This is a genomic window from Microbacterium sp. NPDC055903 (assembly GCF_053615555.1).
Map to the genome: position 1 here is coordinate 840,097 of NZ_JBSHCA010000002.1, position 54,823 is coordinate 894,919.

Genomic DNA, 54,823 nt, shown 5'->3' on the forward strand with positions numbered 1-54,823 from the left:
ATTGGCATCGCCATGATCAACGCGGCGGAGGCATCTGGAGAGCTGAAGCCGGGCGGCACCATCGTCGAATCGACCAGCGGCAACACCGGCATCGCCCTGGCCATGGTCGGCGCGGCGCGCGGCTACCGCGTCATCCTCACGATGCCTGCATCGATGTCGAAGGAGCGTCGCGTCCTGTTGAAGGCCTTCGGCGCCGAGATCGTGCTGACCGACCCCACCAAGGGCATGTCTGGCGCCATCGAGGAGACCAAGCGCATCGTCGAGGAGACGCCCGGTGCGATCTGGATCCGCCAGTTCGAGAACGCGGCCAACCCGCAGATCCACCGCGAGACCACTGCACAGGAGATCCTGCGCGACACCGACGGCGCCGTCGACATCCTCGTCGCCGGCATCGGCACCGGCGGCACTGTCACGGGCACCGGTCAGGCGCTGAAGGCCGCGAAGCCCTCCGTGCAGGTGATCGCCGTCGAGCCGAAGGACTCCCCTGTGCTCACCGAAGGTCACCCCGGCCCGCACAAGATCCAGGGAATCGGTCCCAACTTCGTCCCCGCCGTCCTCGACCGCGACGTGCTCGATGAGGTGCTCACCGCGGAGTTCGAGGACTCCCTCTCGGTCGCCCGCGATCTCGCCGCCAAGGAGGGACTCCTCGTCGGCATGTCCTCCGGTGCTGCGGTCTCCGCCGCACTGAAGGTCGCGGCCCGTCCGGAGAACGCGGGCAAGACCATCGTCGTGATCGTCCCCGACACCGGAGAGCGGTACATCTCCACGGCGCTGTTCGAGGACCTGCGCGAGAGCTGATCCGTCGATGAGCCTGATCGGTCGAATGCGCGAGGACCTCGTCGCCGCGCGCCTCAGAGACCCCGCAGCCCGCAGCGGCATCGAGGTCGCCCTCCTGTACCCCGGGCTGCACGCCATCTGGGCGCACCGGGTCTGGCACGGTCTGTGGCGCCGCAGGGCGCGGTTCATCGCGCGCGCCGGGTCGCAGGTCACCCGCTGGCTCACCGGCATCGAGATCCACCCCGGTGCACGGATCGGTCGACGCTTCTTCATCGACCACGGCATGGGTGTCGTCGTCGGCGAGACGGCAGAGATCGGCGACGACGTCATGCTTTATCACGGAGTGACGCTCGGTGGACGCACCCGCGACGCAGGCAAGCGCCATCCCACCCTCGGCGACGGCGTGGCCGTCGGTGCGGGTGCGAAGATCCTGGGCCCGATAACGATCGGCGCCGGCTCCGTCGTCGGCGCGAACGCCGTCGTCACCAGGGATGCACCGGCCGACAGCGTCCTCGTCGGCGTGCCTGCGAAACCGCGCATGCGCAAGGCGCACGAGGACACCCGGGCGCTGCTGACGGCTCCCGAGTACTCGATCTGACGGGCCTCAGCGGCGGCTCTTCGCCTTCTCCGTCTGCTTCTTGACGAAGATCAGCGGCAGCAGGACGCTGCCGATCGCGGTGATGAGCCAGACGATGACGGCCCCGAGCAGCCATCCGGTCACATCGACGATGCGCAGACCGCCGATCGGCAGCAGGACGACCACGACGAGCGCGATCAGCGTCGAGAAGATCCCGATGCCGCCCATGAGCACCGGAGCGTAGCGGTCGGCGAGCTTGGCGACCCACGGGCTGAGGATGCTCTGCAGGAGGGCGAAGATGAGGATGCAGATGACGAAGCCCCACCACTTGTCCCACTGGATCTGGAACCCGTCGAGGAGCAGGTCGGCCACGATGAGGCCGAGGCCCGCCGAGACCACGTACATGAGCGAGCGGAAGAGGAAGGTGATCACGGGCCGAGCATAGCGCGCGGCTCGGGTGGTCAGGAGTCCTGTCCGACGGCGGCGAGTCTGGCCTCTTCATCCGCCGCGATCGCGCTGTCGATGATCGGGCCGAGGGCGCCGTCCATCACCTGATCGAGGTTGTACGCCTTGAAGCCGGTGCGGTGATCCGCGATGCGGTTCTCCGGGAAGTTGTAGGTGCGGATGCGCTCGGAGCGGTCCATGGTTCGGATCTGCGACTTGCGGGCGTCGGATGCCACGGCATCGAGCTCTTCCTGCTGCTTGGCCAGCAGCCGTGCCCGCAGGACGCGCATGGCCGCCTCGCGGTTCTGCAGCTGCGACTTCTCGTTCTGCATGGAGACGACGATGCCCGTCGGGACGTGCGTGATCCGCACCGCCGAATCGGTCGTGTTCACGGACTGCCCGCCCGGCCCGGAGGAGCGGAAGACATCGATCTTCAGATCGTTCTGATCGATCTGGATCTCCTCCGGCTCGTCCACCTCGGGGAAGACGAGCACGCCCGTCGTCGAGGTGTGGATGCGCCCCTGGGACTCGGTCGCGGGCACGCGCTGGACGCGGTGCACACCGCCCTCGTACTTCAGGTGCGCCCAGACGCCCTGAGCGGGGTCGCTGGATGAGCCTTTGATCGCGACCTGGACGTCCTTGTAGCCGCCGAGATCGGACTCGTTGCGCTCCAGGAGCTCCGTCTTCCAGCCCTTGGAGGCGGCGTACTGCACGTACATCCGCAGCAGATCTGCGGCGAACAGCGCGCTCTCCGCGCCGCCCTCCCCCGCCTTGATCTCCATGATCACGTCCCGCGCGTCGTCAGGGTCCCTCGGGATCAGCAGACGCCGCAGCTTCTCCTGCGCCTGCGCGAGACCCGCCTCGAGCTCGGGGATCTCCGCGGCGAAGACCTCGTCCTCACGGGCGAGCTCCCGGGCAGCATCCAGATCCTCGGATGCCGCGACCCACGCCTCATGCGCGGAGACGATCCGGGAGAGCTCGGCATAGCGCCGATTCACGCGCTTCGCACGCGCGGCATCGGCGTGCACCGCCGGGTCGGAGAGCTCCTCCTGCACCCGGCGGTGTTCGTCGATGAGCGCCTGGACGGACTCGAACACGGCTTGAGGCTTCGACTCGCTCAGCGGATGTTGTTCTCGTGCCCGTGGCTCGAGCCGGTCGCAGGGGCAGGGATCGACTTCTGCATCTGCACGAGGAACTCGACGTTCGAGTTCGTCTCCTTGAGCTTGCCGAGCACGACCTCGAGGGCCTGCTGGGTGTCGAGGCCCGCCAGGGCGCGACGCAGCTTCCAGGTGATCTTGACCTCGTCGGCCGAGAGGAGCATCTCCTCGCGACGCGTGCTGGATGCGTTGACGTCGACGGCCGGGAAGATCCGCTTGTCGGCGAGCTGACGCGACAGGCGCAGCTCGCTGTTGCCGGTTCCCTTGAACTCCTCGAAGATGACCTCGTCCATCTTGGAGCCGGTCTCCACGAGCGCCGTGGCGAGGATCGTGAGCGATCCGCCGTTCTCGATGTTGCGCGCAGCACCGAAGAAGCGCTTGGGCGGGTACAGCGCAGAGGCGTCGACGCCGCCGGTGAGCACACGGCCGGATGCCGGAGCGGAGATGTTGTAGGCGCGGCCGAGGCGCGTGATCGAATCGAGCAGCACGACGACGTCGCGGCCGAGCTCGACGAGCCGCTTCGCGCGCTCGATGGCGAGCTCGGCGACCGTGGTGTGGTCCTCCGCAGGACGGTCGAAGGTGGAGGCGATGACCTCGCCCTTCACCGAGCGCTGCATGTCGGTGACCTCTTCGGGGCGCTCGTCGACGAGCACGACCATGAGGTGCACCTCGGGGTTGTTCTGCGCGATCGCGTTCGCGATCTGCTGCAGGACGATCGTCTTTCCGGCCTTGGGCGGCGCGACGATGAGGCCGCGCTGACCCTTGCCGATCGGGGCGACGAGGTCGATGATGCGCTGCGTGAGCTTCTCCGGCGCCGTCTCCAGGCGCAGACGCTCCTGCGGGTACAGCGGGGTCAGCTTGCCGAACTCGACGCGCGCGGCGGCATCCTCGACGGAGAGGCCGTTGATCGAGTCGACCTTGACCAGGGCGTTGTACTTCTGGCGACCCTGCTGCTCGCCCTCGCGGGGCTGCTTGATGGATCCGACGACGGCGTCGCCCTTGCGCAGGTTGTACTTCTTGACCTGCCCGAGCGAGACGTAGACGTCGCTGGCGCCGGCCAGGTAGCCGGTGGTGCGCACGAAGGCGTAGTTGTCGAGCACGTCCAGGATGCCGGCGATCGGGATGAGGACGTCGTCCTCGAAGACCTCGGTCTCGAACTCATCGGACGTGGTGTTGCCACCTCCGCGGCGCTTGTTGCGCTGGCGGTTGCGGCCGTTGCCCTCGTCATCCGCCGGCTGCGACGCCTGCTGCTGCTCCTGGGCGGAGCCGTTCTGGCCGCGTCCCCGGTTGCGGCTGCGGCTGCGGCTGCGGCTGCGGCCCGTGCCCTCCTCGCCTTCGGCGGGGGTGCTCTCGGCGGCGTCGCCGTCGTTCTTGGGCGCGTCGTCCTTCGCGGCGTCGTTCTTGGGCGCTTCGTCCTTCGCCGCCTCGTTCGCTGCGCTGTCGGCCTTCGCCGACGCCTTCCGCCGGGAGGAGGACGCGGACGGCGTGCTGTCCGCCGCTGCGGCGGACGCGTCAGCGCTCTGGGCCTCCTCGCCGGATGCGGCGGGGGTCTCAGCCGGCGCATCGGCCTTCTTGCGCGGCGCACGCTTGCGCGGCGCCTTGGTCGCCGCCTCTGCTGCGCCGGCCTCGGCGGCGTCTGCAGCGGGAGCATCCGACACCGCCTGCGCAGCCTCGGACGGAGCCTCGGCGGCAGGAGCATCGGCCTTCTTGGCGCGGGTGCGGCGCGGCGCCTTCGGTGCTGCCTCGGCCGGAGCCTCGGCGGCCTCTGCAGCGGGCGCCGCATCCGCAGTGGGCGTCTCCGCTGCCTTGGCCGCGGCAGTCGCTGTGGTGGCGCGGCGCGGAGCGCGCTTGCGCGGAGCCGCCGCCGGCGCTTCGGCCTGGGCAGCGGTCTGGTCGTTCTGGGTCTCGGAGAGGTTCTCCACGAGTACTCCCTTGATCTGTCGTGGGACGTGAGCGTCAGACGTGGTCGACGGGTGCCGAACACGGTCGTACCGGTGAGCGCTTGGCGCTCACGAGCCAGAGCGTTGGATGCTCTGGAGTGAAGTACGGAGATCGCAGATCGCGATCGGGGCCAGATTCACGAGGATGTCGCGGACCCCTCCGCTCGATCCCTTACTGTAGCACCCCGCACATCGACGGCGAGCATGAGGGCGTCCCACGGGGTGTCGGCGACGGAGGCGGCCAGCGCCGCGGCATCCGCTCGTCCTCCCGGTCCGTCGCAGAGCACGAGGACGCTCGGGCCTGCGCCGGAGACCACGGCGGCGAAGCCTGCGTCACGCAGCGCGCGGACGAGGCCGGAGGTCTCGGGCATCGCCTCCGCCCGGTAGTCCTGGTGCAGTCGATCGGCGGTGGCGTCCAGGAGCAGCTCGGGACTCTGCGTGAGAGCGGCGATCAGCAGCGCGGAGCGCGAGACGTTGAAGACGGCGTCCTCGCGCGGCACCTGCGTCGGCTGCAGCGAGCGCGCGAGCGCCGTGGAGAGCGTGTGCTCCGGCACGAGCACGAGCGGGGCCACGCCGCGGTGCACGAGCAGCTTCTTGTGGCGCGGACCGTCTTCGCCCGTCCAGGCGATCGTGAGGCCGCCGAACAGAGCAGGGGCGACGTTGTCCGGGTGTCCTTCCAGCTCGGTCGCCAGGCGCAGCAGGGCGGCGTCGTCGAGCTCGACGTCACCGGCGAGCAGGCCCTTGGCGGCGAGGATGCCGGCCACGACCGCCGCCCCGGACGAGCCGAGGCCGCGCCCGTGCGGAACGCCGTTGCGGGCCTGGATGCGAAGACCGGGCGCTTCGCGTCCGGCATCCGCGTAGACGTGCAGGATCGAGCGGTAGACGAGGTTCGACTCGTCCCTGGCGATCTCATCCGCACCCGTGCCTTCCACCTCGATCTCGAGGCGGTCCTCGGCGAGCTCCGTGACGACCAGGTCGTCGTACACGCTCAGGGCGAGCCCGAGGGTGTCGAACCCCGGACCGAGGTTGGCGCTGGTGGCAGGGACCCTGACGGAGACGGAGCGCATGCTCACTCGCCCTCGACGCGCAGCACGGAGACCACCGACCGCACGGCGTCGGATGCGGCGAGCCGCTCCACGGTCGCGGCCAAGGCGCTCTCGGCGGCGGTGTGCGTGCCGATCACGAGCAGCGCAGCGCCGTCCGCCGCGTCGTCCACGCTCTGCACCACGGTCGCCACCGAGACGCCGCCCTCGCTGAGGACCCCGGCCACCGCGGCGAGGACGCCCGGCTGGTCGACGACCTCGAGGGTGATCTGGTAGCGGGTCGTCACATGTCCGATCGGGACGATGGGCAGGTTCGCCCTCGTCGACTCGCCCACGCCGACCCCGCCGGCGATGTGCCGACGGGCGGCGGAGACCACGTCGCCGAGCACAGCGGAGGCCGTCTGCACCCCGCCGGCTCCTGCGCCGTAGAACATCAGCGAGCCGGCCGCCTCGGCCTCGACGAAGACCGCGTTGTTCGCCCCGTGCACGGAGGCGAGCGGGTGGCTGCGCGAGACGAGCGCCGGGTACACACGGACGGAGATCGACTCCGCGCCATCCACGGTGAGCCGCTCGCACACCGCGAGGAGCTTGATGACGTAGCCGGCCTCACGCGCCTGCGCGATCATCGCTGCGGTGACGCCGGTGATGCCCTCGCGGTGCACGGCGTCCAGCGGGACGGTGGTGTGGAAGGCAAGGCTCGCGAGGATCGCCGCCTTCTGCGCGGCGTCGTAACCCTCGACATCCGCCGTCGGGTCGGCCTCGGCGTAGCCCAGACGCTGAGCGTCAGCCAGCACCTCGCCGAAGTCGGCGCCCTCCGTGTCCATCCGGTCAAGGATGTAGTTGGTCGTCCCGTTGACGATGCCCATGATGCGCACCACGCGGTCGCCGGCCAGGGAGTCGCGAAGCGGACGGATGATAGGGATCGCACCGGCCGCGGCGGCCTCGTAGTGCACGGACGCGCCGACCTGATCTGCGGCCTCGAAGAGCTCGGGTCCGTGGGTTGCCAGCAGCGCCTTGTTCGCGGTGACGACGTCCGCGCCGGAGTTCAACGCCTGCAGCACCTGCGTCCTCGCCGGCTCGATCCCGCCCATCAGCTCGATGACGATATCGCTCCCGGTGATCAGCGACTCGGCATCGGTGGTGAGCAGTTCGCGGGGAAGCTCGACGTCACGCGGCGCATCGATGTCACGCACCGCGATGCCGGACAGCTCGAGTCGAGCACCGGCGCGGTCGGCGAGCTCGTCGCCGTGTCGCAGCAGGAGCGAGGCGACCTGAGAGCCGACCGCCCCGGCGCCGAGCAGCGCCACCCGAAGCCGTCGATACTGTCCTGCGTCGCTCTTCGGGAGCTGGGTCATCGTTCTCCTTCTGCCGTGCGTCCTCCGGGACGCACCTGGTCGATCCCGGCATCCCTGGCCAGGAGGTCTTCGATGGTCTCGCGACGCACGATCACCCTGGATGCACCGCCGGAGACGGCGAGGACCGCGGGACGCGGGACGTGGTTGTAGTTGCTCGACAGCGACGCGCAGTACGCGCCGGTGGCGGGAACGGCGAGCAGATCGCCCGGTGTCAGATCCCCCGGCAGGTACTCATGATCGACGACGATGTCGCCGGACTCGCAGTGCTTGCCGACGACGCGCACGAGCACGGGCTCGCCGACACCGGCGCGCGAGGCGAGGCGCGCCGAGAACTGCGCCCCGTACAGCGCGGGCCGTGCGTTGTCGCTCATCCCGCCGTCGACGCTCACGTACCGGCGCCGAGCGCCGCCGTCGAGGGCGACGTCCTTGGTGGTGCCGATCTCGTACAGGGTGACGCCCGCGGTGCCGACGATCGCCCTCCCCGGCTCGAAGGCGAGCTGCGGCAAGGGGATCCCCCTGGCTGCGCACCCCTCGGCGACCGCATCCACGATCTCCGCGGCCAGCGTCGCGATCGGGGTCGGATCATCGATCCGCGTGTAGGCGATGCCGAACCCTCCGCCGAGATTGAGGAGCGGGAGCGCGCCCTCCGTGCTCAACCTCTCGTGGAGCTCCAGCACGCGCGAGGCGGACTCTCGGAAGCCGGCCACGCCGAAGATCTGCGAGCCGATGTGGCAGTGCAGCCCGATGAGGCGCAGACCCGCGATGTCGCGGATGCGTGCGGCCGCCGACTCGGCGTCGGCGAACGCGAAGCCGAACTTCTGGTCCTCGTGCGCGGTGGCGAGGAAGTCATGGGTCTCGGCGTGGACGCCGCTGTTCACCCTGATGAGGACGTCCTGCACGACACCTGCGGCGGCCGTCACCGCCGCGAGACGTTCGATCTCGTCCGTGCTGTCGACGATGATCGTGCCGATCCCGACCGCCACCGCGCGCTCGAGCTCGGAGAACGACTTGTTGTTGCCGTGGAACCCGATGCGCGAGGGCTCGACGCCCGCGGCGAGCGCCACCTCGAGCTCACCCCGCGTGCAGACGTCGACGTTCAGCCCCTCGTCCGTCACCCACCGGGCGACGGCCGTCGACAGGAACGCCTTGCCGGCGTAGTAGATGCGGGCTGTGGTGCCGTGCGCGGCGGCTGCCGCGTCGAAGGACGCACGGAAGGCGCGTGCGCGCGAGCGCACCTCGTCCTCGTCGAGCACGAGCAGCGGGGTGCCGTGGGAGCGTGCGAGCTCGGACGCGGCGAGCCCGGCGATGCGTAGCTCGCCGTCGTCATCACGGAGCGCGGATGCCGGCCACACCCCATCGGCGAGGTCGTTCGCGTCCTCGGGGACGGTGAGCCAGCCAGGGGCTGGAGCGTCGGCAGGGTGGAGCACGGGAGAACCAATCGTGGAGGCGTGCCTCGCGCGGAGCTGCACGCGGCGAGGATGCCCCGATTCTATGGCAAGCGGCGCAGCCCGCCCGCCATGCGGCTCCCGTTCGGGGGCGATACGCGTCGCCCTGCGCAAGCCCCTCGTCGGATCCTGCCCGACTCCCCTAGCGTGGCGGCATGAAGGTCGTGAACGCACTGATCGCCTGGGCGCTCGAACGCCGACTCGTCCGCTCGGCTCTGCTCTACACCGATCGCCGAGGACCGATGCTGGCAGACAGCGTCACCTACCGGGCCCTGTTCAGCGTCTTCGCCGGCGTCCTGCTCGGTTTCTGGCTCGCCGCTCTCTGGCTCGCCGGCAATCCAGACGCCTGGCGTGCCCTGCTGCGCGCTGTCGAGGCAGCCGTGCCGGGCCTGCTCGGCAAGGACGGCGTGATCACGGATCTCGACAGCGTCCCCGAGCTCCCCGGCCTCTCGATCGCCGGGATCGCATCGATCGTCGGACTCCTCGGCGCGGCGCTCGGGGCGATCGGCTCGCTGCGCACGGCGGTCCGGACGATCGCCGGAACCGCGATGACGGACGCGATGATCGTCTGGGTGATGCTGCGCAATCTCCTGCTCGCCGCGGGCATCGCCGCGGCCTTCGCTGCGGCGGCGGCGCTCACCGTCCTCGGCGGGACGGGCGTCGGCGTCATCGCCGATGTCGTCGGGATCGATCCGGACTCTCCGCTCGCCGCCTGGGGTGTGCGCGTCGTGTCGCTCGTCGTGGTGTTCGCCCTCGACACCGCGCTCGTGATCGCGGTCTTCCTCCTGCTGGCCGGCCGACGCGCCCCGGCGAAGACGCTGTGGTCCGGCGCACTCCTCGGCGCCGTCGGGCTGATCATCCTGCAGGAGCTCTCCGGCCTGTTCGTGAGCGGCGCCCGCTCCAACCCCCTGCTGGCATCGTTCGCCGCGCTGCTCGCCCTGCTGATCTGGCTGAACTTCTCGACCCAGGTGATCCTGTTCGCGTGCGCGTACATCGTCACGGGCATCGAGGAGACCGAGGACAGGGTCCGCGCCCGCTACGGCGCACGAACCCTCGCCGAGCACGCGGTGCGTCGCGCCGAGCGCGAGGTCGGCGTCGCGGTCGCCGCACTCGCTGCGGCGCGCGACGCGGTCGGTGGCGGTCAGAGCGAGAACGCGCCTGGCAGCCGGCCGGAGGTGCGCTCGTAGCGCACCTCCCATTCATCCTCAGCGGGCGCGCGCGTGGCGATGGTGGCGCGCGAAGCATCCGCCCTGCCCTTGCGCAGCGCCGACATCGCAGCCGACGCGCCCCGCTCGGCGTCGAGGACCCGTGCGAACACGTTGACGACGATCCTGCCGTCACTCAGACGCTTCCCACGGTCGTGGCCCGTCGTGGTACCGAGCCCTCGCTCGTCGAGGACCGCGTCCAGCCACTCGGTGGCGTGCCCGATCAGCCGACGATCAGAGGCCGCGTCTCGCATCGGGAACTGCACGACGAGGTGGTCGAGCGCCTCCCCGTCGACCTCCACGAACCCGCGGTCGAAGAAGGGCGCGGCAAGGCCGCCGATCGGGGTCGTGGCCGCGTCGAGCCCCGTCTCGCGCAGGGTCCCCGCCTTGCCCACGGTCCCTTCTCTGACCACCCACTCCCCTGTCGACGCACTCGGCCAGATCTGCGCGAACGCGGTGGGAAGCGTCGTCGTCCGCAACTGCATGGCTACTCGCACGTCCCGTTCTCCTGCAGGGAGGCATCCGAGATGATGGCACCATCGACGGTCAGATCGACGACGGCCTCGGTGCCGTCGATCGCGAGGCCTGCGAGATGCAGGCCGGCCGGCAGCTGGTCGGCGATGCAGATGCGCTGCGTCTCGGTGAGTCGATCCCCGAGATCCCCGAGCCGGTCCGCGATCTGGGCCGCGTCCAGCTCGACACCGCCCAGGAGCAGCCGTACCGGGGTGAGGGTGAGGTCTCCCTCGGTGGCACCGGGCGTCGCGGTGAAGGAGATCGGCAGCGCGAAGCCGAGCACGTCGATCGATCCGGACGCCGTGACGTCCGGCGCCTCGAAGGAGATCGACTCGATGGGAAGATCGGTTCCCGCCAGCAGCGTCTCGAACTGCGCCTGATCGATGCGCAGCGTCCCCTCGGCGCCCGCGAGATCCTCGCCGCGGAGCGAGACGCCGCGTGCGGTGACCTCCGCCGCCCCGGTGATGCCCCCGACCGTGACGGACTGCGTCGACAGGTTCAGCTGGTCCAGCGAGCCGGCGATCAGCTGCGGGAGGAGGATGCCTGAGGCGTCGACATCCAGCTGCTGATCGGCCGGGAGCTCGAGCTGCTCGATGACGATGCCTCTCACGATCCCCGGCAGCATGCTGCGCGCGATGAACTCGGCGGCGACCACGAGCGCGGCGAGGAGGATCACGACGGTGAGGACGACCCACGGCCAGCGCCGACGCCGCGGCTTCTGCACGGCGTCATCCTCCCCGGGGATGACCAGGGTGGGATGCTCGGTCGATGCCTCGGGGTACGGCAGCGTGGGGTTGTCGTCGCTCATGCCACCATCCTGCCCGGTCGGCGTGCGTTACATGCGCTCCGGGGCCGAGACGCCGAGCAGATCGAGTCCGTTGCGGAACACCTGGCCCGCGGCGTCGTTGAGCCACAGGCGGGTGCGGTGCACGGATTCGATCGCGTCGTCCCCCTGCGGGATCACCCGGCAGTTGTCGTACCAGCGGTGGTAGAGGCCCGCCAGCTCCTCGAGGTACCGGGCGATGCGGTGCGGCTCGCGGACCTCCGCGGCGAAGCCGACGATGCGCGGGAACTCCTGGAGCGCACCGAGCAGCGCGGCCTCGGTCTCGTGCGTGAGCGTCTCCGGCGCGAACTCGCTGCGGTCGACGCCGGAGTCCGCCGCGTTGCGCGCGACGTTGTGCGTGCGGGCGTGCGCATACTGCACGTAGAAGACGGGGTTGTCGTTGGTGCGCTTCTGCAGCAGCTCGGGGTCGAGGTCCAGCGGCGAATCCGCGGGCGAGCGCTCCAGGGCGTAGCGCAGTGCATCCGTGCCGATCCACGCCTGCAGATCGTCCATCTCGATGATGTTGCCTGCGCGCTTGCTCAGACGCGCACCGCGCACAGACACCAGCTGGCCGATGAGGACTTGGATGTTCTTGTCCGGGTCATCCCCCGCCGCACCGGCGACAGCCTTGAGACGGTGGACGTAGCCGTGGTGGTCGGCGCCGAGCAGATAGATCTTGTCCGTGAAGCCGCGGTCGCCCTTGTTGAGGTAGTACGCGGCATCCGCGGCGAAGTAGGTGTACTCGCCGTTGGAGCGGCGGATCACGCGATCCTTGTCGTCTCCGAAATCCGTGGTGCGCACCCACACGGCGCCGTCCTCGTCGAAGACGTGGCCCTGCTCGCGGAGGCGATCGACCGCCTGGTCGATGAGGCTCGTGCCGTCCTCGCCTTTGGCATGCAGGGTGCGCTCGGAGAACCAGACGTCGAAGGGCACGTTGAACCGCTCCAGCGACGCGGTGATCTCGGCGAGCTGGTACTCGTATGCGAGATCACGTGCGACGACATGCTGCTCGTCCGTCGGCAGCCCGAGCAGGTCGGGGCGAGCCGCGAGCACGCGGCCCGCGAGGGTCGTGATGTATTCACCGGGGTAGCCGCCCTCGGGGGTCGGCTCGCCCTTGGCAGCCGCGACGATGGACAGCGCGAACCTGTCCATCTGGGCGCCGGCGTCGTTGATGTAGTACTCCCGGACGGCGTTGGCGCCGCTCGCGAGGAGCAGACGCACGATGGAGTCGCCCAGCGCCGCCCAGCGGGTATGACCGATGTGCAGAGGGCCGGTGGGATTCGCCGAGACGAACTCGATGTTCACGCTCACGCCGCGCTGCGAGTCGTTGCGCCCGTACTCCGGACCGGCGTCGACGATGAGCTTCGCCAGGGCGCCGGCCGCGGCGGCGTCGAGGCGGATGTTGATGAACCCTGGCCCCGCGACCTCCGCGCTCGCGACGCCGTCGACCGCCGCGAGGCCGGTGACGATCTGCTGTGCGAGCTCGCGCGGGTTCGCGCCGAACGGCTTCGCCAGGCGCATCGCGATGTTGGAGGCCCAGTCGCCGTGGTCGCGGTTGCGCGGGCGCTCGAACACGATGTCTGCCGAAGAAAGGCCCAGAGGCTCTCCGGGACGTCGCTCCTCGGCGATCGGCGCGAGGACGGCGAGGAGGGCTTCGGCAAGCGTTTCAGGGTTCATAGCCGTCTCAGTTTACGGCTCTGGTCGCGTGCGAATTTGCGCTGAGCGCACGGTGATCTACTCTCATGCCATGAAGGCCCTGTCCTCCCGCCGCTCCCTGCGTGCCATCGTGCTCGCGATCGGAGTGCTCCTCGCTGTCGCCGCCGTGATCCTGGGGGTGTGGCGCCCTTGGGCCCCGCTGACCGCCTCGCTTCCGGCAGGTGCCTCCGACGGCGAGATCCCCGCCGCTGCGGCTCCCGCCCCACTGGCGCTTCCCGAGCATCCGACCGTGCTGGTCTTCGGCGACTCATGGACGTACGGATCGGCCGCGCTCTTCCCGACTCAGGGCTACGCCTATGTGCTGGCCGATCTCATCGGCGCGGAGACGATCGTGAACGGGGTCAGAGGCAGCGGCTACCTCAAGCCGGGTATCGACGGGCCCTCGTACGGCGAGCGGATCGCCGCGCTGGATGCGTCGCTCACCCCGGACCTGGTGATCGTTCAGGGCTCCATCAACGATCGCGCCCAGGGCGAGCGCGGCTATCGCGACGCGGTGAACGCGGCCTGGGATGCGTTGACCGCGACGTACCCGGAGGCGGAGATCGTGGTCCTGGGGCCCGCGCCGCACGTCCTGCCGGTCGGCGCCGAGACGGCGAGGATCGACCGCGATCTGTCCGAGCTCGCCGCCGCCCGCGGCTGGTGGTACGTCTCTCCGATCGAGCGCCAGTGGATCACCGAGGTCAACTACGACGACGTCATCGATGCGGACCTCGGCCGACGCCATCCGTCCACGGCCGGTCACCGGTATCTCGCCGAGCAGCTGGCCGCCGCTCTCGACGAGCTCGCCGCAGCGCCGGTGACAGAGGCCGGCGTGTCCGAGGACGACGCCAGGCCGTGACTGTTCTCCGACGATGACGCGCGCGGAGCAGTGGCGGCAAGAGCTGGCGGCTACTCCCGAGACGGAGTGGCCGGCGCTCCTCGATGCGAACTCGGGCCTCCCAGGCCCCAGGGCGAATCTGGAGCTCGCGACGGCGTTCGCCGATCTCGCGCCGTCCGCGGTCACGATCGCCGCGTCCGAGGATGAGGATGAGTTCCGCGCGTTCTGCGGCGCGCTCGCGCTGGGAGCGAGGGCGCGGGATGCATCCGTTCTCGGACGCCTGCACGTCCTCGCGTCCGATCCGCGCTGGCGGGTGCGCGAGGCCGTGGCGACCGGGCTGCAGAGGCTCGGGGATGCGGAGCCGGATGCCCTGCGACAGATCGTCCTCGCCTGGGCCGACGACGAGGACCTCCTCGTGCAGCGGGCTGCGGTGGCGGCGATCTGCGAGCCGCGGCTGTTGCGCGCGCCGGGCGATGCGGCGATCGCGCTGGAGGTGTGCGCGCGGACGACGGCGCACCTCGCAGCGCTCCCCGGGGAGGTGCGGCGCACCCCGGAGGCCAAGACGCTGCGCAAGGCGCTCGGCTACTGCTGGAGCGTCGCGATCGCGGCGGATCCGGAGCACGGGCGCGAGGCCTTCGAACGACTCGACCGCGCTGATCGCGACGTCGACTGGATCGTCACGAGCAACCTGCGCAAGAAGCGGATCGCCGGCTTGTTCTGACCGTGGCCCGCCTGTGCGACGGCTCGCGGAGGAGCCGTCGCACAGCGCGGATCAGGCGGCGCGGATCAGGCGGTGCCGAACGGGTTGTCGATGACGTAGCGCCAGCCGTGCTCATCGTCGTACACGGCGACGTCCGCGGTGGTTCCGGCGAGCGCGACCTCCGAGCCGTCGGGGCCTGTGCCCGTCAGCGTCCAGTCCGCGATGGCGAGCCCCGTCGCCCCGGAGGCGAAGACGTGGCGGACGTTCATGGTGATGGGGAGCTCCAGTGCGAGGAACTGGCCCAGTGCGCCGCGGATGCCTTCCTCGCCCTCGACGGGCTGGCCGGGCGCCGGGACGAACACCGCGTTCGGCGCGTTCAGCGCCATGAGCGCGTCGATGTCGCGGGCGTTGAAGCGCTCCGCGAAGGCGAGGTTGAGCTGGTCGAGGGACGTGACCTTGGTGAACGACATGCGAGTCTTCCTTCTTCTCTTCGGAACGCGGATGCGATCCAGAGAGAAGGACGGCCCATAGGCACCGGTGTGACAGATCCGTCCGATCGTTTCAGCCGCGCAGTGCACGCCTCGCGCGCGAGATGCGCTGCCGCACGGCGGCGGGCGTGATGCCCAGTCGCTCCCCGATCTGCTCAGCGCTCAGCTCGTCGACGGCGCTCAGCTCGAGCGGCCGTCGCAGCTGCGGCGGAAGGTCTTCGATGGCTCTGAGTACCGCTGCGAGGTGTTCGTGAACCTCCGCCTCGTGTTCGACGTCCTGCGGTGACTGCAGCCGCTCGCACAGCACCTCTCCGAGGTCGTCCTTGCGTGCTCGCTGCATGTCGATGACCGTGGTGCGCACGATGGCGTCCAGCCACGCGCACATAGGGCCGGCATCCGGCGAGCGCAGCGAGCTCAGCGATCGCCACGCGCGCAGGGCGGCGTTCTGTGCGGCGTCGTCGGCGTCGACGACGGGGATGCCGAGGGAGATGCTCCGCCGCCGGAGGCGGTGCGGCTCCTCGCGCAGCATCCGGCTGAGGTGCGCGGATGCCTCGGCGACCGCCGCACCAGGTTCACGCGTGGGAGACGACGAAGGCCGCTCGGAGAGAGCGGCCTTCGTCGTGTTGTTCATCGTGCCCCCGACAGGAGTCGAACCTGCGACCTACGGTACCGGAAACCGGCGCTCTATCCACTGAGCTACGGAGGCGTACCGAATGACGATATCACCTGCGCTGACCCGTCCGAGAACACAGCCATGCCTCCCGGGCGCGTCGTACGCTGAGGCTATGTGGTGGTCGGATGAGGAATGGGCGGCGATGTCGGATGCCGCAGAGTGCGGGATGTGCGCGGACGCCCACCTCGTCAAGAACGCGCACAGTCTGCTGGTGACCTCGACTCCGGCGACGTACGTGCGGCTGTCGCGCAATCAGGCGCATCCCGGGTATGCGCTGGTGATCCTCCGCGACCACGCGACAGACCTGGCGGATCTGACCTCAGCTGCACTGAACGCGTTCTGGGCCGATGTCCAGCGCACCGGACGCAGCATCGCCTCGGTCTTCGCGCCCCGGAAGATCGACTATCTGATCATGGGACATCGGATGCCCCATCTTCATTGCCATCTCCTCCCCCAGCACGCCGGCGACGATCCCATCCGCAACGTGGACATCTCGGACGGGCCGACGATCCCGCCCGAGGCCGCGCTCGTCAACACTGTCAGTCGGTTACGGGAGGCGTGGAGCTCCTTCGACTGAGTGCTCAGGGCGTCCCCGAGCCGAGCAGATGATTGCTGAACTCGCGGATGCCGGGATCGGCAGCGAACAGACGCGCCAGCCGCAGTGCGGCGGCGATGTCCGCTTCTGACGTCCGTTCCCGAGTCTCGAAGGCGAGGCCCGCAGGTCCCTCGATGCCGACGACGGTCACGTCGTGCAGGCCGGCGTCTTCCAGTTCCCTCTGAAGTTCTTCTGCCGAGTGGAAATGCCCTCCGGGGAACCGACCCACGGGTGCGGGAGTGCCGTGCCGGAGCAGGTCGAGCCATCCCTGCGTGTTCGCGTCGAGAACCGCCGGGCTCAGCGCCGCTCCCGCGAAGGCGGCCAGCCGAGGAATCGCCGCGGCATGAACCGCTCCGCCGGGCCGGCAGACCCGCCGAGCTTCGTTCAATGCCCGCGCCCTCTCGGCGCGCTCGGACAAGTGGTAGAGAGGACCAGCCATCAGGACGGCATCGAAAGAGTCATCTTCGAAGCGCAATCGACGCGCGTCGCCGAGTTCGGCGACGAACGTGCCGTGGCGCGCAGCAGCAGCGACGTGACGTGGCACCGGATCCACGAGCACGACTTCGTAGCCGTCCGCAGCCAAGGCGGCGGCGTGAACGCCCGCTCCTCCGCCGACATCGAGGATCCGAGCCGGCGCGGGTGTCGCTGCGCGGACGACCTCCTGAGTTCGCTCGAACTCGAGCCTTCCCTGCGCCGAACGAGACGTCAACCGAAGGCGTTCGTCGAAGAGTTCGCCGTAGTACTTCTGCACCGCCGCGTCGATCGTCTCCTGGCCCATGAGGAGATCATGCCAAACACGCACCGGGACGGCGCCCGCGACGTCCCGGCGCCAGAACTTCGGTTCGATACTCAGCTCGCACACAACCCGGTTGTGCACAATTGATCTCATGAGCGTGACCGACGAGATGCTGTGCTTCTCCCTCTACTCCGCGACGCGCGCCACGACGCAGGCCTACCGCGCGCTGCTCGCGCCGTGGAACCTCACCTATCCGCAGTACCTCGTCCTCGCCGTCCTCTGGAACGACGGCGAACAGAGCATCCGATCCCTCGGTGACGCGATGCAACTCGACTCTGGCACGCTCTCCCCCCTCGTGCGCCGTCTCGAGCAGGCGGGGCTCGTCGCCAAGGAACGCAGCGCCGATGACGAACGGGTCGTCATCGTCCGTCTAACCTCCGCAGGCCTCGCGCTGCGTGCCGAGCTCGCACCCGTCCATGCCGAGGTCGCAGAGCTCGCCGGTGTCCATGACGACGGCGAGCGCCGCCGCCTCATCGCCGAGCTCCAGGCGCTCACGGCGCTCCTGCAGACCGTCACCGCCGACCGCACCCGCTGACCCCCTCGAAAGGAAGCACCCATGCAAGCCCTCTACACCGCCGAGGCCCTCGCCACCGGCGCCGGCCGCAACGGTCGCGTCGTCACCCGCGAAGGACGTCTCGACCTCGACCTCGCCGTTCCCGCCGAGATGGGCGGATCCGGCGACGGAGCGAACCCCGAGCAGCTCTTCGCCGCCGGCTACGCGGCATGCTTCCACTCCGCCCTGCAGTCCGTCGCCCGCGCGCAGAAGGTATCCATCGCCGACTCCTCTGTCGGAGCCAGGGTGCAGATCGGCTCGAACGGCCAGGGCGGCTTCGGCCTCGCCGTGGAGCTCGAGGTCGTCATCCCCGAGCTGCCGCACGACCGGGCGCAGTCCCTCGCGGACGCCGCCCATCAGGTGTGCCCGTACTCCAACGCGACGCGTGGCAACATCGACGTCGTCATCACGGTCTCGGAGGACTGATGCGCGCCCTCATCCACCACAGCTTCGGTCCGGCCGAAGAAGTCCTCGCCATCGAAGAGCGGCCCGTGCCGGAACCCGGTCCGGGCCAGGTGCGCCTGCGCATCGTCCTCTCCCCCATCCACAACCACGACATCTGGACCATCCGCGGCACCTACGGCTTCAAGCCCGAGCTGCCCGCAGCATCCGGAACCGAGGCGCTCGGTGTCGTCGACGCACTGGGAGACGGTGTCGAGAACCTCACGGTCGGCCAGCGCGTGGCGACCGGCGGCACCTTCGGCGTCTGGGCCGAGTACGTCGTGACGAAGGCCGCCGGACTCATCCCCGTGCCGGAGGCGCTGCCAGACGAGGCGGCCGCACAGCTGATCTCGATGCCGTTCAGCACCATCAGCCTGCTGCAGTTCCTCGATGTGCACGAGGGCGACTGGATCGCGCAGAACGCCGCCAACGGCGCCGTCGGGCGGATGCTGGCGCAGCTCGGCGCCGCGAGAGGCGTGAACGTGCTGGGCCTCGTCCGACGTACGGCAGGCATCGAGGAGCTGCGCGCCCAGGGCATCGGCAACGTCGTCGCCACCGACCAGGACGACTGGCGCGATCAGGTGGCCCGTGTCACCGGCGGCGCACCGATCGCGGTGGGCGTCGACTCCGTCGGAGGAACCGCATCCGGCGATGTCCTCTCGCTCCTCGCCGAGAACGGCACGCTGGTCGCCTTCGGCGCGATGAACTCGCCGGTCATGGAGATCGCCTCCGGCGACGTGATCTTCAAGCAGGCGACGGTCAAGGGCTTCTGGGGCAGCAAGGTCAGCCAGACCATGGACGCCGCCACACGGGGCGCCCTGTTCGGCGAGCTCATCCAGCGCGCCTCCGACGGGACCCTCACACTGCCCGTCTCCGGTGTCTTCGATGCGGCAGATGCCGCCGAGGCCGTGCGGGCCAGCAACACACCGGGACGTGTGGGGAAAGTGCTCCTGAAGTTCTGAATCGGATGCGGCCTCCGCCGGGTGTAACCTGTCGGAGGCCGATCCGGCCCCGACCCGACCGAAGGCAGGTGATGCGCGATGTCCAGTGATAGTCGCAACGCCACCGCTCACGGTCGTCCGGTCGTCATCTCGATGCGCTGACTCCCGCGACCAGGCGGTGGCGTCTTCGCGCGTTCTTGCGCGCACTCACCGCTGCGCCGCTCCGGCGCCGCGTCAGCAGCGAGCAATCGAGGTGAATCATGACCGCTCTCATCGACAACGCCGTGTACGTCGACGGACACCGCACGGGCAACCCGACCCGCCTGACCGAGACGTACGACATCCTGCGCGAACGCAACGGCATGGCCTGGATCGGGCTGTACAGGCCGAGCCGTGAGGAGGTGCAGTCGATCGCGGACGAGTTCAGCCTGCATCCCCTCGCCGTGGAGGACGCTCTGTCCGGCCACCAGCGCTCCAAGCTGGAGCGCTACGGCGACACTCTCTTCGTCGTGCTCCGGCCTGCCCGCTACCTCGACGAATCGGAAGAGGTCGAGTTCGGCGAGCTGCACCTCTTCGTCGGCCCGGATTTCGTCGTGACCATCCGGCACGCGGAGTCCCCGAGCCTCGGCGTCGTACGGCGTCGCCTCGAGGCCGCCCCCGAACTGCTCGCCATGGGCCCCGAAGCGGTGCTCTACGCGATCCTCGACGAGGTGGTCGACGAGTACGCCCCCGTCATCGCCGGTCTCGAGAACGACATCGACGAGATCGAGGACCAGCTCTTCGCCGCCGATGAGGCGGTGTCGCGTCGCATCTACGGGCTCTCCCGAGAGGTCATCGACTTCCAGCGCGCGACCCACCCGCTCGTCGACATGCTCGAGGCGCTGCGGCGCGGCTCGGACAAGTACGAGGTGGATCTCGAGCTGCAGCGCAACCTCCGCGACGTCCTGGACCACACCCTGCGGATCGTCGAGCGAGCGGATGCGTTCCGCGCCATCCTCGAGAATGCTCTGACCCTCAACGCCACGCTCGTGGCCCAGCGTCAGAACGACGAGATGCGTCGGATGACCGAACTGGGTCTCGCTCAGAACGACGAGGTGAAGAAGATCTCGTCCTGGGCAGCCATCCTCTTCGCCCCGACCCTCGTCGGCAGCGTGTACGGGATGAACTTCGACGTGATGCCCGAGCTGCACTGGGCCTGGGGCTATCCCTTCGCCATGCTGCTGATGGTGGGCGTCGGCGCAGGGCTGTTCGCGGTCTTCAAGGCGAAGAAGTGGCTGTGACGCCGGCATGGCGGCAGGATGTCCCGGCGGGACGAGGCCGACGTGGCGTTGGTAACGTGATCCGATGCCGAGCATCAAAGCCGTCCTCTTCGATCTCGACGGCGTCGTGCGTCGCTTCCTCCCTGCTCATGCCGTCGAGATCGAACGTCGGCATCGGCTTGATACCGACGCGATCGCAGCAGTCGCGTTCGAGCCTGGCCTGCTCGAGGCCGTCACGACCGGCACGATCACGCGCGATGCGTGGATCGAACGTATCGGCGCCGCTCTGGGCAACCGCGATGCGGCAGCAGAATGGGGGCGCCAGCCTTTCACCGTCGACGACGAGGTGCTCGCTCTGGCAGATGAGCTACGCGCGCGCGGCCTGGTCACCGCGGTCTTGACGAACGGCACCGACACCATCTCGACGGAAGTTTCCGCCATGGGACTGCATGCCCACTTCGATGCCGTCTACAACTCAGCCGAGATCGGCCGGAGAAAGCCCGACTCCGAGGCTTTCCAGCACGTTCTGAGAGCGTTGGGTCACGAACCGGAAGAAGTGTTCTTCACGGATGATTCCTCGGACAACGTCGCCGGCGCCCGAGCGCTCGGAATGCCTTCTCACCGTTTCACCGCGATCGACGACCTTCGAGAGTCCTTACGCGCAGCAGGCGTCCTGGATTGAGGAACCGATGGACTATCTCTCCCACACCGAGCGATTCGTCGCCGAGCGCTTCCCCGCAGCCGACATCGCGGTGCTCGCGGGAAGCACCGCGCGCGGCGAACGGACCGCGACCAGCGACATCGATCTGCTGCTCATCGGCGGGCACCTGTTCGACGGTGACGCCGCCACCTCGCTGGCTGCGACCTATGGATTCGACGGCGAGGCCTTCGAGGTGTTCGCCTACACGCCGGCAGGATTCGAGACGTGGGCGATGCGCGGCATCGCCCAGCACCGGCCCGTGATCGCCCACATGCTCGTCGACGGACTGATGTTCCGTTCCGGCGCCGATGGCCAAGCCCTCCGCGAAACCTGGGCAGACCGTCTCGCCGCGGGCCCGGTGATCTCCGTGCAGGAGGTCGAGTCCCGCCGCTACCATCTCACCGACGCCATCGACGACCTCCGCGACGCCACCGATCCGCTGGAAAGACAACATCTGGCGGCGACGGTCTTCGACAAGACCGCCGAGCTCATGCTGCTTTCGGCAGGGCAATGGATCGCCTCGGGCAAGAGACTCCCCCGGCATCTCCGGGCCCTGGATGACGCGCGGGCCACGGCCCTCGCGGCGCCGTACCTCGCCGGGCGTCTCGACGAGTTCGCGGATGTCGCGGAGCGCGAGCTCGAGCGCGCCGGCGGAAGACTGCGCATCGGCTACAGGCGGTGATGCTGCCGACCGCCGCGCAGATGTCGGATGCCGCTGACACAATCGCACCATGACGAAGGTCGATCTGAAGAAGGAGCTCGACTCCTATCGGGCTCGCAAGGGCCAGTTCCGCATCGTCGAGATCCCCGCGTTGCGGTACGTGATGATCGATGGCAGCGGCGACCCGAACGGCTCGCCCTCCTTCGCCTCGGCGATCGAGGCGCTGTATCCCCTCGCCTACGGGCTGAAGTTCGCGAGCAAGCAGCTCCTGGGCCGCGACTACGTCGTCATGCCGCTGGAGGGCCTCTGGTGGGCAGACGATCACACGGCATTCACGAGCGCGAGGGACAAGTCCGCGTGGAGCTGGACGCTGATGCTCCTTCAACCCGACTGGATCACGCACGCCATGTTCGACGAGGCGCTGACGAAGGCCGCCGCGAAGAACCCGCTCGGGCGCTTCGCCGAGGTCCGATTCGCAACGCTCGAGGAAGGACTCTGCGTCCAGACCCTGCACGTCGGCGCCTTCGATGACGAGGCCCCGCTCCTCGCCCGGATGCACGAGGAGTTCATCCCGCAGAACGGTCTCGCGATGACGGGGCTGCACCACGAGATCTACTTCAGCGATCCTCGAAAGGGCGACCCCGCGAAGCGCCGCACACTCCTGCGCCAGCCGGTAACGCGGATCAGCTGACGACGACGCCGATCGCGGTGGCGACGACGGCGAGCAGCGGGAGCGTTCCCTGCATGAGGGCGGCGCGCGCCTTCGTGCGGTCCGAGAGCAGGAGGACGAGCGCAGCGGCGAGCATCATGCCCGTTCCGGCGAAGACGAGCGTGAGCCCGATCGTCGAAGCGCCCAGGATCTGGAGCCCGACCCCGAGCAGAGCCGTCAGCGCGAGGAACAGGTTGTAGAAGCCCTGGTTGAAGGCGAGCTGCTTCATCGTGACGGCATCCGCCTCGCTCGCGACGCCGAAGATCTTGCGCGTCTCGGGCTCGGTCCACTTCAGCGACTCGAGCGCGAAGATGAACACGTGGAAGGCCGCGGCGGCCGCGGCGAGGATGAGACCGACGATGAGCATGCCCCCATCATCCCGCATCCGCGCTCAGAGCAGGAAGATCGGCAGCAGCCCGGGATTGTGCGCATGCACGAGGACCCCGAAGACGACGGCGTCGAACAGCAGATGCACGGTGACCACGTAGGCCAGCGAGTGCGTGCGCAGGAAGATGAACCCCTGCAGCAGGGCGAACGGGATCGTCAGCACCGGCCCCCACGCGCGATAGCCGAGCTCCCAGAGGAACGAGACGAAGACGACCGCCTGGAGGACGTTCGCGAGCCCATCGGGAAGGTGCCTGCGCAGCAGCGCGAAGACCGTGCAGATGAAGAAGAGCTCATCCCAGATGCCCACGGCGCCGACGCCCACGAACAGGCGCGCGATGAGATCGGGCGTATCGACGACGGGCCAGTTCAGATAGACACCGCTGGTGATGAAGTAGAACGGCAGGATCAGCCAGCCGAGCACGAGCACGGCGATCAGCCAGCCCCAGTGCAGCCGGCCCCAGCGCCTCCCTGTGCGCCACGGGAACGAGATCGCCCTGTCCCGGTACACGAACCGTGAGATCAGATACGGGACAGCGACAGCGCCGCCGAGTGCGATCGTGAACCGCAGCATGGCGAGATCGTCGAGTTCGGCGGCGAGCGGGATCGCGCTGACGACGAGCATCCCGATCGCGATCAACGAGAGATCACGGGTCAGCGACGGATCGGAAGCGGTGACCCGCTTTCGTTCCTGCATCCCAGCGAGCGCGATACCTGCCGCGAGCAGCAGCCAGCCGAGCCAGAGGAGATGCACGACGAAGATCGCGGGAGCCGCCAGGCACACGAGCGCGGCCGGCGCGATGGCCGTGCGCCAGGTGGCCGTCTGCGGCGTCACGGGCGGGGCATCCGGCGATAGGCGAGATCGCGGATGTCCCTGCCCTTGTTCAGCCCCTTGCGCTCGAAAGCGGTCATCACCCTGCCCTCGAAACGCTCCGCCCACTCGCCATCGAATGCGCGCTCGAAGAGCGGCTCCGCATCGAGGACCTCCCTCATCTGCAGGGCGTAGTCCTCCCAGTCCGTGGCCAGGCGCAGGATGCCTCCGTCGCGCAGTGCGCGAGCCGCGACCGCACCGAACCCCTCTCGGATCAGGCGCCGCTTGGTGTGACGCTTCTTGTGCCACGGGTCGGAGAAGAACACCCAGACCTCAGCCGCGCCGCCCTCGGGCAGGTAGGTGGCCAGCACCTCCGGCGCATTGGCCTCGACGAGACGCAGATTGCGCACGCCGGCCTTGTCCGCGTCGAGCATGGTGCGGGCGAGCCCCGCGCGGAACACCTCGACCGCGAGGAAGTCATCGCTCGGGCGCGAGGAGGCGGCCGAGACGATCGCGTGCCCCTGGCCGGATCCGATCTCGACGATGAGCGGCGCTGTGCGCCCGTACTCGGATGCCGGGTCGAGTCGGGCTTCGGGATGCACGCTGGTCCATGCCACGTCGCGGGGAACCTCGAGAAGGTAGCGGTCGGAGAGCTCGTCGAACGCCCTTTCCTGCGCCTCGGACATGCGGCCGCTGCGGCGCACGAAGGAGACGGGTTCGTCACGGAAAGTGCGGGGTTCAGGCATTCCTCCAGCGTATAAGCCTGCGCGGTCGAGGCGCAGCCGTCGTGTGCGCCGCATCGGTTATTTCTTCCCAGATCAGAGTTCATCCACCTTGCCTTTCTTCGTATTTTTGTTCTAAGCTTGAGTATGGCCAGCCCCCCAGACATCCGCACTCGCGAAGAGGATTCCCTCCTCGCGATCTGGGAGCTGTCGAGCCGGCACGCGGCTTCGGTCGACGCGCGCCGGGTGAAGGCGCTCTCCGATCGTTTCGACCTGATGCTCGAGGTCGACCCCTTCGGTTCCCGCTACCACGACATGGCGGTCCGGTCTCTCGCCGCGGAGGTCGCGGCAGCCGGGCACATCTCATCGGGCGTCGCCGAAGGCATGCTGCACCGCGCGCACACGATCGTGCACTGCTACCCCTCCGTTCTGGCGGCGATGGAGACCGGCCTCGTCACCCTTCGTCACGCCGAGGCGATCGCTGCCGCAGGCGCGGCGCTCGACGACGCCCCGGATGCGGCTCGCGCGGAGTACGAGCGCCGTGCTCTCGACGTCGCGCTGAACGAGTCGGCCGGGCGCACGGAGAGCGCCGCCCGGATGATCGCCGCCGACATCGCGCCCGTGGATCTGGCTGAGCGCCACCGTCGGGCGCGCTCGTTCCACGGCGTGCACGTCTGGTCACGGGCGGACGGGCTGGGAGAGCTGCAGATCACGGGCTCCGAGCTCCTCGTCCGCGCCGCGTACGACCGAGCCGATGCGATGGCGAAGGCGCTGATCTCCTCGCGCACGGATGTCGGGACGTCTCGTCTTGGTGACGACGATGCCGGACCAGATGCCTGCGGCGACGGCGACGATCGATCCCTTGCTCAGGTCCGCGCCGACATCATGCTCGAACTCCTCCTCGCGGGCGGCGCAGAATCGCTCATCGGCACGCCCGCCGAAGCGATACGCGCGACCGTTCAGGTGACCATCTCATCCTCGACGCTCGCCGGTGACGATGACCGCATGGCGGAGATCGATGGGACGGGGCCCGTCCTGCCCGAGATCGTGCGAGATCTCGCGGGCCGCACATCGTCGTGGTCCCGCCTGCTCCTGACCCCGAGCGGGATGCTGACCGCGACCTCCGCGTACACCCCGACCGCCGAGATGAAACGGTTCCTGCGCGCAAGAGATCAGCGCTGTCGGTTCCCCGGTTGCGTGCGACCTGCTCAACGGTGCGAGATCGACCACAATCACGATCACGCCAAGGGCGGGCGCACCGAGGTGGGCAATCTCGCGTGCTTCTGCACGAGCCATCATCCGCTGAAGCATCCCGATCTCGATGATCGACATCGATGGAGTGTGCGGCAGCAGGCCGACGGCGTCATCGAATGGATCAGCCCCCGAGGCAGGGTCTTCACCGACCGGCCGAGCCCGCGCGTGGCATTCGTGTGAGCACCAGAGCGGTGGGCGGCGACCTTACGCGGATGCGGTCACGAAGTCGATGAGCTCCTCGACGCGTCCGAGCAGAGAAGGCTCCAGGTCCCGGTACGTGGTCACCTTGCTGAGGATGTGCTGCCACGCACGGGCGATGTCCGCCTGATCCTCGTGCGGCCAGCCGAAGGCGCGGCAGATGCCGACCTTCCACTCGATGCCCCGCGGGATCTCGGGCCAACGCGCGATTCCGAGCGCCTCCGGTTTCACGCACTGCCAGACATCCACGTAGGGATGGCCGACGATCCGCACGTGAGCGCCGTGCGGGCCGCGGGCGACAGCCTCGGCGATGCGGGTCTCCTTCGAGCCGGGCACGAGGTGATCGACGAGCACTCCGTAACGCCGCTTCGCGCTCGGAGGCTCATCCGCGAGCAGCTCGTCCAGCAGGTCGACGCCCTGGAGGTACTCGACGACGACGCCCTCGACGCGCAGATCCGCGCCCCAGACCTTCTCGACGAGTTCCGCGTCATGCCTGCCCTCGACGAGGATCCGGCTGGGCAGTGCGACCCTGGCTCGCTGGTCGTCGACGACGAAAGACCCGGAAGCGGTGCGGCGCGGACCCTGCGCCTTGGCCTCCGGTACGACGAGCTTCACCGGCTGCCCGTCGATGAGGAAACCTCCGCCGAGAGGGAAAAGCCTCCTGCGCCCCTTCCAATCCTCGAGCTCGACATTGCCGCCCTGCACTTTCACGACCGCGCCGCAATAGCCGTCCTGTGCGACCTCGACGACGAGATCGAGCTCGGCGGCGACCTGCGGAATCTGCTTCTCGTTCCGCTCCCGCCATCCGGCGGCGAGCACGTCCGCCCCGTACCTGTCGTCCATGCCTTCCAGCGTATGTGTCCGTCACGCGGTTCCCGGCGATGACACAGACTGTTTCCCTAGAGTCGCTATCGTCTGTCGGCGACAGTGAATAGACTCAGGCGCATGGGGGCTCAGCGGCTCCGTGGAGGGAGCACGATGCGGTCTCGGATGTTGGTCGCCCTTGGCATGATCGGGGCGGTCCTCGCTTCCGGGTGGGCCGCGTCCAGCGCCGTCGCCACGCCACCGGTGGCGCTCGAATCAGGATTCGTGACCGACCACGCCGGTGTGCTCAGCGCGGATGAGATCGACGCCACGAATGCGCGCCTCGGCGAGCTCTCGAATGCCGGCAACGGGGATCTCTACGTCGTGTTCGTCGACGCGTTCACCGACCCGACAGATGCCACCCAGTGGGCTGATGACACCGCGATCGACAACGGTCTCGGCGTCGATCAGATTCTTCTCGCGGTGGCCGTCGAGGAGCAGCAGTTCGCGCTCTCGATCGATCCGGCCAACCCGCTCTCCGATGGCGATCTCGGCGCGATCGAGAGCGCTGCGCAGGCCGAGCTCCGCTCCGGCAACTGGGCAGGGGCGGCGATCGCAGCCGCGGATGCCTACCCAGGGCCCTCTCCCATCGGGTGGATCCTGCTCGGCCTCGTCATCGTTGTCGCCGTCATCGTCGTGATCGTCCTGCTCGTGCAGCGCGCCAAGAAGAAGCGCCGTGGCGCCCAGCCCGCCGTCCCCGACCCGAACGATCCGTTCTCCGCGATCAGCGACGCGGACCTCGAGACGCAGGCTGGAGGCGCCCTCGTCGCGACCGATGACGCCGTCACCGCCAGCCGCGAGGAGCTCGGCTTCGCCGTCGCGGAGTTCGGCGAAGACTCCACCGCCGCCTACGCGCAGGCCGTCGACGCGGCCAAGGCCGGCCTCGGACAGGCGTTCACCATCAAGCAGCAGCTCGATGACGAGATCCCGGACACCCCGGAGCAGCGCCGCGCCTGGCACATCCAGATCATCCAGCTCTGCGACGCCGCCGACGACCTCCTCGAGAAGAACGCCCAGCAGTTCGAAGACCTCCGAAAGCTCGCGGCGGAGGCGCCTCAGGCTCTCGCCAGGGTCACGGCACGACGCGCCCAGACCGCCGAGATCATCGCGGCAGCACCGGCGGCACTCGCGGCACTCGCCCAGACATACGACGCCGAATCGCTGAGCACCGTCGCCGAGAACCCCGTGCAGGCACAGGAACGGCTCGCACTCGCCGACCGCGAGATCGACGAGGCGACGTCCGCCCTCACGGCCGGTGCCACGGGTCAGGCGGCCTTCGCGATCAGAACCGCCGAGCAGGCACTCGCCCAGGGAGAGCAGCTCAGCGCCGCCATCACGACGCGTGGCAGCGACCTGGCAGCAATCGAGACGCAGGCGACCGCGCTGATCGCCGAGCTCGAGTCCGATCTCGCCGCCGCAGCCCAGCTCCCCGATCCGCACGGGCAGCTCGCCTCCGTCATCGCCGGGACGCGGACGCAGGTGTCGGAGGGAAAGGGTGCGCTTCACGTCACCCCGCGCAATCCGCAGCGCACCCTCGACGTGCTCACCGCTGCCAACACGCAGATCGACGGCGTCGTCGGGCAGGTGCGCGACGCCATCGCGCTCACGCAGCGCAATGCGCAGATCCTGCAGCAGCGCATCGCGCAGGCCCAGGCGCAGATCTCCGCCGCCGACCAGTTCATCACGACCCGGCGCGGCGGCGTCGGCGCGACCGCGCGCACCCGCCTCGCAGAAGCGCAGGCCGCCCTCTCCAAGGCGCTGGCCCTGCAGGCCGCCGATCCGAGCCAGGCGCTCGGCTACGCCACCCGTGCCTACGACCTCGCGCAGAGCGCGACGGCATCCGCCCAGTCCGATGTGAGCGGCTGGGGCGGAGGCTACGGGGGCGGAGGCGGAGGCAGCGACCTCAGCGGCGCGATCATCGGCGGCATCCTCGGCGGCCTGATCAGCGGCGGAGGCGGAGGCGGTCGCCCATCCGGGGGCGGGCTGTTCGGCGGAGGCGGGGGCGGCTATCGTCCCTCGAGCTTCGGCGGCTCCTCTCGAAGCTCCTCACGCGGCTTCTCCGGCGGATCGCGCGGAGGCCGGTCTCGAGGCGGGCGCTTCTGACCGATCCGACATCGACCACACACACGACAGCCAACCGAAAGGAAACACCATGGCCAAGCAGTCCATCTTCGGACGCATCTCGACCCTCGTCCGCGCGAACATCAACGCGCTCCTCGACTCCGCCGAGGACCCGCAGAAGATGATCGACCAGCTCGTCCGCGACTACACCAACAGCATCGCCGATGCCGAGGCCGCGATCGCGGAGACGATCGGCAACCTGCGCCTTCTCGAGCGCGACCACGAGGAAGACATCCAGGCGGCGAAGGACTGGGGCAACAAGGCCCTCGCTGCGAGCAAGAAGGCCGACGAGCTCCGCTCCGCGGGCAACACCGCGGACGCCGACAAGTTCGACAGCCTCGCGAAGATCGCCCTCCAGCGCCAGATCGGCGAGGAGCGCGACGCGAAGGCGGCCGAGCCGACGATCGCGTCGCAGACCGAGATCGTCGACAAGCTCAAGAGCGGCCTGAACGGCATGAAGGAGAAGCTCGAGCAGCTCAAGTCCAAGCGCAGCGAACTGCTCGCGCGGGCCAAGGTCGCCGAGGCGCAGACCAAGGTCCAGGATGCCGTCTCCTCGATCAACGTCCTCGACCCCACCAGCGAGCTGGGCCGCTTCGAGGACAAGGTGCGCCGGCAGGAGGCCATCGCACAGGGCAAGATCGAGCTCGCGGCTTCCAGCCTGGACGCCCAGTTCGAGAGCCTCGACGACCTCGGCGAGCTCACCGAGGTCGAGGCGCGCCTCGCCGAGCTCAAGGCCGGCGGCGCTCCCCAGGGCCAGCTCGAGTCCTGATCTTCCGGGCGGATGCTCCGGGTCGGCGACAAGGAGCATCCGCCCTCTCCTCTCTGATCGGAGGACCCCATGGCCCGATTCCTCGTCGTCCCGCAGTGGCAGGGTTCACCCGCACCTCGGGCGATGCTGCTCACCGACGGGGCCGCCGCGATCGCCGGTGACCTGCCGAGCGCCGCGACCACCGTGCTTGATGTCCCGCTCGAGGCCGGTGAATCGCTCGAGAGCGGCGTGCAGCGTCTCAGCGCTCTGCAGCGCGTCCGAGAGCTGATGCGCGATCACATCGACGAGGGCGTGGTCGTCATCGGCGGGGACTGCAGCATCACCGTCGCCGCCCTCGCCGCGCTCCCCCGCGGTACGGATGACCTCGCGGTCGTCTGGTGCGATGCGCATCCCGACCTTCACCTCCCCGGAACCTCGCCGTCCGGCGCATTCTCCGGCATGTCCCTGCGGGCGGTGATGGGCGAGGGCGAGTCCCGCCTGATCCTCTCCCCCGGCGTACCGTCCGAGCGCGTGGTGCTCGTCGGCGCACGGTCGGTGGATGCCGCCGAGGAGGCTCCTCTGGAGACCGTCGCCGCGGTTGAACCAGAGGCGCTCATCGACGCGGATTCGATCGCACGAGCCGTCGAGGCCACCGGTGCCGCACGCGCCTGGGTGCACATCGACGTGGATGTGCTCGACCCCTCCGAGCTCGCGGGGGTGTCGGATCCCGCCCCGTTCGGCGCGGCAGCGGCGCAGCTGAGTGCCGCTCTGCGGGCTCTGCGCCAGCGCGTTCCGCTCGCCGGCGCGACCATCGCAGGATTCGCACCCCGCACGCCCGCCGCAGCCGTGGACGATCTCGGGGCGATCCTCCGCCTCATCGGCGCCGTCGCGTGAGCGCGTCCGCGCCGCCGACAGCGGATAAATGGCGGATCGCCGCCGATGCCGCACTCCTCCGTGGCCGTCGCTTCGACCGCAGGATCCCGTCCTTTCTGCTCCGCTCTCCGATCAGTCGGATCGGCTACGCCTGGGGCACCGCCGTCGGCTGGATCTGGGGTTCGTTGTGGAGCACGGGCCCGGTCGAACGTCGGCACGGCCTCTGGGTGTTCCGCGGCATGCCTTCGTGGACGTTCAACCGTGGCGGTGTGTGCGTGGGGGGATGCTTCCTCACCGGAGACCGCGAACCCAGCGACGCCGTGCTGCGCCACGAGGCGGTCCACAAGGCTCAGTGGTTGCGCTACGGCTTCCTCATGCCGGTGCTGTATCTCTTCGCCGGCAGGGATCCGCTGCGCAACCGCTTCGAGATCGAGGCTGGGCTCGAAGACGGCGGCTATGTGCGTCGCCGTCGTGCGTCCTCGCGCTGAGCGCCCTCAGTCCGAGACGGGCAGAAGGCCGAAGCGCGCAGGAGCGCAGATCGCGCCAGGTGCGATCCCGAGACGATCCGTCAGGTGCTCGACGATCTCCGCCGTGCCGAGGTAGCCGCCGAGCAGCGTGACTCGCGTGCTCCCCGCGTCCCCGTCGCAGAACATCTCGTCGGCCCAAGCGGTGGTCGCCCGCGCGACGGCCGTGCCGGGAGCACAGCTGCGCCCGGATCCCGGCGCCCCGCTGCGGCTCTCCCGCGCCAGCCAGGTGACGGTCATGCGCGGCGGAGCTTCGATGGTTGCGATGTCCGCCACCGCGGGAACCTCGATGAAGATCCGCCCGCTCGCGCACAGCGGCAGCGTCGCGAGGAAGACCTCGAGGTCGGTGAGCGAGTTCTCGTCGGCCGCCACCAGGTGATGGGAGCGCTGACGCGCCGCACGGCGCTCGGCGCGTGCGGTACGGAACTCGACGGAGGCGGTCATGATGTCCCCATCATACACCGCGCGAAGGGTTGCCTAACCTTCCTGAGGATTCAGGAAGACTCGACGAGTGCCGCGTGCAGGGCGGCCAGCTCCTCCTCCGTCATGCCCTGGGAGCGCAGATAGTCTCCCGTCGATCCCCAGCGGGCATCGATCGCCTCCAGCAGCGCACGCATCACGGGAGCCGGGGAGAGCGTGGCGAGGGCCACGACGTGCTGCGCATCGGGATGCCGCGCACGCAGGTACTCCGCGACTCGACGATTGCGCTCCGCAGGCAGCTGGGTCTCCGTCAGCGCGTAGTCGGCGATGATCTCCTCGCGATCGGCCCCGACGGCGTCGAGGGCGAGCGCGACGGTGACGCCGGTGCGATCCTTCCCGACCGTGCAGTGGACGAGCGTCCGCTCGCCCCTGGCGATGATGCGCAGAGCGTCGACCAGGCGCGCCCCGCTCTGTTCGAGCAGGTGGCGGTAAAGCTCGTCCAGACTGCTGTCCTCCTCGAAGAAGGAGGCCACGGATCCGAGGAACAGCGGAAGCCGGGTGACGACGGGGCCTGTGACCGCCGAAGGGTCTGCGGCGACCTCGTCATCCGCGCGCAGATCGACGATGTGATCGACCAGCAGGCCGAGCGCCTTCGCTCCGCCCGGCGTCGCCCCGGCGAGGTTTGCGGAACGCAGCAGCCGCCCCGCCCTGATGCGTCCTGTCCGCGCCGTCAGCCCTCCGACGTCCCTGACGTTCCAGACGCCGTCGATCGACAGGATGCTCACGCATCCGCCTTCGGGCCGCGGGGCGGCACGGGGTAGCGGCCCGCGATCACGACACGGTTGAAGGCGTTGATCGAGATGATCGCCCAGCTCAGCGCCGCGTACTCCTTCTCGGTGAACACGCTTCCGACCCGGTCGTACACATCGTCGGGGATGCCATCCTCATGGATGAACGTGAACGCCTCCGCGAGTTCGAGGGCTGCGCGCTCACGATCCGAGAACACCCCGCTCTCCCGCCATGAGGCGAGCTGCGTCATCTCATCGACTCCGAGCCCCGCCGTGACACCTCGATCGACGTGCACCCGGGTGCAGAACGCGCACCCGTTGAGCTGCGAGCAATGGATCATGACCAGTTCCTTGAGGCGGTCGTCGATGCCGTTCTCGGCGCAGATCCGGCCGACCGTCCTGGCGAAGGCGTCCAGCGCCTGATAGGCATCCGGTTCAGTCTTGGACAGATGCACCCTGGTCTCGCTCATGAGATCCAGCCTACGACGTCCGTCGAGCGCGTCGCTGAACGGTTGAAATGCACGAAGCCAAACATATCGGGATCAGAGTGATTTAAATGCCCAATGAATACATCGCACATTTGTCACATTGCTCCGGCATTTCTCTCGAACCGCGTTCCGGAGCAGAATATGGGCGTGCCGACCGACATCAGCGAGTTCAGCTATCTTCCCGCGCAGGCCCAGGCGATCGATGCCCCGCTCCCTCCAGCCACCAGAGAGCACGTCGTCCTCTCGGACGGTCGGACGCTCAGCGCGCTGCGCTTCGGAGAGAGCACCCCGGAGGTCGTCCTGCTCCACGGCGCCGGCTTGAACGCGCACACCTGGGACACCACCATCCTCCACCTCGGTCGTGCGGCGCTCGCGATCGATCTGGCCGGCCACGGCGACTCCTCCTGGCGCCCCGACGCCGCGTACGCGCCTCGTGCCCTCGCGGCTGACGTCGCCGAGGCTCTCACACAGTGGGAACTCGGCCCTGTCCTCGTCGTCGGTCAGTCACTCGGCGGCCTCACCGCAGCAGCCCTCGCCGCCTCACGCCCTGAGCTCGTCGACGGCGTCATCATCGTGGACATCACCCCCGGCATCGACACCTCCGCCGGGCCGGCGGCGCTGCGCGAGTTCTATCGCGTGTCCGATTTCGCCAGCCGCGACGAGCTCGTCGAGCGTGCCATGTCGTTCGGCCTGGGGGGCAGCCGCGCCGACACCGAACGCGGGGTCTTCTTCAACTCGCGCGTGCGCGAGGACGGCCGCGTCGAATGGAAGCATCACTTCGCCCACCTGGCCGCTCAGGTGTTCGCAGCACCGGAGCACGACGGCACGCCCGCGGCGGGCGCCGTCCTCGACGACACCGGCTGGGACGACCTCGCCGCCGTGCGCACCTCCCTCACCCTGGTGCGGGGCACGCGGGGCTTCGTCAGCGAGGACGATGCCGCCGAGTACCTCCGCCGTCTGCCGGCCGCCCGCATCGTGTCGTTCGACGCGACCCACAACGTCCAGGAGACGGCACCGGCAGCGCTCGCCGACCTGATCCGCGAGCGCATCGATCACGGAATGTGACGCTGCGTTCCGCCTCCGTCCCCGCTATCCGCACCCGCCCATAGGCTCGACCCACCGGCACACAGCACCTGCCGCACGAGAGGACCCGACTCCCATGTTCACCCGCACCAGACGACGACTCGTTCTCGTCACCGCTCTCGCCGCATCGGCGATCGTCCTGAGCGCCTGCACGGGCGCACCCGCACCGGAGGAGACGTCGGTGGGCGCCCCCGATCCGGACGCGACGCTCACCGTCGGCCTCGTGCTCGAGCCGACCAACCTCGACATCCGTCACACCAGCGGCGCCGCCCTCGAGCAGATCCTCATCGACAACATCTACGAGGGCCTCGTCACGCGCACCCAGACGAACGAGATCGAGCCGCGCCTCGCCTCGGACTACGAGATCTCCGAGGACGGGCTGACCTACACCTTCACGCTCAACGAGGGCGTCACCTTCCACAGCGGCGCAGCGCTGACCTCCGCCGATGTGGTCGCCTCCTACGAGACCGTCCGCACGGACGCCACCGTGCAGGGCAATGCGGAGTTCGCGGGCGTCGCCTCCATCAGCGCGCCCGACGCCTCCACGGTGGTCATCACGCTGAACGCCCCGAACCAGAACTTCCTGTTCGCGCTCACCGGCCCGGCCGGCCTCGTCTTCGCCGCGGGCGACGACACCGACCTGCAGACCGCGGAGAACGGCACTGGTCCGTTCACGCTCACCCGCTGGAGCAAGGGCTCCTCGATCACCCTCGCGCGGTACGAGGACTACTGGGGCGAGCCGGCCGGCGTCGCCGAGGTCGACCTCGAGTACATTCCCGATTTCACCTCCGGCGTGAACGCCGCTCTCGACGGCAGCCTCGACGTGCTGACCGCCGTCGACCCGCAGCTCGCCCCTCAGCTGGAGGAGTCCGGCGAGTTCTCGCTCACCTCGGGCAAGACCACGGACAAGGCGACGCTGGCCTTCAACAACGCCAAGGCGCCGCTGGACGACGTCCGCGTCCGCGAAGCGCTGCGCCTGGCCATCGATCACGAGGCGCTCATCGAGGCGGTCGGCGCCGGGCAGACGCTGTACGGGCCGATCCCGGAGCTCGATCCCGGCTTCGAGGACCTCTCCGACGTCGCCCCCCATGACCCGGCTCGGGCGCAGGAGCTGCTCGCGGAGGCAGGCCAGGAGGACCTCGAGCTCACGCTCACGATCCCGAACTTCTACGGCACGACCGTCCCCCAGGTGCTCATCTCGGACTTCGCCGAGGTCGGCGTCACCCTCAAGGTGGAATCGGTCGAGTTCGCGACCTGGCTCGAGGACGTCTACACGAACAAGGACTACGACCTGAGCTTCGTGCTGCACGTCGAGCCGCGCGACTTCGCGAACTTCGCCAACCCGGACTACTACTTCGGCTACGACAACCCCGAGGTGCAGGCGCTCTACGCCGAGGCGCTCGCGGAGCTCGACCCCGATGCCTCCGCCGAGCTGCTCGCGCAGGCGGCCAGGATCGTCTCCGAGGACCACGCGGCGGACTGGCTCTACAACGGCGAGACCATCACCGCCGTCCGTCCGATCGTCTCCGGCTTCCCGCAGGACTCGATCAACTCGCGCATCAACCTCGCCGGCGTGACTGTCGCCGCCGACTGACACCGGATGCTGCGTTACACGCTCACACGAGGAGCCCTGCTGATCGCGGGGCTCCTCGTGTCGAGCGTGATCATCTTCCTCACCCTGCGCGTGCTGCCGGGCGACGTGGCCCAGCTCATCGCCGGCACGAACTCCACACCGGAGCAGGTGCAGGCGCTGCGGGAGTCCCTGGGGCTCGACCGCCCGCTCCCCCAGCAGTACGCGGAGTGGATCGGGGGCGTTCTGCGGGGCGACCTCGGCACCTCACTCCTCTCCGGCGCGTCCGTGGGCGAGGAGCTCGTGCTGAAGGCGCAGGTGACCGTTCCGCTCGGCATCCTGTCTCTGGCCATCGCCCTGCTCATCGCCGTCCCCTTCGGCATCCTGTCCGCCGTGCTCCGCGGCCGCGCCGGCGGCACCGCGCTCTCGTTCGGCGCACAGGCGCTGGCGGCGGTCCCCGTCGTCTGGGCCGGCATGATGCTCATCCTGGTCTTCGCCGTCTGGCTGGGTTGGCTTCCCGCTCAGGGCTTCCCCAGGGACGGCTGGGCGGAGCCATGGCAGGCGCTGCGGGCCCTCCTGCTGCCCGCGCTCACGATCGGCGTCGTCGAGGGCGCGATGCTGCTGCGCTTCGTGCGCAGCGCGACGCTGCAGGCGGCGGGCGAGGACTTCGTGCGCACGGCCGCCGCGAAGGGGCTGAGCCGCAACCGGGCGCTCATCCAGCACGGCATCCCCGCCGTCGGCCTGTCGATCGTCACGGTCCTCGGTCTCCAGGTGGCGGGCATCGTGGTGGGCTCCGTCGTCATCGAGCAGCTGTTCACGCTTCCGGGGATCGGACGGATGCTCGTCGCGGATGTCGGCACGCGAGATCTCATCAAGGTGCAGAGCGAGCTGCTCGTGCTCACCGGATTCGTCCTCGTGATCGGCTTCGTCGTCGACCTCGTGCACCACCTCATCGACCCCCGGCAGAGGGAGAGCGCCTGATGCCCCGTTGGTTGCGCGCCCTGTGGCGATCCTGGACGGGACGCTTCGGGATCACCACCGTCGCCGTCATCGCCGTGACCGCGCTGCTCTCCCTGGTGTGGACCCCCTTCGATCCGTTCTCCGCCGACATCGCGAACCGGTGGGCGTCACCGTCGTGGCCGCATGTGCTCGGCACGGACGGCACGGGGCGCGACATCCTGAGCCTCATCATGGCCGGTGCTCGGACGACCGTCTTCGTCAGCGTCGGGGCCGGCATCGTCGCCACTGTCGTCGGCATCGTGCTCGCCGCGCTCGGCGCGCTCACCGCCCGATGGCTGCGCGAGACGGTGGCCGTGCTCGTGGACATCCTCATCGCCTTCCCCGTGCTACTCATCGCCATGATGATCTCCTCGGTCTGGGGCGGTTCCCTGTGGGTCGTCATCTGGGCGGTCGGGATCGGCTTCGGGGTGAACATCGCGAGGGTCACCCGCCCTGAGCTGCGCCGCGTTCAGCGGAGCGACTTCGTGCTCGCCGGCCGCGCCTCCGGCCTCACCCCCGCCCAGAACCTCGCCAGGCATCTGCTGCCGAACGTCGCGCCGGTCTTCATCGTCCAGCTCTCCTGGTCGATGGCCGTGGCCGTGCTGGCGGAGGCTGGGCTCTCCTATCTCGGCTTCGGCGCATCCGTCGTCGAGCCCAGCTGGGGCATCCTGCTCGCCGACCTGCAGCGCTACATCGCCATCCATCCGCTCTCGGTGATCTGGCCGGGGCTCGCGATCACCCTCTCTGTGCTCGGTCTCAACCTCCTCGGCGATGCGCTCAGAGACGCCACCGACCCGACGCTCGAACGACGCGCCGGCCAGACGCACACGCCGGAGGTGGTCGCATGAGCCTGATCGTGCAGGATCTCGTCGTCGACATCGACGGACGCCGCGTCGTGGACGGCGTCTCCTTCGAGGTGCCGGACGGGACGAGGCTCGGCCTGATCGGCGAATCGGGATCGGGTAAGTCGCTCACGGCCCTGGCCGTTCTCGGCCTGCTCCCCCGCGGCGCGGTGGCACACGGCAGCATCCGATGGAACGGCACGGAACTGGTGGGGATGCCCGATCGCGACCTGGCCCGCTTCCGGGGCGATGACATCGGAATCGTCTTCCAGGAGCCGCGCACCGCTCTCAACCCGATCCGCACGGTCGGACGCCAGATCGCCGAGGCGATCCGGATCCACACCGGGATCTCGCGCACCGAGGCGAGGCAGCGGGCGATCGCAGAGGCGGCCCGCGTGCACCTCCCCGATCCCGCCTCGATCGTCGACCGCTATCCGCATCAGCTCTCCGGGGGGCAGCGTCAGCGCGTCGCGATCGCGATGGCTCTCGCGTGCCGGCCGCGACTGCTCATCGCCGACGAGCCGACCACCGCGCTGGACGTCACGATCCAGGCCGAGATCCTCGAGCTGCTGCTCGGCCTCGTCAAGGACGAGGGGATGTCGCTGGTGTTCATCACCCATGACCTCGCCGTGCTGGCGCAGGTCGCGACGAGCGGCGTGGTCCTCGAACACGGCCGTGTCGTCGAATCGGCACCGATCGAGACCCTGCTCGACGCGCCGTCGTCGCCCATCACGCAGGGCCTGCTGAGAGATGCGACGGCGACGCTGTGGCGGCCCGATGGAGGAGAGTCATGAGCGCTCTGATCCAGGCGCGCGACCTGCGACGCGACTTCCCTGTTCCACGGCGCGGCCCTCTCGACCGGGTGACGACGCAGACAGCGCTGCATCCGACCGATCTCGATGTCGAGGCCGGCTCCGCGCTCGGCATCATCGGCGAGTCCGGATCAGGCAAGTCCACGCTGATCCGGCTGCTCCTGGGGCTCGACGCCCCGACGGCCGGGACGGTGTCGGTGGATGGGCGGCCCGTCGATGCGGCGTCGCCCGCCCGCTCCCTGCACTGGCTCCGAAGGCTCACCGGCCTGGTGTTCCAGGATCCCTACGCCTCGCTGGATCCTCGAATGACGGCTGGCCGCATCATCGCCGAGCCGCTCTGGGCGCTCGATGTGCCGGGAGACCGCCGTGCCAGGGTCCGCGAGGTGCTGGGTCAGGTGGGCCTCGAGGCCGAGATGGCCGACCGCTATCCCCACGAGTTCTCGGGCGGCCAGAGGCAGCGGATCGCCCTCGCTCGTGCGATCGTGCACCGGCCGCGCATCCTCGTCGGCGATGAGCCCCTGTCAGCGCTGGACGTCACGGTCCGCGCGCAGATCCTCGCGCTGCTGGCGGAGCTGCGGCGCACCGAGGAGCTCACCCTCGTGCTCGTCTCGCACGACATCGGCGTCGTGCAGAACCTCTGCGACACCGTCGCGGTGATGAAGGACGGGCGTGTCGTGGAGCACGGTACCACCCGCGATGTGCTCCAGCATCCCCGTGAGGAGTACACGAAGACGCTGTTGGCCGCGATCCCGGTGATCCCAGGCCACTGACCGTCAGCGGGCTCCGAAGAGCCTTCGCCGACCGACCGGCTTGAGCGCCTTCTTCATATAGACCGTGCCGAGGTCGCGCCCGAACTTGTGGCCGACCCTGCCCATCCGGCCCGCCTCGACGAAGCCGAGCTTCTCGTGCAGGCGGATGGACGCTTCGGCCTTGCTGTCGCTGATCACCGCGACCATCTCGCGGATCCCTCGTTGCTCGCAGGCCTCGATGAGCGCCTGGAGCAGAACCGCACCGAGCCCCTTGCCGCCGGCGCCCGGCCCGAGGTAGATCGAGTCCTCGACGGTGTACTTGTAGGCGTTCTTGCCGGCCCATGGCTGGGCGAGGGCGTATCCGAGCACGACGCCCGACGGCGAGACGGCGACGAGGAACGGCAGGTCCAGCTTCTGCAGGAGCGCGAACTTCTCCCGCCAGGAGGGGATGCTGCTCCTGCGCTCGTCGAGGGTGACGACGGAGTTGCTCACGAAGTGGTTGTAGATCTCCCTGACGTACGGGAGATCCGTCGCGCGCGCGGGACGGATGGAGTACGAGAAGACCTCGGGAGCGACGACCGGGCGCAGATGGTGCGGAAGCACGCGTCGGCGATCACCCGGTTCGAACTGCATGCGCCAAGCCTATGGCGTCAGGCCTCTCCGGCGACACGCCAATCCACCGGTTCTGCGCCCTGCTCGACGAGGAGGTCGTTCACGCGGGAGAACGGCCGGGAGCCGAAGAAGCCGCGGCTGGCTGACAGCGGCGATGGGTGCGCCGATGCGATCACCGGCGTGGCGCCGAGCATCGGTCGCAGCCCCTCGGCATCCCTCCCCCACAGCACGGCGACGAGCGGCTTCTCCCGGGCGACGAGCGTGCGGATGGCCGTTTCGGTCACCTGCTCCCATCCCCATCCGCGGTGCGAGGCGGCCGCCCCTGGTCGCACCGTGAGCACCCTGTTCAACAGCAGCACGCCCTGATCGCTCCACGCAGTCAGGTCGCCGTGCGGTGCGGGAGGGATGCCGAGATCGCTCTCGCGCTCCTTGTAGATGTTCGACAGGCTCCGCGGCAGCGGCCTGACGTCGCGGTCGACCGCGAACGACAGTCCGATGGGGTGCCCCGGCGTCGGATAGGGATCCTGCCCGGTGATCAGCACCCGCACGTCATCCAGCGGACGCTGGAAGGCGCGCAGCACGTTCGATCCGGCAGGGAGGTATCCGCGGCCTTCGGCCTGCTCCGCACGGAGCCGCTCGCCGATGCCAGAGATCACATCGGCGACGGGGGCGAGCGCACGGGCCCAGCCCTCGTCGATGAGACCTTCGTCGGCGAGCTGGGCGAGCGTGCGCGCCGTCACCGGTCAGTCCTCGCCGCGCACGCGGAGCGGACCGCGCGCCAGCAGGTGCTGCGCGGACTGCGCAACAGGACGCATCGTCACGAGGTCGAGATTCACGTGCCCCGGCGCGTTCAGCGCATAGGCGATCACATCGGCGACGTCCTCGGCGACGAGCGGTGCGTCGACGCCGGCGTACACCGCATCGGCGGCGAGCCGGTCGCCCCCGAGCCGGTTGAGGGTGAACTCCTCGGTGTGCACCATGCCGGGCGCGACCTCGACGACGCGGATCGGCTCGCCGTTGAGCTCCTGGCGGAGCACCCTCACGAGCATGCCCTCCGCGGCCTTCGCCGCGTTGTAGCCGGCACCGCCCTGGTACGCGACCTGCGCGGCGGTGGACGTGACGAACAGGGCATCGGCGTGACCGTCGGCGTCGGCTGCGCTGCGCAGCAGCGGCAGGAGCCCTGCGACGAGCCGTTGGGTGCTCAGCACGTTCACGTCGTACATCCACTGCCAGTCCTCGACCCGCCCGTCCTCGACCCGGTCCGTGCCGCGCGCGCCGCCCGCGATCTGGACGAGCGCGTGCACCGGCCCCGTTGCGCCGAGCTCTGCGACGAGGGCGTCGACTGCCTCCGCATCGGTCAGGTCGCACGCGATCCCGACCGCGCCCGTCTCGGCGGCGAGCTCCGCCAGGCGATCCTGCCTTCGTGCCACACCGACGACGTCCCAGCCGGACGCTACGAGGGCACGCACCGTCGCCGCACCGATCCCCGAGCTCGCTCCTGTCACCACTGCACGTCTGTTCACCATGCCATCCACCGTACCCGCACGTGTTACGTCACATTTCCCGGGTGTTCTTGACAACCCGGCGGTCCCGTAACCTCGGTGCAACGGCTTCCGCCGCATCCGCATCCAACCGTTTCAGGGAGAACCCCATGCCTGCACCCGAGACCTGGCGTTTCGAGACCAAGCAGATCCACTCGGGAGCAGCTCCCGACCCGGTCACCAAGGCCCGTGCGACGCCGATCTACCAGACCACGTCCTACGTCTTCGACAGCGCGGACCACGCGGCGAACCTCTTCGCCCTCGCCGAGTTCGGCAACATCTACACCCGCATCCAGAACCCGACGCAAGACGTCCTCGAGCAGCGGCTCGCGGCGCTCGAGGGCGGCACCGGAGCGCTCGTGCTCTCCAGCGGCCAGGCGGCGTCCACCTTCGCGATCCTCAACATCGCGCAGGCCGGCGACCACTTCGTCGCCTCCAGCTCGATCTACGGCGGCACGTACAACCTCTTCAAGTACACCCTCGCCAAGCTCGGCATCGAAGTCACCTTCGTCGAGAACCAGGACGACCCTGAGGAATGGCGCCGTGCCGTGCGCCCCGAGACGAAGCTGTTCTTCGCCGAGACGATCGGCAACCCGCAGATCAACGTCCTCGACATCCGCACCGTCGCCGACATCGCGCACGAGAACGGTGTCCCGCTCATCGTCGACAACACGATCGCGACCCCGTACCTGATCCGTCCCTTCGAGCACGGCGCCGACATCGTCGTGCATTCCATCACGAAGTTCCTCGGCGGCCACGGCACGACCATCGGCGGCGTCGTCATCGACGGCGGCCGGTTCGAATGGTCCAAGAACGTGGAGAAGTTCCCCGGTCTGACGGTTCCTGACCCGTCCTACCACGGTGCGAGCTACACGGCAGCGGTCGGCGACCCGCTCGCCTACATCATCAAGGCGCGCGTGCAGCTGCTGCGCGATCTCGGATCGTCGATCGCTCCGCAGAGCGCCTGGAACCTCATCCAGGGCGTAGAGACGCTGTCGCTGCGCATCGAGCGCCACGTCCAGAACGCCCAGGAGATCGCCGAGTGGCTGGACAACCGCGACGACGTCGCGAGCGTCAACTACTCCGGTCTGCCCTCCTCGCCCTGGTACGCGAAGGCCAACACCTACGCCCCGAAGGGCGTCGGCGCGGTGCTCTCCTTCGAGCTGAAGGGCGGTGTGGAGGCCGGACGCGAGTTCGTGAACAGCCTCTCTCTGTTCAGCCACCTCGCCAACATCGGCGACGTGCGCTCCCTCGTCATCCACCCCGCCTCGACCACGCACGCCCAGCTGACCCCCGAGCAGCAGCTCACCGCGGGTGTCACGCCAGGCCTCGTGCGCCTGTCCGTCGGCCTCGAGAACATCGACGACCTCAAGGCCGATCTCGAGCAGGCCCTCGCCGCGGCGCGCCGCGTGTCGGACGCCGCTCGCGCCTGAGCTCCGCACCGCACGGATGCCCCGGACCACACAGGTCCGGGGCATCCGTGCGTTCCGCGTCGTAACGTGCGTCCGCGGCGCCGGGAACCACGCGAGAATGGATGCATGGACTGGCAGTCGACCTCGGAGGACACCGTGCCCTCACGGCGCGTGACCGAAGCACAGGCCAGCATGATGCGGGCCCGCCCGCCCGTCACAGGCGCCTGGCGCGACGGCGATCCGGCCGGAGACCGCCTGTTCGCCGGATTCGGGCCGTTCCGCACCGAGGGCGGCGAGGAGCTGCCGAGCATCCGGCTCGCCTACGAGACCTGGGGAGAGCTGAACGCGGCGCGTGACAACGCCATCCTGATCAGTCACGCGCTCACCGGCGACAGCCACGTCCGCGGCGACGCAGGACCAGGACACGCCACTGCAGGCTGGTGGGGCGATGTTGTCGGCCCAGGCGCCGCGATCGACACCGACCGCTGGTTCGTCGTCGCTCCGAACATCCTCGGCGGCTGCCAGGGCTCCACGGGGCCTGCGAGCGTCGCGCCTGACGGCTACGAGTGGGCTTCCCGGTTCCCCTACCTCACCGTGCGCGACCAGGTCGCAGCCCAGGTGCGCCTGGCCGACGCGCTCGGCATCGATCGCTGGGCGGCCGTAGTGGGCGGATCGATGGGCGGCATGCACGCGCTCGAGTGGGCGATCGGCTTCCCCGAGCGGGTCGAGCGGCTCGCGATCCTGGCCTCTCCGCCCGCGAGCACGGCCGATCAGATCGCCTCGAACATGCTCCAGCTGGAGACCATCCGGATGGATCCGCGCTTCGAGGACGGCGAGTACTACGACTCGGCGGTCGGTGAAGGGCCGCACCGGGGGCTGGCCCTCGCACGGCGGATGGCGATGCTGAACTACCGCTCCCCGATCGAGCTGAACAGCCGGTTCCAGCGCTCCTGGCAGTCGGAGCTCTCCCCGCTCGGCCACGGAGGGCGCTTCGCCGTGGAGAGCTACCTCGACTTCCACGGCAACAAGTTCACCCGCCGATTCGACGCGAACAGCTACATCACGCTCGTCGAGGCGATGAACTCGCACGACGTCGGTCGCGACCGCGGCGGCATCGAGGATGCCCTCGCACGCGTGACGGCGCGCACCCTGGTGCTCGGCATCGACAGCGACAGGCTGTTCCCACTCGACGGCCAGCACCGCATCGCCCACGGCATCCGCGGCACGCTCGACGGCGATGCGGCCGTCGTGATCGCCAGCGACTTCGGCCACGACGGCTTCCTCATCGAGACCGACGTCGTCGGTCACCACCTGCGCCGGCTCCTCGACGCGTAGTCACTCGCGCCGGTACCGCCATGGCAGGGCGGAGGTCTCCAGGCGGTGCACGCCGTCCTCGCCGTCCGGATGCTCTGCATCGCCCGCCCAGGCGAACACTCCGCCGTCGAGCATCCTCGTGGAGAAGAGCGCGATCGCCCTCGTGACCGCGAGCACGTCGGCGACGGAGCCCGCGCCGACGAGCGCCTGCAGCGTCACCCAGGTGGGCGGGAAGAGAAGCATAGCCCCGTCGGCGTGCTGCGCGAGCGCATCCTCAGGCCGCATCCAGGCCCACCCCGCCACCTCTCCCGCCGCCGGGTGGATCTCCCCGCCGGGATCGGCGGCCAGGAAGAACCACGTCCGCACGCGCTTCGGCGCCTCGACGGGCGGTGCCCAGCGGGAGAGGGTCACAGGGTCGGTGAGGACCAGCCCCACCTCCTCGTACGTCTCCCTGATCGCGGCCGCCCTGGCCGCATCCTCCTCCGCATCGGCCGCATCCTGCGGCTCGACGACGCCGCCGGGGAACACCCATCCCCCGGCGAACGACCCGCGATCCGGCCGCCGGATCAGCAGGGTCTCGAGTCCGGCTCTCCCCTGGCGCAGCAGCACGGCGGTCCCGCCGACGGCGATCGCATCCTCGTCCATGCGCCCACCCTACGTGGTCGTCAGGCGGAGACGAGTGCGGGGCGGCGCTGCGTGCGGTATGCCATCACGGTGATGCCGAGACCGATCAGCGCCAGCGCGGCCCCGACCCAGGCCGGTGCCGTGTATCCCCATCCGATGGAGATGACCACGCCGCCGAGGAAGGCGCCGAGGCTGTTGCCGATGTTCAGTGCTGAGTGGTTCATCGCCGCGGCGATCGACTGGTTGTCGCCGGCGACGTCCATCAGCCTCGTCTGGATCGCGGGGCTCAGCATCGAGGAGACCGCCCCGACGCCGAGCGCGAGGATCGCGGCGAGGACGATCTGGAACGACAGCAGGGCGAGCAGCACCAGGATCGCGGCGAGCGCCGACATGCCCCAGATCAGCGTGCGCCGCAGATCCTTGTCGGCGAGGTATCCGCCGGCGAAATTGCCGATCGTCATCCCCACCCCGACGAGGACCAGGACGATCGGCACCGCCCAGTCGGGAGAGCCGGCGACCTCCGTGACAAGCGGCGAGATGTAACTGTAGACGGCGAAGAATCCGCCGAAGCCGATCGCCCCGATCCCGAGCGTCAGCCACACCTGGCCGACCCGGAAGACACCGAACTCGCTCAGCATGCTGCGGCCTGGATCGCCGGCGTGCTCGGGGACGAACAGCGCGATGCAGACGGTGGCGAGGGCGAACACGATCGCGACGACGAAGAACGCGGTACGCCATCCGAAGCTTTGGCCGAGGAAGGTGCCGAGCGGCACCCCGACGACGTTCGCGATGGTGAGACCGGCGAGGATGAATGCGGCACCCTGCGCACGACGTCCAGGGCCGAGCACATCCGCCGCGACGAGCGCCCCGATGCCGAAGTAGGCGCCGTGCGGCAGCCCGGCGAGGAGTCGCGATGCGCCGACGAGCTCGAAGGTGGGCATCACGACGGTCAGTGCGTTGAACACCGTCAGCGCGATCGCGAGCCCGATCATGACGCGGTGCCTCGGGTACCTGGCGACGAACCCTGCGATCGTCGGGGCGCCGACGACGACGCCGAGCGCGTAGAGCGAGATGAGCACGCCCGCCTGACCGATCGCCTCCTCCTGCGAGGACGCCCAGATGTGCGGAAGCAGATCGCGAGCGATGTCGGGGAGCAGGCCCATGGCGACGAACTCGGTCATGCCGATGCCGAAGGAGCCGATGGCGAGGGAGAGGAGCGCCGTCGTCGCCGCACCCCTCGAAAGCGTCGAGGAGTGGTTCACCCGTCGATTCTACGCGGGGTCGTCGGCATCGATCGCCGCCTCGAGGCGCTCGATCTTCGCGTCCAGCTCGCCGGTGTAGCCGGGCCGGATGTCGGCCTTGAGCACGAGCGAGACGCGCGAGCCGTATCCGGCGACGGCCTCGGTGGCCCGCTTGACGACGTCGAAGACCTCGTCCCACTCCCCCTCCAACTCGGTGAACATGCTCGTCGTCCGGTGCGGGAGGCCGGATGCGCGCACCACGCGCACGGCGGCCGCGACCGCATCGTGGACCGAGCCGTCTGCGTTGCCTGCGCCGCTGGGCGCGACGGAGAAGGCGATGAGCATGGGATTACCTCCGGGAGGGGACGGGGACGAGGGCCAGCCGGCGGACGCCGATGGTCATGAGGACGACGAGGAGCACGTTGCGCACGGTCAGCAGCAGCACGGGCACGAGCTCGGTGCGCAGCAGCGCGTCGTAGATCACGGGGTAGATGAGACAGGTGAGCCCGCACAGCACGAGGACGAGCGCCGCCGGCAGGCCGGCGCGTGCACGGTCCAGGACGAACCACAGGATGACGGGAGCGATCAACCAGGTCTGGAACTGCGGGGAACCGACCTTGTTCGCCACGATCAGCACCAGGACGAGCGACAGGGCGAGAGGCGGGAAAAGCCGGGCGAACGCCGCACCCCGCGCGGCCTTGACGCCGCCGAGGGCGAGGACCGCCGCGACCGCCGCGACCATGATCGGCGTCAGCAGCGCGGAGACCGCTTCGGCGCCTGGGCCGTCGATCTGGAACGTGAGGATGTCGAAGCTGTACGCCACCGATGCCGCGCCCGCGCGCGCCAGCCAGAGGTACGGCGTCGCCGCGACCGCCTCCACCTGCAGCCCGCGACCGGTCTGCTCCGTGAGGAATCCCAGCGGGTGATCGGAGCCGACGAGGAACAGCACGACCAGGACCCCTGCAGCGACGGCCACCCCCGCCGCCAGCATTCGAACCCGCCCGCGGGCTGCCACCACGGCCGCGGCGACGAGGGCACCAGGCCAGATCTTGATCCACGCGCCGACCGTCAGCAGCGCGGTCGCCAGCACGGGCCGGCGCAGGAGCCAGAGCCCGGCGCAGACCGCGAGCGGCACGGTGACCGCATCGATGCGGTACAGCGCGATCGGTCCGAGGAGCACGAGCGCCGCGGTCCAAAACCACGCCGCGGACCGTCGCCGCGCGGACGGACGACGACCGACGAGCACGGCGAACGCCGCGGCATCCACCGCGGTCACCAGCACCGCCCATGCGATGAGATAGGCACCCGAGACGCCGAGCCACGCCGCGAGCGGCATCGAGAGGATCTTCGCGAGGAGCATCGGGATCAGCGCGAGCTGAGGGTAGACCCACGGCTCCGTGATCCCCACCACGGCACCCCCGGTGAGCGCGGATGACGCCCAGGGCTCGTACACGAGCACGACGTCGCCCATCGGCTGGCTCGGCAGCACCCAGCCCTGCCACGCCACCAGCACGTGCGCCGTGAGGAACGCCGCCCACAGCAGCGGCAGTCGCCCCCTCACGCGAGCAGGTCCTCGATGGCCGGCGGCAGCGCCTCTGCGACGTCAAGCGCGACGATCGGGCGGCCTGGCCGGCCGGAGCGGGCTCCGGCGGCGAGACGCGCGGCATGCCCGTGCACCCAGGCCGCGGAGGCCGCGGTCTCGGCGAGAGACGCCCCACGGTTCGCCGCGATGAACGCTCCGATCACGCCGGCGAGCACATCTCCGGCGCCGGCGGTGGCGAGCCAGCCCGTGGCGGCGTCCACCGCGATCACCGAGCCGTCCGAGGCGGCCACCAGCGTCCGTGAGCCCTTCAGCAGCACCGTTCGTCCGAGAGCGCGGGCGGTCTGGACGGCGAGCGCGACGCGGTCGCCGTCGTCCAAGGACGAGAGCCGGAGGCGCGCCCTGAGCCTGGCGAGCTCACCGGCGTGGGGGGTCACGATGAGCGGAGCCTCCGAGCCGGGGGCGAGGTCGATCGCTCCGGCATCCACGACGACGGGCACGGCCCCGGCGAGGATGCCGCGCAGCACGGCCTCCTCGTCCTCGGTCCGCTCGGCGGCATCCGTCCCCGAGCCGATGACCCACGCATCCGGCCTCGTCCCGCCGAGATCGGCGGACACGACCGTCTCGGGCCGGCGTGCGATGACGGCGCCTCCCGCCGTCCCGGTGTACCGGACGTAGCCCGCACCCGCGCGCCACGCCGCTTCGACGGACAGCACGGCCGCTCCCGGATACGCCGCCGAACCGGTGCGCACCGCGACGACGCCCCTGGAGTACTTGTCGTCGTCCGGTCCTGGCACGCGGAGGAATCGGCGCACGTCCTCGCGCAGCCACTCACGGACCTCGACCATGTCTCCACGCTACCCGCAGCGCCCGCACAACCTCCGAACGAGGATACGGTCGAAGGGTGAGTCTTCTCTTCTCGCCCCTGCAGCTGCGATCCGTGACGTTCCCGAACAGGCTCTGGGTCTCCCCCATGTGCATGTACAGCGCGGTCGACGGAATCGTGCAGGACTGGCACCGCACGCACCTCACCCAGTTCGCCGATGGCGGCGCCGGTCTCATCGTCGCCGAGGCGACCGCGGTCGTGCCAGAGGGGCGCATCACGCCCCGCTGCGCCGGCATCTGGAACGACGAGCAGCGGGATGCATGGGCGCAGGTCGTCCGCTCTGTCCACGACAGGGGCGCCCTCGCCGGCATCCAGCTCGCGCACGCGGGACGCAAGGCCTCGTCGTGGTGGCCGTGGGCCGACGAGCGCGGTTCCGTCCCCGCCGCGGACGGCGGCTGGCAGACCACGGCCCCGTCCGCGGTTGCCTTCCTCGGTCACGAGGTGCCGCTGGCCCTGGATGCCGAGGGAATCGAGCGGGTCGTCGACGGCTTCGCCGCGGCAGCCCGGCGGGCGCTCGACGCCGGCTTCGACGTGCTCGAGCTGCACGGCGCCCACGGGTACCTGCTGCACCAGTTCCTCTCGCCGCTGTCGAACCTCCGCGAGGACGCGTACGGCGGCTCCCTGGAGAACCGGGCGCGTCTCCTGCTGCGGGCACTGGATGCCGTCCGATCGGAGGCAGGGCCTGGCGTGCCCGTCTTCGTGCGGATCTCCGCCACGGATCACGCCGACGGCGGGTTCACCGCAGAGGAAGCCGCGACGGTGGGCGAATGGGTGCGCGAGTACGGCGCCGATCTCGTTGACGTCTCCTCCGGCGGCCTCGTCGCGCACCAGCGCATCGAGGTGTTCCCCGGCTATCAGGTGCCGCTGGCCGGCGCCGTGCGGCGCGGCGGACGCATCCCCACCAGCGCGGTCGGGATGATCACGGCAGCCGAGCAGGCGGAGCGCGTGCTCGAGGCCGGTGAGGCCGACGCGATCTTCGCCGGCCGCGAATGGCTCAGGGACCCGCACTTCGGGCTGCGCGCGGCGCACGAGCTCGGCGTGGCCACCAGGTGGCCCCCTCAGTACGAGAGGGCCGCCTGGCGCTGAGCGTCACTCGCCGCGGGCGATGACCCTCCGGGTCGCGTCCTGGACCTCGCCGACGAGCTCTTCGAGGATGTCCTCGAGGAAGAGCACCGCGGTGGTCTCGCCCTCGGCGTCGCGCACCTTGGCGAGGTGGCGTCCTGCACGGCGCATCACGGCGAGGGCGTCCTCGAGATCCGTGTCCTCCTGGACGGGGACCATGTGGTGGATCCGCTTGGCGGGAATGGGCGCGACGGCCTTCTCCTCGGCGTCCTCGCCCTCCGCTGCACGCAGCACATCCTTCAGGTGCACGTAGCCGACGGGAACCTGCTCGTCGTCGACGATCACGTAACGGGAGAATCCGTAGCGCGCGACCGCGCGCTCGATGTCGTCCGGTGTGGTCGACTGCGGCAGCGTCACCAGGTCGGCAAGCGGGACGGCGACGTCCCTGGCCTTCTTGTCGGTGAACTCCACCGCGGCGGCGACGGTGCCCGAGGCATCCATGAGCAGCCCCTCGCGACGCGACTGGTCCACGATCGTGGCGACCTCGTCGATCGTGAAGGTCGACGCCGCCTCGTTCTTCGGCTCGACGCGGAACAACCGCAGCACGCCGTTCGCGGCGGCGTTGAGCAGCCAGATGACGGGGTGGAACACCTTGGACACCCACACCAGCGGAGGGGCGAGCAGCAGCACAGCGCGATCAGGCAGCGAGAACGCGAGGTTCTTCGGCACCATCTCGCCGAACACCACGTGAAGGAACGACACGATCACGAGCGCGATGACGAACGCGACGACGTCCACGACGGCATCCGACCATCCGATCGCGTGCAGCGGCACGGCCAGCAGGTGGTGGATGGCGGGCTCTGACACGTTCAGGATCAGCAGCGAGCAGATCGTGATGCCCAGCTGCGAGGTCGCCAGCATGAGCGTGGCGTGCTCCATCGCGAACAGGGCGGTCTTCGCCGCACGGGATCCGCGCTCCGCGCGCGGCTCGATCTGCGAACGACGCGCAGAGATGACGGCGAACTCCGCGCCGACGAAGAACGCGTTGGCCGCGAGGAGCACCACGAGCCACGTGAGACCTGCCCAATCGTTCATCGCTGGACCTCCTCTGCCGCGGCATCCACCGGCGTCGGCGTGTACCGGAGGCGGTCGACACGACGTCCGTCCATCCGCACGACTTCGAGGACGCCGCTGTCGAGGGTCACCTCGTCGCCGGGGGCTGGCACGCGCTCCAGGACGCTCATGACGTATCCGGCCACGGTGTCGTACACCTCTCCCTCCGGCACGCGGACGCCGGTGCGGTTCTGCAGCTCGTCAGGACGCAGCTCGCCGGGGAACGTGATCGAGTCGCGGCCGCGGACGATACCGGCCCTGCTGCGGTCGTGCTCGTCCGATACCTCGCCGACGATCTCCTCGACGAGGTCCTCCAGGGTCACGAGGCCTGCGGTCCCGCCGTACTCGTCGACGACCACCGCGAGCTGGTAGCCCTTGGTGCGCAGCTCGGCGATGAGACCGTCCAGATGCACCGTCTCCGGCACCCGGAGCGGCTCGGTGGCCAGCGCGCCGACGGGCACCTCGCCGCGCCTCTCCCGTGGCACCGAGACGGCGGCCTTCAGGTGCACCACGCCGGTGATGTCGTCGAGGTCGTCGTCATAGACGGGGAATCGGCTGTGCCCCGTGCGCCGGGCGAGCTGGATCACATCGTCGGCCGAGTCGCCGGCGGCGATCGCATGCATGCTCGGTCGCGCCGTCATGACATCCGCCGCGGTGAGGCGTGCGAAGGTGAGGCTGCGATCCAGCAGCGTCGCCGTGTCGGCCTCGAGCACGCCGGCCATCGCCGAGCGCCGCACGAGCGAGGAGAGCTCCTCCGCGCTTCGCGCACCGGACAGCTCCTCCTTCGGCTCCACGCCCATGCTGCGCAGCACGCCGTTGGCGCTGCCGTTGAGGAGGGCGATGATGGGCCTGAAGACGGTCGTGAACGCGACCTGGAAGGGCACCACGAGCTTGGCGGTCGCCAGCGGCAGCGCGAGGGCGAAGTTCTTCGGCACGAGCTCGCCGAGGATCATCGACAGCACGGTGGCGACGAACATGGCGACGACCGTGGCGATGGGGGCGACAGCGGCTTCCGGGATGCCCCACCCGATGAAGACAGGGCCGAGCAGGTTCGACATCGCCGGTTCCATCGTGTAACCGGTGAGCAGCGTCGTCAGCGTGATGCCCAGCTGCGCCGACGAGAGATGGGTCGACGTGTGCTTGAGCGCACCGATGGTCATGGCGAGGCGGGACTCGCCGCGCGCCTGACGCGCTTCGAGGTCGGCGCGGTCCAGGTTCACCAGCGCGAACTCGCTGGCGACGAAGAGACCGGTGCCGATCGTGAGCAGGAGCCCCACGCCGAGGAGGACGTAATCCATCAACTCCACCTCCCCTCGAACGGAGAGAACGGGCAGTGGGGCGAGGTTCTACAACTGGGAGGGTCGTCCATGGTGGATCGATTCTAGCCCTACCAGCTGACCGGGAGCGCCTTGCCCTCCTCGTATCCCGCGGCCGACTGCAGGCCGACAAGCGCGCGATCGTGGAACTCCTCCACCGAGGCCGCACCGGCGTAGGTGAAGGAGCTCCGCACGCCGGAGGTGATCATGTCGAGCAGATCCTCCACGCCAGGGCGGAGCGGATCGAGGTAGATCTTCGACGACGAGATCCCCTCGGCGAACAGCTCCTTGCGCGCCCGCTCGTATGCGTCGAGCCGGCCGAAGCGGGCCTGCACGGCCTTCGTCGACGCCATCCCCCAGGACTCCTTGTAGACCCGCCCCTCCGCATCGGTCTGAAGCCGCCCCGGCGCCTCGATCGTCCCCGCGAACCAGGAGCCGATCATGACGGATGCTGCGCCGGCGGCCAGCGCGAGCGCGACGTCGCGCGGGTAGCGCACGCCGCCGTCCGCCCACACGTGGGCACCGGCAGCGCGCGCCGCCTCCGCGGTCTCCAGGACGGCCGAGAACTGCGGGCGACCGACCGCGGTCATCATCCTGGTCGTGCACATCGCGCCCGGCCCGACCCCCACCTTCAGGATCGTCGCACCGGCGGCCACGAGATCGGCGACGCCGTCCGCCGTGACGATGTTCCCCGCGACGATCGGGATGCCCAGATCGAGGGCCGACACCGCGGCAAGCGCCGCCAGCATCCCCTCCTGATGCCCGTGCGCGGTGTCGACCACGAGCACGTCGACGCCCGCGGCCGCCAGGGCCTTCGCCTTGCCTGCGACATCGCCGTTGATCCCGACGGCGGCGGCGACGGCCAGTCGCCCACCGGCATCGAGCGCGGGACGGTAGAGCGTGGAGCGCAGAGCACTGCGGGCGGAGAGCGTGCCGACCAGACGTCCGTGGTCGACGATGCCGACGGTCTCGACGCCGGTGTCGGTGATCACGTCGAAGGCATGGCGGGCCGACTCGACGTCCTCCGCATCGAGCGCGGGAGCCCCCTCGTGCACGAGGTCGCCCAGCTGCGCATCGGTCAGAGCCGTGGCGAGCCGGGTGGCCGGGAGGATGCCGCGGATGGCGGAGGCGTCGATGCGCCCCTCTCCCTCGGCGACGACGATGCCGTGTCCGGGGATCGCCGGCAGCAGCCGGAGGGCGTCGGCGACGGTCGCCTGCGGCGGGAGCACGACCGGGGTGTCCCAGGCGACCGGCTGCGCCTTGACCTCGCGGATCGCCGCGTCGAGCTCCTGGAGGCGCATGTCCTGCGGGAGCACGCCGAGACCGCCTCTGCGGGCGAGGACCGCGGCCAGGCGAGGGCCGGTGACGGAGTTCATGTTGGAGGCGACCAGCGGCAGCGTCGCCGGTGTGCCGTCGCCCGGCGCGAGGTCCACCTGGAGGCGACTGGTGACGCCCGATCGGCGCGGCACCAGGAACACGTCGGAGTACGTCAGATCGACCGAGGGCCCCGCACCGAGAAACTGCATGCCTCCACGGTACCCACCCGAGGCGGGATCACGCCGCGCGCGGCGAGAATTCGATCGGCGAAACACGTTAGGCTTGAGGTCGAGAATCAGCGGGGATCGGGAACCCTCCCGTGCGCCCCGCGGACAGTGCTTCAGCGATGAAAGAGGGCGATCGAGCGTGTCGAGCCAAGGGACCGGCGTCGGGGCTTCGGGCGACGGGGGGTTCGGAGCCAATTCGTGGCTCGTCGACGAGCTCTACGAGCAGTTCAAGGTCGACCGCAACGCGGTCGACAAGGAGTGGTGGCCCATCCTGGAGAACTACCGTCCTGAAGCTGCGGGATCCGCGCCTGCGGTAGGCGCCGCGTCGACGGACTCCGCGCATCCCGTGACGGCGCCCATCCCCGTCATCGGCAGCCAGCCCGTCGCACGCACGACGGCGAAGCCGGCGGCCCCCGCCCCGATCCCGGCTCAGGCTCCCAAGCCCGAGGCCAAGGCCGCCGAGGCCCCCGCAGTCGACGAGGACAAGGTCACGCCGCTGCGCGGCATGACCAAGACCCTCGCCGCCAACATGGACGAGTCCCTCGCCGTCCCGACGGCGACGAGCGTACGGACGATCCCGGCGAAGCTGATGATCGACAACCGCATCGTCATCAACAACCACATGTCGCGCACGCGCGGCGGCAAGGTCAGCTTCACGCACCTCATCGGCTGGGCCCTCGTCCAGGCGCTGAAGGAGTTCCCCAGCCAGAACGTCTTCTACGCCGAGATCGACGGCAAGCCCTCCGTCGTCGCTCCCGCGCATGTCAATCTCGGCATCGCGATCGACCTCCCGAAGCCCGACGGCACTCGGGCACTGATGGTGCCGAGCATCAAGCGCGCAGACACGCTGAGCTTCACCGAGTACCTGAGCGCCTATGAAGACCTGGTGACCCGCGCACGGGGCAACAAGCTCACCGCCGGTGACTTCCAGGGCACCACGCTCTCCCTGACCAACCCGGGCGGCATCGGCACCGTGCACTCCGTGCCCCGTCTCATGAAGGGGCAGGGATGCATCATCGGCGCCGGCGCCCTCGAGTACCCGGCCGAGTTCCAGGGCGCCAGCGACAAGACCCTCAACGAGCTGGCGATCGGCAAGACGATCACCCTCACGAGCACCTATGACCACCGCGTCATCCAGGGTGCGGGTTCCGGCGAGTTCCTGAAGAAGGTGCACGAGCTGCTGCTCGGTCAGCGCGGCTTCTACGACGGCATCTTCGCCGCGCTGCGCATCCCTTACGCTCCGATCCGGTGGAACCCCGACCTCGCCGTCGATCTCGCGGAGCGCGTCGATAAGCAGTCCCGCGTGATCGAGCTGATCAACTCCTACCGGGTCCGCGGCCACCTGATGGCCGACATCGACCCGCTCGAGTACGTGCAGCGCTCGCACCCCGACCTCGAGATCGAGAGCCACGGTCTGACCTTCTGGGACCTCGACCGCGAGTTCGTCACCGGCGGCTTCGGCGGCAAGCGCGTCATGAAGCTGCGCGACATCCTCGGCGTGCTGCGCGACTCGTACTGCCGCACCCTCGGCATCGAGTACATGCACATCCAGGACCCTGAGCAGCGCCGCTGGTTCCAGGAGAAGGTCGAGGTCAAGTACCAGAAGCCGGGCCACGACGAGCAGCTGCGGGTGCTGCGCAAGCTCAACGAGGCCGAGGCCTTCGAGACCTTCCTGCAGACGAAGTTCGTCGGCCAGAAGCGCTTCTCGCTCGAAGGCGGCGAGTCGCTCGTCCCCCTGCTCGACGAGATCCTGCAGGGCGCTGCCTCGGCTGGCCTCGACGGCGCGGCGATCGGCATGGCCCACCGCGGACGCCTCAATGTGCTGACGAACATCGCGGGCAAGACCTACGGGCAGGTGTTCCAGGAGTTCGAGGGCACCCAGACGCCCGGCAACCAGCGCGGATCCGGCGATGTGAAGTACCACCTCGGCACGCAGGGCACTTTCATCGCCGATGACGGCGCCCAGCTGCCCGTCTACCTCGCCGCGAACCCCTCGCACCTGGAGACCGTCGACGGCGTGCTCGAGGGCATCGTCCGCGC

General features: G+C 69.5%; 58 protein-coding genes and 1 tRNA gene (2 of these 59 running past the window's edge). 28 read left to right on the top strand and 31 right to left on the bottom strand.

Annotated elements, in window-relative coordinates:
* A protein-coding gene (cysK, locus tag ACWGJP_RS13515; protein WP_452330295.1) for a cysteine synthase A crosses the window boundary here: on the top strand, nt 1-798 show its 3' portion. It extends 141 nt beyond the left edge of the window; the window shows 798 of its 939 coding nt (coding positions 142-939); its start codon lies beyond the left edge, outside the window; its stop codon occupies nt 796-798.
* A gap of 7 nt (nt 799-805) precedes the next feature.
* Nucleotides 806-1,375, top strand: a complete 570-nt coding sequence (gene epsC / locus ACWGJP_RS13520; RefSeq protein WP_452330296.1) for a serine O-acetyltransferase EpsC — start codon at nt 806-808, stop codon at nt 1,373-1,375.
* Between the two features lie 6 nt (nt 1,376-1,381).
* Here the strand turns inward: epsC and ACWGJP_RS13525 are convergent, their stop codons facing one another.
* The 6 genes from ACWGJP_RS13525 to lysA all read right to left on the bottom strand — a co-directional run bounded on the left by ACWGJP_RS13525 (nt 1,382) and on the right by lysA (nt 8,720).
* Nucleotides 1,382-1,786 carry a hypothetical protein gene (locus ACWGJP_RS13525; protein ID WP_452330297.1) on the bottom strand — a complete coding sequence of 135 codons (405 nt, stop codon included), beginning with the start codon at nt 1,784-1,786 and terminating at the stop codon, nt 1,382-1,384.
* Nucleotides 1,787-1,815: 29 nt separating this feature from the next.
* Nucleotides 1,816-2,895 (bottom strand): peptide chain release factor 1, encoded by a 1,080-nt coding sequence (gene prfA, locus ACWGJP_RS13530; RefSeq protein WP_452330298.1) that lies wholly within the window; start codon nt 2,893-2,895, stop codon nt 1,816-1,818.
* A gap of 20 nt (nt 2,896-2,915) precedes the next feature.
* A complete protein-coding gene (rho, locus tag ACWGJP_RS13535; protein ID WP_452330299.1) occupies nt 2,916-4,877 on the bottom strand; it encodes a transcription termination factor Rho in 1,962 nt (653 codons plus the stop codon).
* Between the two features lie 155 nt (nt 4,878-5,032).
* Nucleotides 5,033-5,962 (bottom strand): homoserine kinase, encoded by a 930-nt coding sequence (gene thrB, locus ACWGJP_RS13540; RefSeq protein ID WP_452330300.1) that lies wholly within the window; start codon nt 5,960-5,962, stop codon nt 5,033-5,035.
* A gap of 2 nt (nt 5,963-5,964) precedes the next feature.
* Nucleotides 5,965-7,293, bottom strand: a complete 1,329-nt coding sequence (locus tag ACWGJP_RS13545) for a homoserine dehydrogenase (RefSeq protein ID WP_452330301.1) — start codon at nt 7,291-7,293, stop codon at nt 5,965-5,967.
* Nucleotides 7,290-8,720: a diaminopimelate decarboxylase gene (gene lysA / locus ACWGJP_RS13550; RefSeq protein ID WP_452330302.1), complete on the bottom strand. Its 1,431-nt coding sequence runs from the start codon at nt 8,718-8,720 to the stop codon at nt 7,290-7,292. Before lysA ends, ACWGJP_RS13545 begins: the two co-directional genes overlap by 4 nt.
* A 173-nt stretch (nt 8,721-8,893) precedes the next feature.
* Here lysA and ACWGJP_RS13555 point away from each other — a divergent pair, with 173 nt between their 5' ends.
* Nucleotides 8,894-9,925, top strand: coding sequence for a YhjD/YihY/BrkB family envelope integrity protein (locus ACWGJP_RS13555; protein ID WP_452330303.1), 1,032 nt, complete (start codon nt 8,894-8,896; stop codon nt 9,923-9,925).
* Here the strand turns inward: ACWGJP_RS13555 and ACWGJP_RS13560 are convergent.
* Genes ACWGJP_RS13560 through argS form a run of 3 tightly spaced genes read right to left on the bottom strand, consistent with a single transcriptional unit; the run spans nt 9,880 to nt 12,956 of the window.
* Complete coding sequence (locus ACWGJP_RS13560) at nt 9,880-10,440, bottom strand: hypothetical protein (protein WP_452330304.1); 561 nt, start codon at nt 10,438-10,440, stop codon at nt 9,880-9,882. The genes ACWGJP_RS13555 and ACWGJP_RS13560 overlap by 46 nt on opposite strands.
* Entirely contained in the window at nt 10,431-11,264 is an 834-nt protein-coding gene (locus tag ACWGJP_RS13565) for an LmeA family phospholipid-binding protein (protein ID WP_452330305.1), read from the bottom strand. The genes ACWGJP_RS13560 and ACWGJP_RS13565 overlap by 10 nt, the downstream gene beginning before the upstream one ends.
* 27 nt (nt 11,265-11,291) lie before the next feature.
* On the bottom strand, nt 11,292-12,956 hold the full coding sequence (gene argS, locus ACWGJP_RS13570) for an arginine--tRNA ligase (RefSeq protein WP_452330306.1): 1,665 nt from the start codon (nt 12,954-12,956) through the stop codon (nt 11,292-11,294).
* A 70-nt stretch (nt 12,957-13,026) separates the two neighbouring features.
* On the opposite strand from argS, the gene ACWGJP_RS13575 reads away from it, so the two are divergent.
* Complete coding sequence (locus ACWGJP_RS13575) at nt 13,027-13,833, top strand: SGNH/GDSL hydrolase family protein (RefSeq protein WP_452330307.1); 807 nt, start codon at nt 13,027-13,029, stop codon at nt 13,831-13,833.
* A 13-nt stretch (nt 13,834-13,846) separates the two neighbouring features.
* Nucleotides 13,847-14,533, top strand: a complete 687-nt coding sequence (locus ACWGJP_RS13580; RefSeq protein ID WP_452330308.1) for a HEAT repeat domain-containing protein — start codon at nt 13,847-13,849, stop codon at nt 14,531-14,533.
* Nucleotides 14,534-14,598: 65 nt separating this feature from the next.
* Here ACWGJP_RS13580 and ACWGJP_RS13585 read toward each other — a convergent pair whose 3' ends face one another.
* From ACWGJP_RS13585 to ACWGJP_RS13595, 3 genes are all read right to left on the bottom strand, one after another.
* Nucleotides 14,599-14,982, bottom strand: a complete 384-nt coding sequence (locus tag ACWGJP_RS13585) for a YybH family protein (protein ID WP_452330309.1) — start codon at nt 14,980-14,982, stop codon at nt 14,599-14,601.
* A 91-nt stretch (nt 14,983-15,073) separates the two neighbouring features.
* The gene (locus ACWGJP_RS13590) at nt 15,074-15,631 is read right to left on the bottom strand and encodes an RNA polymerase sigma factor (protein WP_452330310.1); all 558 of its coding nucleotides are present in this window, start codon (nt 15,629-15,631) and stop codon (nt 15,074-15,076) included.
* A 2-nt stretch (nt 15,632-15,633) separates the two neighbouring features.
* Nucleotides 15,634-15,706 (bottom strand) — tRNA-Arg (locus ACWGJP_RS13595).
* A gap of 79 nt (nt 15,707-15,785) precedes the next feature.
* Here ACWGJP_RS13595 and ACWGJP_RS13600 point away from each other — a divergent pair.
* Nucleotides 15,786-16,250, top strand: coding sequence for an HIT family protein (locus ACWGJP_RS13600; RefSeq protein WP_452330311.1), 465 nt, complete (start codon nt 15,786-15,788; stop codon nt 16,248-16,250).
* 4 nt (nt 16,251-16,254) lie between these two features.
* Here the strand turns inward: ACWGJP_RS13600 and ACWGJP_RS13605 are convergent, their stop codons facing one another.
* Nucleotides 16,255-17,046 (bottom strand): class I SAM-dependent methyltransferase, encoded by a 792-nt coding sequence (locus tag ACWGJP_RS13605; RefSeq protein WP_452330312.1) that lies wholly within the window; start codon nt 17,044-17,046, stop codon nt 16,255-16,257.
* 109 nt (nt 17,047-17,155) lie between these two features.
* On the opposite strand from ACWGJP_RS13605, the gene ACWGJP_RS13610 reads away from it, so the two are divergent.
* From ACWGJP_RS13610 to ACWGJP_RS13640, 7 genes are all read left to right on the top strand, one after another.
* On the top strand, nt 17,156-17,599 hold the full coding sequence (locus ACWGJP_RS13610; protein ID WP_452330313.1) for a MarR family winged helix-turn-helix transcriptional regulator: 444 nt from the start codon (nt 17,156-17,158) through the stop codon (nt 17,597-17,599).
* A gap of 21 nt (nt 17,600-17,620) precedes the next feature.
* Complete coding sequence (locus ACWGJP_RS13615) at nt 17,621-18,043, top strand: organic hydroperoxide resistance protein (protein WP_452330314.1); 423 nt, start codon at nt 17,621-17,623, stop codon at nt 18,041-18,043.
* Nucleotides 18,043-19,020, top strand: coding sequence for a zinc-binding dehydrogenase (locus tag ACWGJP_RS13620; RefSeq protein ID WP_452330315.1), 978 nt, complete (start codon nt 18,043-18,045; stop codon nt 19,018-19,020). The genes ACWGJP_RS13615 and ACWGJP_RS13620 overlap by 1 nt, the downstream gene beginning before the upstream one ends.
* 239 nt (nt 19,021-19,259) lie before the next feature.
* Nucleotides 19,260-20,279 (top strand): magnesium/cobalt transporter CorA, encoded by a 1,020-nt coding sequence (corA, locus tag ACWGJP_RS13625; protein ID WP_452330316.1) that lies wholly within the window; start codon nt 19,260-19,262, stop codon nt 20,277-20,279.
* A 64-nt stretch (nt 20,280-20,343) separates the two neighbouring features.
* Nucleotides 20,344-20,940, top strand: coding sequence for an HAD family hydrolase (locus tag ACWGJP_RS13630; protein ID WP_452330317.1), 597 nt, complete (start codon nt 20,344-20,346; stop codon nt 20,938-20,940).
* Nucleotides 20,941-20,947: 7 nt separating this feature from the next.
* Nucleotides 20,948-21,640, top strand: coding sequence for a nucleotidyltransferase domain-containing protein (locus ACWGJP_RS13635; RefSeq protein WP_452330318.1), 693 nt, complete (start codon nt 20,948-20,950; stop codon nt 21,638-21,640).
* Between the two features lie 49 nt (nt 21,641-21,689).
* The gene (locus tag ACWGJP_RS13640) at nt 21,690-22,310 is read left to right on the top strand and encodes a GyrI-like domain-containing protein (protein ID WP_452330319.1); all 621 of its coding nucleotides are present in this window, start codon (nt 21,690-21,692) and stop codon (nt 22,308-22,310) included.
* On the opposite strand, the gene ACWGJP_RS13645 is transcribed toward ACWGJP_RS13640, so the two are convergent.
* The 3 genes from ACWGJP_RS13645 to trmB are packed head-to-tail and all read right to left on the bottom strand — an operon-like array spanning nt 22,303 to nt 24,269.
* A complete protein-coding gene (locus tag ACWGJP_RS13645) occupies nt 22,303-22,695 on the bottom strand; it encodes a DUF1304 domain-containing protein (RefSeq protein WP_452330320.1) in 393 nt (130 codons plus the stop codon). The genes ACWGJP_RS13640 and ACWGJP_RS13645 overlap by 8 nt on opposite strands.
* A gap of 24 nt (nt 22,696-22,719) precedes the next feature.
* On the bottom strand, nt 22,720-23,547 hold the full coding sequence (locus ACWGJP_RS13650; protein WP_452330321.1) for a CPBP family intramembrane glutamic endopeptidase: 828 nt from the start codon (nt 23,545-23,547) through the stop codon (nt 22,720-22,722).
* Complete coding sequence (trmB, locus tag ACWGJP_RS13655) at nt 23,544-24,269, bottom strand: tRNA (guanosine(46)-N7)-methyltransferase TrmB (protein ID WP_452330322.1); 726 nt, start codon at nt 24,267-24,269, stop codon at nt 23,544-23,546. The genes ACWGJP_RS13650 and trmB overlap by 4 nt, the downstream gene beginning before the upstream one ends.
* A gap of 123 nt (nt 24,270-24,392) precedes the next feature.
* On the opposite strand from trmB, the gene ACWGJP_RS13660 reads away from it, so the two are divergent.
* Nucleotides 24,393-25,679, top strand: a complete 1,287-nt coding sequence (locus tag ACWGJP_RS13660) for a DUF222 domain-containing protein (RefSeq protein ID WP_452330323.1) — start codon at nt 24,393-24,395, stop codon at nt 25,677-25,679.
* Nucleotides 25,680-25,703: 24 nt separating this feature from the next.
* Here the strand turns inward: ACWGJP_RS13660 and ACWGJP_RS13665 are convergent, their stop codons facing one another.
* A complete protein-coding gene (locus ACWGJP_RS13665; protein WP_452330324.1) occupies nt 25,704-26,540 on the bottom strand; it encodes a DUF3097 domain-containing protein in 837 nt (278 codons plus the stop codon).
* A 147-nt stretch (nt 26,541-26,687) separates the two neighbouring features.
* On the opposite strand from ACWGJP_RS13665, the gene ACWGJP_RS13670 reads away from it, so the two are divergent.
* The 4 genes from ACWGJP_RS13670 (at nt 26,688) to ACWGJP_RS13685 (ending at nt 30,791) form a co-directional block, all read left to right on the top strand.
* On the top strand, nt 26,688-28,664 hold the full coding sequence (locus ACWGJP_RS13670) for a TPM domain-containing protein (protein WP_452330325.1): 1,977 nt from the start codon (nt 26,688-26,690) through the stop codon (nt 28,662-28,664).
* Nucleotides 28,665-28,713: 49 nt separating this feature from the next.
* Nucleotides 28,714-29,451 carry a PspA/IM30 family protein gene (locus ACWGJP_RS13675; RefSeq protein WP_452330326.1) on the top strand — a complete coding sequence of 246 codons (738 nt, stop codon included), beginning with the start codon at nt 28,714-28,716 and terminating at the stop codon, nt 29,449-29,451.
* 69 nt (nt 29,452-29,520) lie between these two features.
* Nucleotides 29,521-30,324 carry an arginase family protein gene (locus ACWGJP_RS13680; RefSeq protein ID WP_452330327.1) on the top strand — a complete coding sequence of 268 codons (804 nt, stop codon included), beginning with the start codon at nt 29,521-29,523 and terminating at the stop codon, nt 30,322-30,324.
* The gene (locus ACWGJP_RS13685) at nt 30,321-30,791 is read left to right on the top strand and encodes a Fe-S oxidoreductase (RefSeq protein WP_452330328.1); all 471 of its coding nucleotides are present in this window, start codon (nt 30,321-30,323) and stop codon (nt 30,789-30,791) included. Before ACWGJP_RS13680 ends, ACWGJP_RS13685 begins: the two co-directional genes overlap by 4 nt.
* Nucleotides 30,792-30,797: 6 nt before the next feature.
* Here ACWGJP_RS13685 and ACWGJP_RS13690 read toward each other — a convergent pair whose 3' ends face one another.
* The 3 genes from ACWGJP_RS13690 to ACWGJP_RS13700 are packed head-to-tail and all read right to left on the bottom strand — an operon-like array spanning nt 30,798 to nt 32,505.
* Nucleotides 30,798-31,271: an SIP domain-containing protein gene (locus ACWGJP_RS13690; RefSeq protein ID WP_452330329.1), complete on the bottom strand. Its 474-nt coding sequence runs from the start codon at nt 31,269-31,271 to the stop codon at nt 30,798-30,800.
* 50 nt (nt 31,272-31,321) lie between these two features.
* Nucleotides 31,322-32,032 carry a tyrosine-protein phosphatase gene (locus tag ACWGJP_RS13695; RefSeq protein ID WP_452330330.1) on the bottom strand — a complete coding sequence of 237 codons (711 nt, stop codon included), beginning with the start codon at nt 32,030-32,032 and terminating at the stop codon, nt 31,322-31,324.
* Nucleotides 32,029-32,505: a carboxymuconolactone decarboxylase family protein gene (locus ACWGJP_RS13700; RefSeq protein WP_452330331.1), complete on the bottom strand. Its 477-nt coding sequence runs from the start codon at nt 32,503-32,505 to the stop codon at nt 32,029-32,031. The genes ACWGJP_RS13695 and ACWGJP_RS13700 overlap by 4 nt, the downstream gene beginning before the upstream one ends.
* 159 nt (nt 32,506-32,664) lie before the next feature.
* On the opposite strand from ACWGJP_RS13700, the gene ACWGJP_RS13705 reads away from it, so the two are divergent.
* From ACWGJP_RS13705 to ACWGJP_RS13730, 6 genes are all read left to right on the top strand, one after another.
* A complete protein-coding gene (locus ACWGJP_RS13705) occupies nt 32,665-33,588 on the top strand; it encodes an alpha/beta fold hydrolase (protein WP_452330332.1) in 924 nt (307 codons plus the stop codon).
* Between the two features lie 94 nt (nt 33,589-33,682).
* Nucleotides 33,683-35,200, top strand: coding sequence for an ABC transporter substrate-binding protein (locus ACWGJP_RS13710; RefSeq protein ID WP_452330333.1), 1,518 nt, complete (start codon nt 33,683-33,685; stop codon nt 35,198-35,200).
* Nucleotides 35,201-35,206: 6 nt separating this feature from the next.
* The gene (locus tag ACWGJP_RS13715) at nt 35,207-36,157 is read left to right on the top strand and encodes an ABC transporter permease (RefSeq protein ID WP_452330334.1); all 951 of its coding nucleotides are present in this window, start codon (nt 35,207-35,209) and stop codon (nt 36,155-36,157) included.
* Nucleotides 36,157-37,023, top strand: a complete 867-nt coding sequence (locus ACWGJP_RS13720) for an ABC transporter permease (protein WP_452330335.1) — start codon at nt 36,157-36,159, stop codon at nt 37,021-37,023. The genes ACWGJP_RS13715 and ACWGJP_RS13720 overlap by 1 nt, the downstream gene beginning before the upstream one ends.
* Nucleotides 37,020-37,811 (top strand): ABC transporter ATP-binding protein, encoded by a 792-nt coding sequence (locus tag ACWGJP_RS13725; protein ID WP_452330336.1) that lies wholly within the window; start codon nt 37,020-37,022, stop codon nt 37,809-37,811. Before ACWGJP_RS13720 ends, ACWGJP_RS13725 begins: the two co-directional genes overlap by 4 nt.
* On the top strand, nt 37,808-38,599 hold the full coding sequence (locus ACWGJP_RS13730) for an ABC transporter ATP-binding protein (protein ID WP_452330337.1): 792 nt from the start codon (nt 37,808-37,810) through the stop codon (nt 38,597-38,599). The genes ACWGJP_RS13725 and ACWGJP_RS13730 overlap by 4 nt, the downstream gene beginning before the upstream one ends.
* 3 nt (nt 38,600-38,602) lie before the next feature.
* Here the strand turns inward: ACWGJP_RS13730 and ACWGJP_RS13735 are convergent, their stop codons facing one another.
* Genes ACWGJP_RS13735 through ACWGJP_RS13745 form a run of 3 tightly spaced genes read right to left on the bottom strand, consistent with a single transcriptional unit; the run spans nt 38,603 to nt 40,716 of the window.
* A complete protein-coding gene (locus ACWGJP_RS13735) occupies nt 38,603-39,211 on the bottom strand; it encodes an N-acetyltransferase family protein (protein ID WP_452330338.1) in 609 nt (202 codons plus the stop codon).
* Between the two features lie 17 nt (nt 39,212-39,228).
* Complete coding sequence (locus tag ACWGJP_RS13740; protein WP_452330339.1) at nt 39,229-39,930, bottom strand: uracil-DNA glycosylase; 702 nt, start codon at nt 39,928-39,930, stop codon at nt 39,229-39,231.
* A gap of 3 nt (nt 39,931-39,933) precedes the next feature.
* Nucleotides 39,934-40,716 (bottom strand): SDR family oxidoreductase, encoded by a 783-nt coding sequence (locus ACWGJP_RS13745; RefSeq protein WP_452330340.1) that lies wholly within the window; start codon nt 40,714-40,716, stop codon nt 39,934-39,936.
* A 125-nt stretch (nt 40,717-40,841) separates the two neighbouring features.
* Here ACWGJP_RS13745 and ACWGJP_RS13750 point away from each other — a divergent pair, with 125 nt between their 5' ends.
* Complete coding sequence (locus ACWGJP_RS13750) at nt 40,842-42,164, top strand: bifunctional o-acetylhomoserine/o-acetylserine sulfhydrylase (RefSeq protein ID WP_452330341.1); 1,323 nt, start codon at nt 40,842-40,844, stop codon at nt 42,162-42,164.
* A 105-nt stretch (nt 42,165-42,269) separates the two neighbouring features.
* Complete coding sequence (metX, locus tag ACWGJP_RS13755; RefSeq protein WP_452330342.1) at nt 42,270-43,478, top strand: homoserine O-acetyltransferase MetX; 1,209 nt, start codon at nt 42,270-42,272, stop codon at nt 43,476-43,478.
* Here metX and ACWGJP_RS13760 read toward each other — a convergent pair whose 3' ends face one another.
* From ACWGJP_RS13760 to ACWGJP_RS13780, 5 genes are read right to left on the bottom strand one after another with little or no spacing between them, the layout of a single operon-like run.
* On the bottom strand, nt 43,479-44,102 hold the full coding sequence (locus tag ACWGJP_RS13760) for an NUDIX domain-containing protein (protein WP_452330343.1): 624 nt from the start codon (nt 44,100-44,102) through the stop codon (nt 43,479-43,481).
* 20 nt (nt 44,103-44,122) lie between these two features.
* Nucleotides 44,123-45,343 (bottom strand): MFS transporter, encoded by a 1,221-nt coding sequence (locus ACWGJP_RS13765; RefSeq protein WP_452330344.1) that lies wholly within the window; start codon nt 45,341-45,343, stop codon nt 44,123-44,125.
* Between the two features lie 9 nt (nt 45,344-45,352).
* Entirely contained in the window at nt 45,353-45,667 is a 315-nt protein-coding gene (locus ACWGJP_RS13770; protein ID WP_452330345.1) for a thiamine-binding protein, read from the bottom strand.
* A 4-nt stretch (nt 45,668-45,671) separates the two neighbouring features.
* On the bottom strand, nt 45,672-46,883 hold the full coding sequence (locus ACWGJP_RS13775; RefSeq protein ID WP_452330346.1) for a hypothetical protein: 1,212 nt from the start codon (nt 46,881-46,883) through the stop codon (nt 45,672-45,674).
* Nucleotides 46,880-47,710 carry an ADP-dependent NAD(P)H-hydrate dehydratase gene (locus tag ACWGJP_RS13780; RefSeq protein ID WP_452330347.1) on the bottom strand — a complete coding sequence of 277 codons (831 nt, stop codon included), beginning with the start codon at nt 47,708-47,710 and terminating at the stop codon, nt 46,880-46,882. Before ACWGJP_RS13780 ends, ACWGJP_RS13775 begins: the two co-directional genes overlap by 4 nt.
* A 56-nt stretch (nt 47,711-47,766) precedes the next feature.
* Between ACWGJP_RS13780 and ACWGJP_RS13785 the strand changes: the two genes are divergently transcribed.
* Nucleotides 47,767-48,834 (top strand): NADH:flavin oxidoreductase/NADH oxidase, encoded by a 1,068-nt coding sequence (locus ACWGJP_RS13785; RefSeq protein ID WP_452330348.1) that lies wholly within the window; start codon nt 47,767-47,769, stop codon nt 48,832-48,834.
* Nucleotides 48,835-48,837: 3 nt separating this feature from the next.
* Here ACWGJP_RS13785 and ACWGJP_RS13790 read toward each other — a convergent pair whose 3' ends face one another.
* The 3 genes from ACWGJP_RS13790 to guaB1 all read right to left on the bottom strand — a co-directional run bounded on the left by ACWGJP_RS13790 (nt 48,838) and on the right by guaB1 (nt 52,765).
* The gene (locus ACWGJP_RS13790; protein ID WP_452330349.1) at nt 48,838-49,905 is read right to left on the bottom strand and encodes a hemolysin family protein; all 1,068 of its coding nucleotides are present in this window, start codon (nt 49,903-49,905) and stop codon (nt 48,838-48,840) included.
* Nucleotides 49,902-51,221, bottom strand: coding sequence for a hemolysin family protein (locus ACWGJP_RS13795; RefSeq protein ID WP_452330350.1), 1,320 nt, complete (start codon nt 51,219-51,221; stop codon nt 49,902-49,904). The genes ACWGJP_RS13790 and ACWGJP_RS13795 overlap by 4 nt, the downstream gene beginning before the upstream one ends.
* A gap of 89 nt (nt 51,222-51,310) precedes the next feature.
* Complete coding sequence (gene guaB1, locus ACWGJP_RS13800) at nt 51,311-52,765, bottom strand: GMP reductase (protein WP_452330351.1); 1,455 nt, start codon at nt 52,763-52,765, stop codon at nt 51,311-51,313.
* A gap of 157 nt (nt 52,766-52,922) precedes the next feature.
* Here guaB1 and ACWGJP_RS13805 point away from each other — a divergent pair, with 157 nt between their 5' ends.
* A protein-coding gene (locus ACWGJP_RS13805; protein ID WP_452330352.1) for a multifunctional oxoglutarate decarboxylase/oxoglutarate dehydrogenase thiamine pyrophosphate-binding subunit/dihydrolipoyllysine-residue succinyltransferase subunit crosses the window boundary here: on the top strand, nt 52,923-54,823 show its 5' portion. Its footprint extends 1,777 nt past the window's final position; 1,901 of the gene's 3,678 nt are visible here — the first part of the coding sequence; the start codon lies at nt 52,923-52,925; its stop codon lies beyond the right edge, outside the window.

Bases quoted from the DNA above. Each gene is read 5' to 3' on its own strand.
- epsC (WP_452330296.1), top strand. From the start codon at position 806: ATGAGCCTGATCGGTCGAATGCGCGAGGACCTCGTCGCCGCGCGCCTC.
- thrB (WP_452330300.1), bottom strand. From the start codon at position 5,962: ATGCGCTCCGTCTCCGTCAGGGTCCCTGCCACCAGCGCCAACCTCGGT.
- ACWGJP_RS13545 (WP_452330301.1), bottom strand. From the start codon at position 7,293: ATGACCCAGCTCCCGAAGAGCGACGCAGGACAGTATCGACGGCTTCGG.
- ACWGJP_RS13555 (WP_452330303.1), top strand. From the start codon at position 8,894: ATGAAGGTCGTGAACGCACTGATCGCCTGGGCGCTCGAACGCCGACTC.
- ACWGJP_RS13565 (WP_452330305.1), bottom strand. From the start codon at position 11,264: ATGAGCGACGACAACCCCACGCTGCCGTACCCCGAGGCATCGACCGAG.
- argS (WP_452330306.1), bottom strand. From the start codon at position 12,956: ATGAACCCTGAAACGCTTGCCGAAGCCCTCCTCGCCGTCCTCGCGCCG.
- ACWGJP_RS13575 (WP_452330307.1), top strand. From the start codon at position 13,027: ATGAAGGCCCTGTCCTCCCGCCGCTCCCTGCGTGCCATCGTGCTCGCG.
- ACWGJP_RS13580 (WP_452330308.1), top strand. From the start codon at position 13,847: ATGACGCGCGCGGAGCAGTGGCGGCAAGAGCTGGCGGCTACTCCCGAG.
- ACWGJP_RS13585 (WP_452330309.1), bottom strand. From the start codon at position 14,982: ATGTCGTTCACCAAGGTCACGTCCCTCGACCAGCTCAACCTCGCCTTC.
- ACWGJP_RS13590 (WP_452330310.1), bottom strand. From the start codon at position 15,631: ATGAACAACACGACGAAGGCCGCTCTCTCCGAGCGGCCTTCGTCGTCT.
- ACWGJP_RS13600 (WP_452330311.1), top strand. From the start codon at position 15,786: ATGTGGTGGTCGGATGAGGAATGGGCGGCGATGTCGGATGCCGCAGAG.
- ACWGJP_RS13605 (WP_452330312.1), bottom strand. From the start codon at position 17,046: ATGGGCCAGGAGACGATCGACGCGGCGGTGCAGAAGTACTACGGCGAA.
- ACWGJP_RS13610 (WP_452330313.1), top strand. From the start codon at position 17,156: ATGAGCGTGACCGACGAGATGCTGTGCTTCTCCCTCTACTCCGCGACG.
- ACWGJP_RS13615 (WP_452330314.1), top strand. From the start codon at position 17,621: ATGCAAGCCCTCTACACCGCCGAGGCCCTCGCCACCGGCGCCGGCCGC.
- ACWGJP_RS13620 (WP_452330315.1), top strand. From the start codon at position 18,043: ATGCGCGCCCTCATCCACCACAGCTTCGGTCCGGCCGAAGAAGTCCTC.
- corA (WP_452330316.1), top strand. From the start codon at position 19,260: ATGACCGCTCTCATCGACAACGCCGTGTACGTCGACGGACACCGCACG.
- ACWGJP_RS13630 (WP_452330317.1), top strand. From the start codon at position 20,344: ATGCCGAGCATCAAAGCCGTCCTCTTCGATCTCGACGGCGTCGTGCGT.
- ACWGJP_RS13635 (WP_452330318.1), top strand. From the start codon at position 20,948: ATGGACTATCTCTCCCACACCGAGCGATTCGTCGCCGAGCGCTTCCCC.
- ACWGJP_RS13640 (WP_452330319.1), top strand. From the start codon at position 21,690: ATGACGAAGGTCGATCTGAAGAAGGAGCTCGACTCCTATCGGGCTCGC.
- ACWGJP_RS13645 (WP_452330320.1), bottom strand. From the start codon at position 22,695: ATGCTCATCGTCGGTCTCATCCTCGCCGCGGCCGCCGCGGCCTTCCAC.
- trmB (WP_452330322.1), bottom strand. From the start codon at position 24,269: ATGCCTGAACCCCGCACTTTCCGTGACGAACCCGTCTCCTTCGTGCGC.
- ACWGJP_RS13660 (WP_452330323.1), top strand. From the start codon at position 24,393: ATGGCCAGCCCCCCAGACATCCGCACTCGCGAAGAGGATTCCCTCCTC.
- ACWGJP_RS13665 (WP_452330324.1), bottom strand. From the start codon at position 26,540: ATGGACGACAGGTACGGGGCGGACGTGCTCGCCGCCGGATGGCGGGAG.
- ACWGJP_RS13670 (WP_452330325.1), top strand. From the start codon at position 26,688: ATGTTGGTCGCCCTTGGCATGATCGGGGCGGTCCTCGCTTCCGGGTGG.
- ACWGJP_RS13675 (WP_452330326.1), top strand. From the start codon at position 28,714: ATGGCCAAGCAGTCCATCTTCGGACGCATCTCGACCCTCGTCCGCGCG.
- ACWGJP_RS13680 (WP_452330327.1), top strand. From the start codon at position 29,521: ATGGCCCGATTCCTCGTCGTCCCGCAGTGGCAGGGTTCACCCGCACCT.
- ACWGJP_RS13690 (WP_452330329.1), bottom strand. From the start codon at position 31,271: ATGACCGCCTCCGTCGAGTTCCGTACCGCACGCGCCGAGCGCCGTGCG.
- ACWGJP_RS13700 (WP_452330331.1), bottom strand. From the start codon at position 32,505: ATGAGCGAGACCAGGGTGCATCTGTCCAAGACTGAACCGGATGCCTAT.
- ACWGJP_RS13705 (WP_452330332.1), top strand. From the start codon at position 32,665: ATGGGCGTGCCGACCGACATCAGCGAGTTCAGCTATCTTCCCGCGCAG.
- ACWGJP_RS13710 (WP_452330333.1), top strand. From the start codon at position 33,683: ATGTTCACCCGCACCAGACGACGACTCGTTCTCGTCACCGCTCTCGCC.
- ACWGJP_RS13715 (WP_452330334.1), top strand. From the start codon at position 35,207: ATGCTGCGTTACACGCTCACACGAGGAGCCCTGCTGATCGCGGGGCTC.
- ACWGJP_RS13720 (WP_452330335.1), top strand. From the start codon at position 36,157: ATGCCCCGTTGGTTGCGCGCCCTGTGGCGATCCTGGACGGGACGCTTC.
- ACWGJP_RS13725 (WP_452330336.1), top strand. From the start codon at position 37,020: ATGAGCCTGATCGTGCAGGATCTCGTCGTCGACATCGACGGACGCCGC.
- ACWGJP_RS13730 (WP_452330337.1), top strand. From the start codon at position 37,808: ATGAGCGCTCTGATCCAGGCGCGCGACCTGCGACGCGACTTCCCTGTT.
- ACWGJP_RS13735 (WP_452330338.1), bottom strand. From the start codon at position 39,211: ATGCAGTTCGAACCGGGTGATCGCCGACGCGTGCTTCCGCACCATCTG.
- ACWGJP_RS13745 (WP_452330340.1), bottom strand. From the start codon at position 40,716: ATGGTGAACAGACGTGCAGTGGTGACAGGAGCGAGCTCGGGGATCGGT.
- ACWGJP_RS13750 (WP_452330341.1), top strand. From the start codon at position 40,842: ATGCCTGCACCCGAGACCTGGCGTTTCGAGACCAAGCAGATCCACTCG.
- metX (WP_452330342.1), top strand. From the start codon at position 42,270: ATGGACTGGCAGTCGACCTCGGAGGACACCGTGCCCTCACGGCGCGTG.
- ACWGJP_RS13760 (WP_452330343.1), bottom strand. From the start codon at position 44,102: ATGGACGAGGATGCGATCGCCGTCGGCGGGACCGCCGTGCTGCTGCGC.
- ACWGJP_RS13770 (WP_452330345.1), bottom strand. From the start codon at position 45,667: ATGCTCATCGCCTTCTCCGTCGCGCCCAGCGGCGCAGGCAACGCAGAC.
- ACWGJP_RS13780 (WP_452330347.1), bottom strand. From the start codon at position 47,710: ATGGTCGAGGTCCGTGAGTGGCTGCGCGAGGACGTGCGCCGATTCCTC.
- ACWGJP_RS13790 (WP_452330349.1), bottom strand. From the start codon at position 49,905: ATGAACGATTGGGCAGGTCTCACGTGGCTCGTGGTGCTCCTCGCGGCC.
- ACWGJP_RS13795 (WP_452330350.1), bottom strand. From the start codon at position 51,221: ATGGATTACGTCCTCCTCGGCGTGGGGCTCCTGCTCACGATCGGCACC.
- guaB1 (WP_452330351.1), bottom strand. From the start codon at position 52,765: ATGCAGTTTCTCGGTGCGGGGCCCTCGGTCGATCTGACGTACTCCGAC.